The sequence below is a fragment of the Marinobacter sp. CA1 genome (assembly GCF_020546665.1).
Lineage (GTDB): Bacteria > Pseudomonadota > Gammaproteobacteria > Pseudomonadales > Oleiphilaceae > Marinobacter > Marinobacter xestospongiae.
Window position 1 is genome coordinate 1,188,954 of sequence record NZ_CP071785.1, and the last position, 57,671, is coordinate 1,246,624.

Below are 57,671 nucleotides of genomic sequence, written 5' to 3' on the forward strand. Positions count from 1 at the left end.
CGCCGACAAGTGGTTGCTCACGGTAGTGGGCAATTTCTTCTGCGATGAACTCACGTTCAACCTGAGTACGCTCCTCATCGCTGTCAGCGGCGCCCAGTCGCGCCCTGAACGCATCGTCTTCCGGCAAAGCCGGAAAGGTCTCCCTGTCCACCAGCACCGCGTAGCCTTTCTCCAGCAGCAGGCGCTGGGCAATTCGGTCTGCGTATGAGGTCATCCTTCCTCCCTGAATCTGTCGTTCCGTGACGGGACACTGATGCATCCTGCCCCGCTGTGGCAAGCGCGTCATTGTAGGGCGGCTTGTTGATGGATTCATCCCTTGAGCGAGCGAATTGCGGCATTGGCCACCGGACTATTGTCGGCCTGGGATCGGCCAGGGAGCTTTCGTATAGTGGGCGGCAATAATGAACAAGAAACAGGAGTTGTAGGATGACGTTTCAGACTTATAGGGATATCGGCTTCGGTCTCACCCGTATCGATACCGGCATGGTGCGGGACGAACTGGCCGCCTGCTATCTGATGAGCGGTGTCGCGGACGCTGAGGCCTGGCACCGGGACGAGGCGTTGAGAGAGGCCGATCACGCCATCATCGAGACCGGCACCCACAACACCGTGCCGGCGATTCTGCGGTTGCTGGATCAGCGTGGCATTGATCGCTCGCAGGTGCGCTACGTCATTCCCACCCATGTCCATCTCGATCATGCCGGCGGCGTTGGTGGGCTGATGCAGGCGCTGCCGGAGGCAACCCTGCTGGTCCATCCCCGCGGTGCCCGACACATGATCGATCCTTCCCGGCTGAAAGCGGGAGCGACGGAAGTTTACGGTGAAGCGGCCTTCGCCGAGATTTATGGCGATGTCCTGCCGGTGGATGAGCGCCGTGTGAGAACCATGAACGATGGCGAGCAGGTCAGAGTGGGGGATCGTCAACTGGTGTTCTACGATACTCCCGGCCACGCCCGACACCATTTCTGTGTTTACGATCCCGCGTCGGCCGGCATCTTTACCGGCGATACCTTTGGTCTGAGTTACCCGCAGCTGACGACAGCGAAGGGGCCCTTCATCCTGCCAACCACGACGCCGGTACAGTTTGACCCGCCGGCTCTGAAAAGCTCCATTGAACGGCTGTTGTCACTGTCGCCGGAACGGGTCTATCTGACGCACTACGACCGGGTGGACAACCCCATGCCTCTGGGAGAAGCGCTGCTTCGCCGTCTGGCGGATTTTGTCGAACTGGCCAATACCGTTGATGCACGTCGTGATGCAAGTTGCAGCGAGCCCGGCGAGCTGGAGGCGGCCTTGCAGTCAGCCATGACCCACTATGTCGATCAGGAACTCGAGGACCATGGGCTGTCTCTGAGCGAGGACCAACGCCAGGCGCTGCTGGGTATGGACATTCGACTGAACTGCCAGGGACTGGCCGTGTGGCTGCAAAGCCGGCGCTCATAGACGACTCCTCACTTGCAACGCCCCGGGTTCAGAGCGTATTACTGTCACCCGCTGAATCTCATGGGGTCGCCTCCCCGGTGCGTATGACGTAGCCGGGGCGGCCGGCTGTGAAACCGTCAACCATAGGGACTGGAGAGCGATGAACGGTCGTCCTGGCTGGGTGTTCTTTACCTCACTTGTCATTCTTTCGGGCTTTGTCGGCCTTGGTGCGCTGATGCCCGAGCGCCTGCTGGCGTGGGCGCACCTGGCGCTGGATTTCACGACCCTGCACTTTGGTTGGCTCTATCTCTTTGCCACCACCGGATTCCTGGTGTTCTGTGTCGCGGTTGCCATGAGCAACTACGGTCGCATTCGCCTGGGTGCCGATGGTGAGGCACCCGAGTTTCCCTATCCGGCCTGGCTGGGGATGATCTTCTCGGCCGGTATGGGGGTGGGGCTGGTGTTCTGGGCGGTCGCCGAGCCAATGAGCCATTTCATGCAGCCGCCGTTTGATTCCGCGGCTGCCCGCACGCCGGAAGCGGCCAGTCTGGCCATGCGCTACTCGCTGTTCCACTGGGGCTTTCATCAGTGGGCCAACTTCGCGGTAGTCGGGCTGGCCATCGCCTATACCCGCTTCCGGCTCGGCCGACCGGGGCTGATCAGTGAGACCTTCCGCTCAACGCTGGGGAATCGGGTGGACGGTGCCAGCGGCAACGCCATTAACATCCTGGCGGTGGTGTCCACGGTGTTTGGTGTGGCCACCACGCTGGGGCTGGGGGTCATCCAGATCAACAGTGGTCTCGGGGCCGTGGCGGATGTCGGATTCGGGGTCAGTCAGCAGTTGGCGATCCTGGCCGGCGTGGCCATCATCTTCCTGCTGTGTTCGTTAACGCCCCTGGAAAGCGGGGTGCGCTATGTCAGTGATGCCAACATGATACTGGCGGCTCTGCTGTTGGCGTTTGCGTTCTTTTTTGGCCCGACCGATTTCATCACCGCAGCCATGACCAACGCGATTGGTGACTACTTTGCCAACATGGTGGGCATGAGCCTGGTGATGACGCCGTACACCGGCGACGACTGGGTTGAGCGCTGGACCATTTTCTACTGGGCCTGGGGGCTGTCCTGGGCTCCGTTTGTCGGCAGTTTTATTGCCCGGATCTCCCGCGGCAGGACCATTCGCGAGTTTGTGTTCGGGGTGATCGGCATGCCGGTGCTGCTGAGCACGGTGTGGTTCTCTACCTTTGGCGGCGCGGCCCTGTACTTTGAGCTGTTTCAGGGCGCGCCGCTGGCTGAAGCTGTTAGCGCAGAGATTAGTTCCGGCCTGTTTGCGACACTGGAATACCTGCCCTGGAGTGAGTTCATCAGCCTGTTGATGCTGGTGCTGATCGTGCTGTTCGTGATTACCTCGGCCAACTCGGCGACGTTTGTACTGGGGATGTTCACCAGTCGGGGGGTGTTGACGCCCAAGCGCTGGTCACGACTAACCTGGGGGCTGGTTCAGGTCCTGGTGGCCGGTGTCCTGCTGCTTAGCGGCGGGCTGGCAGCGCTGCAGAACATTTCCATCCTGGCGGCGTTCCCGTTCATGATCCTGATGATCTTCATGGCGGTGGCGTTGCTGAAATCCCTGCGCAATGAGCTTCGTCAGTACGAACTTCGGGAAGCCATGACCCAGGAGCGCATTCGCCGGTTGCTGGATGAATCGGATCAGTTGGGTCGTTCTGCGGACGAAGTTACCGGTTCGGATCAGGAGGCATCCGATGCTGGGCGGGAGCCGTCATTGCAGGGAGAGCGAGCGGGATAACCGGCCCGCTCGCCAGCACGGTTCAGTTAATACGGTAGTAGGGACGGTCGTAGTCCAGCGTGGCTGGTCGGGTTTGCGGGGTATCCGCGTCGCCCTCGCCGATGTAGAGAATGTTGTTCTGGATATAGAAGATGTTGTAGTCGTTGATATCGAACGGCGCGCCATTGAACTGGGTGATATGGCTATCCATCTTGGTTGCGGTCACACCATCGCCCAAGACCACGTCTTCACCCACACTATATGTGCCTGAGGCGGTGGGGTTGGGAGAGTACTCCAGTGGAAGGGTGCAACTGGCATCCCGGTAGTTTTCGATACTGGAGGTGAATGTCCCACGGTCATGGGTCACCGTCACAATATCGTAGTGCTCCTGGCCTTCAACGGGGCCACAGTCTTTCTTCCAGGTGCCATCAAGGGCTGTGACCTGGTCGGTTGGAGTACCGGAGCCGTTGTCGCCGTCGCCCTGGGAAGAGTCTGAACCGGAACCGTTGTCCGGATTGTCTGCTTCCAGATCGCCACCGCTACTGCCACCCCCGCAGCCAGCCATCAATGCGGAAACCAGGGTGAACGCCAAGATCTTCTTCATAATTATGTCGTCCTAACAATATTACATAGTGAAGATCCTTTATATCATTTCTGTATAAACGAATGTAGCTGACGCCAAACGATGGTCAGTCATCATCGTCCTGTGCATCCAGTTCGGCTTTGCGCTTGCGGATTTTCTCCAGTTTGTCTTCGGGGATGCGCATGCTGTTGGCGCTGTCCCGAAGCATGAACAGGCTGCCCAGAATCATCGCGAGGGCGAGCAGCAGGATGATCCATCCGATCATTGGCATGGCGGTGGCTCCTTGGCGTTTTTCAAATAGTCTCACAGGTCAGGGAAGTGAGGGGAGAGTACATGGGGTTCCAGAGCATCTATCAGCAGGCGGCAGCCCGCAAGGGTGGCGAGGCGGCATTGCAGGCGCTGATGCCGCGAGTCGCGACCGCGGATGAATTGGCGGCGCTGGGTGATGACCGATACCTGGCGGAGATAACCCGGTGCATCTTCAAGGCCGGGTTTGTCTGGCGGGTAATCGACAACAAATGGCCGGATTTCGAGGCGGCCTTCGAAGGGTTTGTACCGCTCTACTGGCAACAGGTGCCGCCGGATGTGCTTGAGGCACTGGCGCAGGATGAGCGGATCGTCCGTAACATGCAGAAGATTCGTACCGTACCGGACAACGCCCGGATGATTGTTGAGGTCGCTCAGACTCACGGCAGCTTTGGTGCTTTCCTCGCCCAGTGGCCATCCAGCGATCAGGTTGGCCTACTGCAGTTTCTCAAGCGCGAAGGCGCCCGGCTGGGGGGCAACAGCGCCCAGTATTTTCTGCGCTTTGTCGGCTGGGATGGCTTCATCCTGTCTGGCGACGTGATTGCCGGTCTCAGGCGCGAAGAGCGGCTGGATGCGCCACCGGGCAGCAAGAAGGCGTTGGTCCAGGCCCAGGCCGCCTTCAACGACTGGCATCAAGAGACGGGCTTGCCCTACAGTCACCTGTCGCGGATTCTCTCTTTCACGGTGGACTAGTAGTCCATACCATCGGTTCGTGGCATGACAGGAGCACATGCAATGGAGCGGATACGTCAGCGTTTTGAAAAGCAGGTGATCGGTTTGACCGGCCTGGCGTTGGGAGGGATCGATTACGAGTCCCCGAAAGGGGACCCGGGGTTGTTTGGCCCCGGCAGTCTGTGCTGGCAGGTGCATGGGGATTTCCCGGCCATGCTCTGCGGGGGGATCAGTGCGCTGATACTGCAGATGTTGCACCCGCTGGCACTGGCGGGCGTCTGGGATCACTCCACCTTTCGTGAAGACATGATTGGTCGCCTGCGTCGAACCAGCCAGTTCATTGCCGGTACCACCTTTGCCTCCCGTGCTGATGCGGAAGCCCTGATAGCCAGGGTTCGACGCATCCACGCCGGAGTGGTTGGCACGGCCCCGGATGGCCGTGCTTACGCCGCCAGCGACCCGGAGCTCCTGGCCTGGGTTCACGTTGCGGAGACCCGTAGTTTCCTGGCGGGTTATCTCCAGTATGTTCAGCCATTGAGTGAAGCCCAGCAGGATCAGTATTTCGATGAGGTCGCCCGGATTGCCGAGGCGCTGGGCGCGACCGATGTGCCTCGATCCCGTCAGGCGGTGGAGGCCTATCTTGAGCGGATGCGCCCGCAACTGGTGTTCGATGATCGCACGGCGGAGGTGCTTACCCTGTTGTTCCAGGCACCGGCCCCCTCCCTGGCCACCGGTCTGGCCGGCAAGGTGGTGACCCGCGCGGGACTGGACCTGCTACCGGACTGGGCCCGCACGATGACCGGTCTTGCCGTTAGCCGCCCTCGTCGGCGGGCGATTCAGCAGGCCATGCGTGGCGTGGCCCCGGCTATGCGTTGGGCCCTTCGCAACAGCGCCGCCCACCGGGCCCATCGACGCGTTGACGCGACTCAGGACGCTTCTGATTAATGCCGGGTCGCCACTGTGCGGCCTTCGGACCAGCGGTGATACGGCGTTAACCTGACGTGCATGGATTGCCTGCTGCATCAACACGGCTTATAGCCTGGCATCAATACATTGGATTTCCCCGTCGCCCCGTCTGGTTCTATTCTGCCTGCTCTACCCATTCATCTCAGGGACTAACAACATGAGTCAGGACTTTTCCAACAGAGTGGCCGTGATTACCGGCGCAGGTGCCGGCATTGGCCGGGCAACGGCACGAGCTTTCGCTTTTCAGGGAGCTGCGGTGGTCGTGGCGGACATCAACCAGGCTGCGGGCGAGTCGGTGGTGGAGGAGATTCGCGCCGAAGGGGGCCAGGCCATGTTCGTGGCTTGTGATGTCACCCGGGACGAGGAAGTGCAGGCGTTGGTGACAGAAACCGTGGAACGCTTCGGGCGACTCGACATTGCTTTCAACAACGCGGGTATTGAGATTGAGCAGAGTAAGCTGGCGGATGGCGAAGAGGCGATCTTTGACCGCATCATGGACGTGAACGTCAAAGGTGTGTGGCGCTGCATGAGGCACCAGATTCCGGCCATGCTGGCCCAGGGGGGCGGAGCCATCGTCAATACCGCTTCCATTGCCGGACTTGGCGCGGCGCCGAAGATGAGTATCTACAGTGCCAGCAAGCACGCGGTGATCGGGCTCACCAAGTCAGCGGCGGTGGAATACGCCAAGAAGGGCATTCGCGTAAACGCCATCTGCCCGGCGGTCATCGACACTGACATGTTCCGCCGCGCCGCCGAGAGCGATCCCCGCAAGGCCGAGTTTGTGGCCAGTCTGCACCCCGTTGGGCGGCTGGGAACGCCTGAGGAAATCGCAGCCGCGGTGCTTTATCTGTGCTCGGACCTGGCCGCCTTCACCACCGGCGTTGCATTGCCTCTGGACGGTGGCACCACCGCAGTCTGAGCCTGTCAGCCGGGGCAAGACTGCGGGGCGACTGACGGGCGCTGGGCCCGACGGTTCCGAAACCAGGCCAGGCAGGGTTGCTCAATGCGGTAGTGGATCAGTGTAGCCAGTGCGAATGCGGTGCCAAGGGCCAGCAGGATACCGACTGGCCCGGGCAACCCGTAGGCGTAGGCCCAGCCGATGATGCCATAGCCGATGTTCTGGTGGACCAGGTAGAGGGAATAGGACAGGCTGCCGAGCCAGAGCAGGGGGCGGTTGGCCAGCCAGGGCAGGCGCCCACTTACAGCGAGCCAGAAGACCCCATAGCAGCCCAGTACGAAGACGTTGAACGGTGCCTTGTACGCGATCAGGCAATGAGCAATGGCAAGCACCAGCAGACACTGGTCAAAGCGGTCCGGCTGCAACTGCCGGTATTGGCGGTACAGGATCATGCCGCTGAAGAACAGCGGTGCGTACTTGATGAACATCAGATCCTTGAGCCAGAAGTCGATGGGGGCAGAGAGTTCACTCCACCAGATCACGCCTGCGTAACTCAGTATGAGCCAGCCGGTAATCACCCAGCGAATCCGCCGCCACTCGCCGAGTCCGAAGAACAGCAGTGCAATCCAGGCGTAGAAGGTCACTTCCACCACCAGGCTCCAGTAGGCACCATCGACATGGGGCTGGCCGAGGTACTCGTGCAGCAGGGTGGTATTGAGGATCGCCTGCGGCAGGCTGACTGCGCGGTCCGCCGGGCCCAGGATATGAACCATCAGGAAAGTGAGCAGAATCCCCGTCCAGAGCGCCGGTAGCAGCCGCACGCCCCTGGCGAGTGCAAACCATCCGGCATGACGGGTGCGCTCAAGCGTCATCAGAATGACGAAGCCGCTGATAATAAAGAACAGATGTACCCCGTAACGACCGAACTCCAACAGCCCGGTTGCACTGTCTGCAAGGGCGAAGTGGTGACCATAAAGCTTGTCGTAATAGGGGATGTAATGGAACAGCACCACGCCGAGGGCAGCGAGCCCACGCAGGGCGTCCAGGCTTTGCAGGCGAGGTTGGGGTGAAGTCATGGCGTCGTTGCCCGGTCCAGTGAATGCGGGTGGGGCCGTTGGCTGGCTCCCCGAAGTTCGTATAGTAGGCCGGTAACGCCAGATCGCCCAGTGAGATTCCCTACCATTCGCTTGCCTGAAGCATACCGTGTGGTAATGGGGCTGGCCCGGGAGAGCCAGCCCTGGGGCCATCAGGCCAGATGGTGTACCTCTTGTAGACCATACACCGGCGTGTCCAGCCCTTCCTGGCGGGCCTTCAGCTGGAGCGCCAGATAGAGCGAGTAGTGCCGTGACTGATGCAGGTTACCACCGTGGAACCAGAGCGCGTCCTGTTGCGTTGGCTTCCACATGTTGCGGAGCTCCCCTTCCCAGGGACCAGGGTCCTTGGTGGTGTCCGACCCCATCCCCCAACACTTGCCGACCTTGTCGGCGACGTCCTGGGAAATGATCCTGGCGGCCCAGCCGTTCATAGAGCCAAATCCGGTGGCGTAGACAATCAGGTCCGCAGGCAGTTCGCTGCCATCGGTGAGGGTGACGGAACGAGGGTTGATTCGCGCGATACTGGTACGGCTTTTCAGCTTGATCTCCCCTTGGGCCACCAGTTCGGAGGCCCCCACATCGATGTAGTAGCCGGAGCCTCGACGCAGGTACTTCATAAACAGCCCTGAGCCGTCATCGCCAAAATCGAGCATGAAGCCGGCGTCCCGCAGTCGCTGATAGAAATCGGCATCCTGCTCGGCGACCTGCTGGTAAACGGGAATGTGGAATTCCGGCATGATCCGAAAGGGAATGGACGCAAACGTCAGGTCGGCCTTTTCAGTGGTCATACCGTTTGCCACTGCCTCTTCCGAGTAGAGTCCGCCGAGCACCCGCTCCATCAAGGTATCGGATTTGATGATGTGGGTGGGCGAGCGCTGGATCATGGTGACGTCGGCGTCATTCTCCCAGAGCGCAGCGCAGATGTCGTGGGCAGAGTTGTTGGCACCAAGCACCACGCACTTCTTGCCTCGATAGGCCTCGGCGCCCGGATGGCGGCTGGAGTGGTGTTGCTCACCCTCGAAGCTGTCCATGCCGGGGATGTCCGGGATATTGGGGATACCGGACATGCCGGTTGCCAGCACCAGCTGCTTGGGTCTCAGGGTGACCGGCTGACCATCGCGGATGACCTCGACGGCCCATTCGCCATTCTGCTCATCGTAGCGGGCACCCAGGCATTCGGTGGAACTCCAGTAGTTCAGTTCCATTACCTTGGTGTACATCTCCAGCCAGTCGCCGATCTTGTCTTTGGGGGCAAACACGGGCCAGTGGTCAGGAAACGGCAGGTAGGGCATGTGGTCGTACCACACCGGATCGTGCAGGCAGAGTGATTTGTATCGGTTGCGCCAGGAATCTCCGGGGGTCGGGTTGCGCTCCACCACAATGGTGGGGACGTCCAGTTGCCGCAGACGGGCTGCCAGACCAATGCCACCCTGGCCACCACCGATGATCACGCAGTAAGGCTGTTGGCTGTACCCCAGCTCTCGTTCCTCCTGTTGGCGGGCCTCCAGCCAGGTCTGGCGAGTCTTGCTGGCACCATGCTGGGCCCCCTTGGGGCGACGGAACTTGCGTTTCTCCGGGAAGTCTTTGAGCTCCTGCATGGTGGTAAGCAGTGTCCACGCCTGGCCATCTCGCAGCCTGAGGTGACCCTTGCCCCGGGCGTCCCGGGTTTCGAACGTCAACCAGGCCTCGACGACGCCGTCCTGTTCGGTTGCCGGCTCGCTCAGTTGCCAGTTGCCCGGCTGAATGTGAGGTGCGGTCTGGTGAATCATGTGTCGAATGGCCTGGCGGCCCTCCAGAGTTTTCAGGTTCCAGGTCATCGCGACCAGGTCTCGCCAGTAGCCGTTCTGTTCGAACAGGTCCGCCGCCCGTTCGGGTTCGCCGGAGGTAAGGATTTCATCAAAGCTGGCCAGCCACTGCCGGGCCTGTTCCGTTGCGTTGGTTTGGCTGTTCATGTTGGTTCTCCAAAAAGATCTTGTTGTTGTTCATGGGGCAACACGTTTTGCCTGAGCAGGTGCTGTGCCAGAGCGTAGGCAGAGTGCACAAGGTAAGCGCTAAAGCTTTGATCTTTATTGGCTAAATTGTCGACTCCGATGCTTTCACGGGCGGGGTGCAAGGCCAGGAAGGGAGGGGTCTTGTTACAGCTGTAGCGTGCGGAATGGGTGTGTGGCGTTACAGGTGTAACGCTGGCGAGTGGTACCAAGGGAGGATGTTGGCGGGCGGTTATCGGGTCTATTCTGAAACCACGTGCGGCCCTCTCCAGTCGACCCAGAACAACAACATTTGCACGATTCAGGAGCCCGACATGCTGATGCAGCCTCAGGCGCGGCAGCGCCATATTGATACCGTTCTCAACCTGGCCCGTTCGCAGGGAGTTGCCGGCACAGCTCCCCCGTTGATCGGCCGTTCCTGGCAGCGTTGCATGGATGATTACGGCCTGGACCCAAGCCGTCCCCGTCAGGCTCGGATTGTCACCAGCCAGACCCTGCGGGAGCACCAGGACAGCGTCGATGAGCTGCTCGCCGTGGCGCGCTCGGCGGTGGAGCAGCTGTATACCCAGGTGGCCGGTCTGGGGTACGTGCTGTTGTTGACGGATCATCGCGGTATCACCGTTCAGTACCTGGGAAATGATCGCCAGGATCAGCATCTGCGCCAGGCCGGTCTCTATCTCGGCGCGGACTGGAGCGAACAGTATGCCGGTACCTGTGCAGTGGGCACCTGCATTCAGGAGCAACAGGCCCTGACCTGCCATCGCACCGATCACTTTGATGCCACCCATATCCAGCTCACCTGCACCTCTGCGCCCATTTTTGATCCTGCCGGTCAACTGATGGCGGTGCTGGATATCTCGGCGCTGGAATCCCCTGAGGACCGCAGCAGCCAGATGTTTTCGCTGCACCTGACCCAGCTTTATGCCCGGCTGATTGAAGACGCCTACTTCCTGCGACGTTATCGCCGCCAACCGGTGATTCGTTGTGGTCCCTCCCGGGAGCTGGTGCGGGTCAATGGCCCCTGCCTGTTCGCGGTCGATGACGCCGGACAGGTGGTGGCCGCCAATACCGCCGCACGCGGGCTGATGCCACCGGGTGATCGGGTGGCCATGACGGCGGTGTTTGAGTGTGAACTGGAAGACCTGTGGCGGATTCCATTTGAGCAGGACGAGCAGGTTCGGTGTTTCCGGCTTCTGGATAGTGGCGATGCGTGCTTCGCGGAGCTGATTCTACCCCCGGCACGCCTGCTCTCGACCGGAAGCGCTGATGATCGTATCGCAAGTATTGAGGCTGTTCCGGAACTGGATCAACTGGCCGCGGATGACCCGGTGATGCGGCGGACCCTGGGACTTGCCAAACGGCTGAGAATGCGGGACGTGGGGCTGCTGATTCTGGGGGAGACCGGAACCGGCAAGGAAGTGCTGGCCCGGGCGATCCATCAATCGGGCCATCGTGCCAAGGGGGCGTTTGTTGCCGTCAACTGTGCGGCGATTCCGGAGTCACTGATCGAGAGCGAGCTGTTTGGCTATGCACCTGGCGCCTTTACCGGTGCCCGTGCCAAAGGAATGCGGGGGCTGATCCAGCAGGCGGACGGCGGCACCCTGTTTCTGGATGAGATTGGTGACATGCCGTTGCCGCTACAAACCCGCCTGCTGCGGGTGTTGGCGGAGGGCGAGATTCTGCCGGTTGGTGCGGATCGTCCAATCAGGGTCGACTGTCGGGTGATTGCTGCCACCCACCAGGATCTGGGCAAACTGATTGAAGCCGGCCAGTTCCGTGCGGATCTCTACTACCGGCTCAATGCTGCCACCCTGAAACTTCCGGCCCTGAGGCAACGGGTGGATCGGCACTATGTGATTCAGCGGGTTCTGGCGGAACTGGTTGAGCAGGGCCGGTTGCCGCAGGTCCGAATTCGCGCTGATGCCATGACAGCGCTGCTCGGTTACCACTGGCCAGGCAATGTTCGCGAGCTGGTGAACGCCTTGGCGTTCGCAGAGGCAACCTGCGATAACGGCGAGATTACTGTGGCGGATCTGCCCGAGGACTGCTTTGGTGCCAGTGATGGTGCAGACCTCTCGTCGGCACCGGCACGGGTAAACCGATCACCTCTGGAGGCGGCTCTGTGGGCCAAACACTGGAACGTATCGGCGGTGGCGCGCCAGTTCCAGGTGTCCCGGCCGACGGTTTATCGCTGGATGCGGCAGCAGGGGCTTGTTCAGCCTCAACGCCTGAGCGGAACCCGTGGCGTCGACAGCGTGGACAATTAGTCAGTGTCTGCCCGAGCGTCGGTTGAGCCGATCTCAACCAGGGTTGTTCTCGGTTTCTGAGATCTGGCCGCAGCTCTCACAGCGGATACCGGCACGCACCGGAAAAAGCGGAAATTGGATGCCCAGAAACACCAGGAATGCGCACCGACGGCCAATCTGGTGATAGTGGGTGTCACAGCTGCCGCAATAGGGGCAGCGAGTGGAGGAGGTCGGTTCAAGGTCCTCCAGGTCTGGTTCACGGTTCTCCGCCAACACCGCCGCCGCGTCTGCCTCAAAGCCCTGTGGAACCTGCAGGCGCACGCCACCAAGGGCATTGGAGTACAGCCATTGCATGTTGATGGTGTGCTCGTCCATCACGAAGGCGGGAATATCCTCCGCCTCCAGTCGCGCTCTGGCCAAATGGGCCTCGTACGGCAGGCTGTAACGGGCAACGGTAATCAGCATAGGCAAGCGGCTCTACGACCCATAATGGTTCTGTGACCGCCAGCGACGTTGGTTGGTTCATTTGGCTCGTCCCTGAGCCCCGTTGTTCTGATGAGCTCCGTTGTCCTGATAAGCCCTGCTGCTCTGATAAGGGTGAATCTAACCAAAAGTCGCCCAGTCAAAGTAGTCGCTGACATCCAGGCCATCAAAGGGCCCCGGCGGTTCAACGGGCTCTGGCTCGGGGTCCGGCTCCGGTGCCAGTGGCCGGAAGCCAGGGGCGCCCGGGTCGAGGATCACGCCGTTGACCTGGCCGTCGTCGTCGAACTCACTGCCGTCTTCGATGGCGAAGGTCAGCAGCAGGCGATCATTCACCTGCGTCATGCTGCCGCCGTAGGACTCGCTGGCGAGGTTGACCCACTCACCGCTGCCATCCTGCTTCCAGTAACCGTTGACGTTCAGGCTGCCAGCGATGAACAGCTCGAAGGTAACGGCGTCACCTTCGTCCACCGTGGCCTCAAAGCCCAGCAGGCCCAGGGGCATCTCCAGGTCGTCCGGCCGATCCGCCGGGGCGTCCAGCTGCACCAGGTTGGTCAGGGCGTTGTTGCCGCTGCCTGTTGCCAGGGTGATGTAGGTTGCCGGCGCATCGCCGGGGTTGCTCTGGGCGGTGTCGGTTTCCAGGAACAGCAGCGAGGCAACGTTGGCCTGTTCGGTATCTTGTACGGAGTCGCCGTTGCCATCGCCCTGGCCGTTGCCGTCGAGGGACGGTACGCCGGCTTCCTCTTCCTGACTGATGCCGTCGCCGTCGGTGTCCGGTTCGGGATCTGGCTCCGGGTCAGGATCAGGCTCGGGGTCGGGCTCTGGTTCCGGATCAGGTGTGGGTGTAGGTGGCGGAGGTGGCGGTGGGTTGCCCACATCCAGGGTCAGGGTGTTGCTGGCTGCCGCGAACTCGGTGCCGTCATTAACGCTGAACACCAGGCTGGCGTAGCCGTTGCCGGAAGCGCCGTTGGCGGGACTGAACACCAGCAGGCCGTTGGTGATGTCGGTGGCGGTGATGATGTCGCCGTTGGCCACCGCGTTGCCATTGAAGGTCAGGCTGCCGTCCGCCGGTATGGTATCGATGCGCACCGATTGCAGGCTATCGCCGGTATCAACGTCGCTAAAGCCAAAGTCCGCGGTGGTAAACGTATGAGCGCCGTTGTAGCTGATATTGACCGTATCATCGGCGGCGGTAGGCGCGTCGTTCACGGGGGTAATGTCGATGTTGACGCTGCCCAAGGCGGTGTCCGTGCCGCCGTCGTTAATGCTTAAGCTGACGGTGGCGACATCGCTGCCGGCCAGGTTTTCAGCCGGCGTATGGGTAAGGTTGGTGCCATTGATATAGGCATCGATATCGGCAATGGTGCCGGTCAGCGTCAGGGCGGCGGTGGTGCTGCCGCCGACGGTCACACCGCCACCGCTGGCGGCGGCGAGGGTACCGGCACTGGCGGTTAAGGTCAGGGTTACGTTGCCGGTGGTGTCGACGTCGGACAACGTCGCCGCAGACAGATCCAGATTGGCGGCGGTGTCTTCAGTGAAGCTGACGTCGCTGATTAAGCCGGCCAGCTGCGGGGCATCGTTGACCGCGGTGACTACCACGCTGACGTCCGCGGTATCGATGGCCTGGCTGTCCGACACGGTAACGCGTACTGTCCGGGTGGATTCTGCGGGGTTCTCACCTGTGGCTTCAAAGGTCAACGCTTGCAGCAATGACTGAATTCGAGCCGGCGTCGCATTGGCATTGAGGTTCACCACAAAATCATTACCGGCAGCGATGTTATTGGCCAATGTGCCAATGACGGTCCCAGACACCGACACATTGGAACCCATGGTGGTGCCGGCCAGACTGACCACGCCATCGGTGTTGACGGACAGCACATCGCTGGTGGCATCGGCATTGGCGGTCACGCTGACGGCGACCGAGCCGCCATTAAAGTTGGCCGAGTCGGCATCCGTCAGGGTGGCGTTGGTACTGGCGTCCAGGAACACCGCACCACCTTCTTCGGCGGCATTCACACTGTCACCATCCAGATTGCCAATGGCCGGCGGGTTGGGCGTGACTCTGATGGTAAAGTTGCCGCTGTCGTCGGCATCACCACCGTTGGCGCTACCATCGGCGTCGTTCAGAGTCAGGGTAAAACCGCGATCGCCCAAGGCCGACGGTGCATCGTACTGCAGCTGTTGCAGCAGCGTCTGTACACGGACATTGGTGGCATTGGCGCCGAAATTGATGGTGAAGTCGTTACCGCCCTGGCCGTCGTCGGTGCCGTCGACGGTACCAATCGAGGTGCCTGATACCTGAATGGTCTCCCCCGCGCTGACGGTAGCATCGCCGCCTGAGGTCACAGTGGTACCGTCAACAAACCAGTTGCCATTGGCGGTGCCAGAGGTTTGCGCCAACGTGATAAAACCACCGTTGTAGTCGGCGCTATCCACATTGGCGACGGCGGCGTCGGCAAAGCCGCTTAGCGCCTGAGCACCGTTACCGGCCACCACTTGGCTGGTCTCGGTATACACATTGCTCACTACCGGCGCATCGTTCACACCGGTCAGCGAAACCGTGGAGGTGAGGTTCGGCGTGGCTGCGTTGCTGCCGCCATTGGCTGTGCCGCCACTGTCGGTAACGCTGGTGATGGTGACGACACGGTTGCCAGCGGTGGTGGGGTTATCTGAGCTGTTGCGGTAAGTCAGACCGTCGATCAGGGTTTGCAGCTGCGCTTCTGACAGCGTGGCACCCGTGAACGAGACCGTGGCGGTGCTGCCGGTCACTGACACATTGGTCGTTAGGCCATTGGTGGCTGTGTTGACCGAGTTGCCGTTGGTGATAGCTATATCTGAGCCATCGAACGACAGGATTTCGTCAGAGCCGTCGGCGACGTTGGTGACGGTCAGGGTCAGCCCGCTGAAGGTCTGCCCGGTTTCGACGGTATCGGTGCTGACGGTGTTGAACAGATCCTGCGCACCACCACCTTCAACAAAGGTGGGATTGCCGCCGGTGGCGGTCACGCTGGGGGCATCGTTGACATCGGTGAGGGTCGCCGTAATGGAGCCTGTGCCGTTGGCTGCGCCGTCACTGACGGTAAAGTCCAGTTGAACATTGGTAGCTGGGTCATTGCTGCTGTTGCTGTAGCGAATCGCTTGCAACACTTCATTTACCAGTGCGGTGGTGGGTGTGGTGCCGTTGTCGGCAAAGCTCAGTTGCAACTGGCCGTTGCCGGTATTGGCGATGGTGGCAATCACGTTACCGCCAGCCGAGACGGTACCACCGCCATTGGGGCCGCCGGCGACGGTCAAATTGCCACCGCTGAGCACACTGAACAGATCCGACGCATCGGTGCCGCCATTGCGGGCAATCGTAAGGCTGGCGCCGGAATAATCGCCGTTGCCGCCGTTTAAAGCATCCAGCTCCAGATCGCTGATGGTGGCGTTGGCATCCAGCGGCACCGCCGCGGCGCCTTCGGTATAGCTGGGTGTGCCATCCAGACCGGTAAATACCGGTGCGTCGTTCACCGCATTAATGGTCACACTGGCGGTATCTGAGGCGGTGGAAAACGACGTTGCGTTGCCAACCGTTGAGGCATCTGCGGTGCCGCCGGCGCTGCCGGAGGTTTTATCCCAGGCGTGAAAAGTAATGGTGGCCGTGCCGCTGTAGTTAGCATCGGGCACAAAGCGAATTAGCTGAGTACTGCCGCCGCCCAAGCTGCCATCGAGCAACCGTGCTGTCGCGGTAAGATCGACGCTGCTGCCAGTGGTGCCGGAAAAGTTATTCCAACTGGTGCCGTTGTCGGTGCTGTATTGCCAAATACCATTGGTGTTATCGACCTGAGTCACGGCAATGGCTTCCGCCGCACCGCCATCGACGTCGGTAATCGAGCCATCGACCACCATAGCTGCCACGCTGGTGCCCGGGTTATTGGCGTTGTTGGCACCGTCGTCATCTCCATCGGCACCAGAGCCATCGTCGTCACCGGCGTCTTCGTCGATGGCGGTTAATACCGGCGACTGAGCGGCATCCAAACTTGGCGCATCGTTACCTGCGGTGATGTCGGCGTTGACGCTGCCGAGGGCAACGTTGCCCGAGCCGTCTCCATCATTGGCGGTGACGGTGAAGGTGGAGGCGTCGTTGCCACTGTCGTTGCTGGCCCCCGTCCACTGGATGTTGCTGGCCGTGTCCAGGTAGGTATTGATGTCTGCAGCCGTTCCAACCAGGGTGATGGTAGTGGCGTTGAGCAGTGTTTCTGTGACGCCGCCGCCAACACCGGCGCCATCGGCGGGGGCGGCAAAGGTGCCCTCGCTCGCCGTGAGGGTCACGGTGAGGGTGGCGCTGTCCACATCCGCAAACGAAACGGGCGACAGATCCACATTGCCCTGAGTGTCTTCGGTAAAGGTGAGATCGGTCGGCAACCCTGTCGCTGTCGGGTCATCGTTGACGGCGGTGATGTCGGCGTTGATGGTGCCGTGGGCGACATCACCCGAGCCATCGCCATCATTGGCCGTGACAGTGAAAGTGGAGGCATCGTTGCCACTGTCGTTGCTGGCTCCCGTCCACTGGATGTTGCTGGCCGTGTCCAGGTAGGTGTTGATGTCTGCAGCCGTTCCAACCAGGGTGATGGTAGTGGCGTTGACCAGTGTTTCTGTGACACCTCCGCCAACACCGGCGCCATCGGCGGGGGTCGCGAAGGTGCCTTCGCTGGCCGTGAGGGTGACGGTGACGTTGCTGCTGTCCACATCCGCGAAGGTCGCCGCAGACAGATCCACATTGCCCTGGGTATCTTCCGTAAACGTAATGTCGCTCGCCAACCCTGTTACCGTCGGATCATCGTTCACGGCAGAGATGGTGATGTTCACTGTGTCCGCGGTGCCGTTTTCCGTGCCATCGTTTGGTGTGACGGTCAGGGTGGCTGCCGTTGTATCGTCAGCGGCCGTGGTGAACGTAATCTTGCTGGTATCGTTCAGGTAGGTGTTGAGATTGGCGGCACTGCCCTGCAGCGTCATGCTGGAGGTGCCGGAGTTGGCAACGGTGACGCCTGCGGTGGTGCCATTGCCATCGGTGCTCGCGATGGAGCCGCGATCTACGACCAGCGTCAGGGTGATGGTGTCGCCGTCCGCATCGGATACGTTATAAGCCGACAAATCAATGGCGGTGGCCACGTCTTCGGTGGCCGTATCGTCAGCGGGGGGGCCGCCCAGAGTAGGGGCGTTGTTCGGGGCGACTGGATCAGAGATTTGAATGTTATTGACAGATGGACCGTAATTTCCACCTACTCCATAAATCCTGATTTCGTCAATATCTTGGAACTCTGAAGGCGTTAATTCATCTGCTTGCGAAAGGTTGATGTAGGAATCATTGGTATTTCCTGTAAACTGAACCCCGGCTCCGGTTGCTGTGCCATCTTTGAACCCTTTTATAAGAAAATCTGCTCCCATCCACCAGGCATCGTGAAAATCAAGTGAGACGATTGAAAACTCGCTCCCATCTTGACTTTTTATTGCCATCCCTTTGTAGCCATTATCATAATCGCTCCCACCAGAAAGAAGAATGGCAGGGTAACCTCCCCAATTGGGTGTATCACCATCGATATATTTGACGCCATTTCCTGTAGACGTTCCACTGATGTCGCTTATGCCATAGATTTCAATTTCAATACCTGCGATGTCTGCAGAACCGCCTTCTCCATCTGTCGCAGCTGTTGCGTTTGTGTAGCCTTCTTCTGTAAAAGTAATGGTGCCTGAAAACAGAGTGTTCTGGAAATTATTTAGCACTAAAGGTGATGAGTTTATTTCACCCGCGCCATTTTCAAGATTCCAGTCGCCGCCTTGGTTCTTAGCACCGGTCAAATCATTTGAAGCCGCAATATCCGCGCTTGTTGCTTTTGCCAGTTCACGGATAAATTCGATACCGGTTTGGTTGGATGTTACATTACAACCATATAACAAAATGTCGCCGTCCTCGGCCAGGGCGCTGCCTATTTGAGCCAGCTCATTCTGATACATCGCCAGTGCGTCACTGGAGAGGGTGGCACTACCTAGTTGCTGGGCACCAGATGTGCCATGTCCAAGAATATGAATGGCGCTGTAACCGGAATGTGCTTGCGCCCAGTCGGTCATGACTTGGATACCGTCCTGATACGGGGCGACCAGTACAAACTCCATGCCTTCGGGTAGGCCATTGATCAAGCGTTGATAGTCCGGAAGACTGGCGTCAATAAAGGTGACTTGATTGCTAGAGTTAGGTGATAACAATGGCATTACGCTTCCCTCGTTTAATCTCTTTTCAGTAGCCAGGTCGAGAACTATCAGGATGCAAAGGTCGGATTAGTCATTCTGCTTAACCTTATGTCCGGCATCGACTCGTGCGGTGTTGCAACTGTGAAACCAAAAAGCCTTCTGCTCGCACTGACCAAATTGCTTCAACGTGTCGGCCCTAGGTCGGCAGAAACTACTGGCATCGATTGTGAAATTACCAAGCAATGCCTGTCCTTGCTGTGTCGCTGAGGGAACACACACATCCCATCCAGCTGCGTTGTATCAAGTGTCGTACGCCGGGTTGCTTGAGGCATCCTGAACTCTCCGCATACTGAATTCTCCTGAATGTGGTCGTCTCAGAGCTGGTGGCGGACGAGCAGCGGCAGGGAGGCTTGCGGCCTATATTGGATCGTGCACTTTAGTGATGCTTAAAATTTAGATAGTTTTTGTCGCTGGGACACGGTGAATGTGGTGGTCTTTGTGTTTCATTGTGTGACGAAGATCACCCATTGGTTGCGAACTGTAGCGGCTCAATCGATCTGAGCCGCTGACTTCAGTCTCTGGGTGGAAAAATCCCGGTCATTGCAACGCAATAACGCATGGCAACCTGGGGCGGTCGGTTATTGAAGTCCTGGCCCATGCCGGCATTGCCTACCGCCACAGTACCGGAACCACTGACGCTGGTGGTTACGCCTCCTACATTGGCCAGATGATCCGAGGCTGCGGCAGCCCATATCGCGGCTGCACTGGGTCCACCTGGTGAAGCGGCGAGGTAGTTCTGTGTGGAAGAGGGGGTCACGGTATTGCTGCCCGAATTCGGTAGCACCGGAATGGTGACGTCGACATTGCCGAGGCTAGTGATCGAGGCGGCGTGACTGTGTGTAGGCAGGTTGGCCAGAGTTAGGGTAATGAACTCCCTGCCCGCCATGTTACCTTGCCGCACTGGTTGCAGGCCTGGACCAGTGCCCTGCCCGATACCGCTGCGTCCACGGTAATCAGGTAAAGCAAAGGTGCTTCTGCCGTCGCCACCATATTGTGTTCCGATTAATGAAAACAGGGCTGTATAGCTGGAGATAGGAAGTACCTGCCCGGCAGCCTCTTTATAGCCCCTCGGGCAGAAGTTGGCTGCGGTTGTGCAAACTGAGCCAATGTATGGCTCTGGTACACAGGTTGCAAAAACGCTCCCGCCTGAGACAGTTAACGCGAGAAAAGCTGACGATGCGAACAGGGTATGGGGGTGTTTCATTAGGGCTCCTCCTATGAGTCCAATCCGTCGGTCCATGCTGTGGTCACTTGTTGGCAGGGATCTGATTGGCTCCTTGTTTGCTGATTTGCGTGAGTAGGTGGGTCGAGGTGTCGATGATCCAAATGCGTTTCCGCCCGCCCGAGTATCAAATTACGGCAGAACTGGGTGGTTAATAAGTGATCAGTTAAAGGGTAGGCCAGGCATTACCGAAGCGCCAACGTGCGATGGGGTTGGATTGCCATTGATGTGAAGTGAAATATGCTTAGCATGGTAAGGAATTAGCCACTTTGATCCGACGTCGGTTGAAGTCGCTTTCCCAGGGACGCTTTCTTGCAATGAATTGATGTAAGACAAGTTTGTCTCAATTCGGAGGGGCTAACCTGCTATCCATTAGCATAGCGAGGTATTCAATGGTTCAAAGGAACTGGTTTTACGGACTGATAATCGGATGTTTCGGTCTGGCGTCCATGGCGCACGCGGAGTCTACCGTCAACGAGGCCATGGCCAAGGTGAACCAGATCCTGGGTAATCCGGAGCTGCATGAAGCCAGTTACCAGGCAGGCCTTGAGCGGATTACCTTCTGTGCTTCCTGTCACGGTAAAGATGGCAACTCAAAGCGGGACTACATTCCCAACCTGGCGGCACAGCACCCGCTGTACCTGTTCGAGCAGTTTGAGAAATTCGCCGACGGCACCCGGGAAGACTATGTCATGTCCAGGCTGGCGAAGATCCTGACGCTGGAAGATCGCATCAACATAGCGGTCTACTACAGCGAGCAGGAGGCAAGGGCGCGGCAGGCTGATAACGCCGGGCAGGTGGAAGCCGGTGCCGAGGTGTTTGCCTCCGTGTGCACCAATTGCCATGGCCGCGCTGCTGAGGGTTTCCGCAACATGCCCAGGCTGGCAGGGCAGCCAGCGGAGTACGTTCGCAATGCCCTCAACCGGTTCCAGGATATGGACCCGGCCAGCTCCAGCTCGCCGATGATCGGCATCGCAAGCGGTTTGTCCGAGGACGACATTGCGGCGGTGGCGACCTACCTCCAGACCCTCTGATCATCGCCTTGGCGGTCACGCCGGCTGGTACACAGTCCAGGCGGCGTGACACCTGAATACCCATGATCGACACACGCTGATCAAAAAGCTGTTGATGCGAATCGTTCCTGTTTGTGTTCTAATCCGCGACATGTTGTATGCGGGAGAAGGCTATGGCCGCCGATGAATTGGCACAACGACGGGATATCAACGCTCTCTACACTGGCCATCATGACTGGCTTCAGCGGTGGCTGAGCAGGCAGACCGGCTGCTCGGAGATGGCTGCGGATCTGGCCCAGGAAACGTTCCTTCGGGTCATTCACAAGCAGCAGAAAGATCAGTGTTTCTCCATCAGTTATCCGCGCCGTTACCTTCGCATGGCTGCAAACAGCCTGATGATAGACCTCTTTCGGCGCAGGGCGGTGGAGCAGGCCTATCAGGAGGCTCTGGCGCAACGGGCGGATACCTGCACCCTCCCGTTGGAAGAACGGGAAATCATTCTGGAAACCCTGCAACGGCTGGATCGACTGTTGGGGCAACTGCCGGGCCCGGTTCGCCAGGCGTTTCTGCTGTCCCGCCTGGAGGGGCTGACCTATGCCGAGATCGGTGACCAACTGAAGGTGTCTGAACGAACCGTGAAACGATACATGCAACAGGCGTTTGTCCTATGTCTGGATCTGATGGTGTGACCGTGGATCGCCAGATACTGCTGCAGCAGGCCGCGGACTGGCTGGTGCGACTGGATCACGGCCCGCTCGCGGACGATGAGCAGCAGGCTTTCCAGGCCTGGTATCAGTCAAGCCCTGAGCACGAGCGGGTATGGCAGGCGGCCTGTCAGCTGAACCAGGATTTCGAGCGGGTGCCGGCGGGACTGGCGGCACCGGTGCTGGCCCGGCCCCGTGTCGGTCGCCGGGCCGTGCTCAAGGCCCTGGCCGGATTCGGTGTGGTGCTGCCGCTGGGATACGCCGTTCGTGAGCGTCACCTCTGGTTGGCGGACTACCGCAGTGACATCGGCGAACAGCGGACGCTGGTGCTGGACGATGGCAGCACCTTGATCCTCAACACGGCCACTGCTCTGGATGTGCAGTTTGATGAGCGGCAGCGCCAGATCCGGCTCTACCAGGGAGAAGTGTTTGTAGCCACCGGTCCGGATGCCGTCAGACCTTTATCGGTGGTGACCGACCAGGGCAGGGTGCGGGCCCTTGGTACCGAGTTTTCGGTGCGCTGTCTGGCGGATGCCGACCAGGTCTGTGTCGCGAAAGATCGGGTGGTGGTTGAGCCGGCGTCCGGAGCGGAACCGGCCCTGCTGGGTGATGGCCAGCGCTGTCTCTTTACCGCCAGTCGGGCCGGCCAGGTTGAGGCGCTGGCGCCTGATGCCCTGGCCTGGCGTCGTGGTGAGCTGATTGTTGACCGTTGGCCGCTCCGGGCGTTTCTCGCCGAATTGGCTCGCTACCGTCCCGGGTTGTTGCGTTGCGATGATGCGGTGGCGAACCTAGAGGTTTCCGGGGTCTTCCTGACCGATAAAAGCGATCAAGCGCTGGAAGTGCTGGAGGCGGTTTTTGATCTTCAGGTGACCCGGGTCACACCGTACTGGGTCTCCGTTGGTAGAAGCTGAAGATAAATAATTCGCATTTGCTTGTCCCCTGAGCATGGGGCGCTTCGACTAAGTAGTACATCGAATCGAAATCGAAACTCATCGTCGAGGTGCTCCAATGCCAGTCACGTTTTCTCCTCGTCCTTCCGGGACAATCAGGATTCACCGCAGCTCATTGCTGGCCGTTGCCATTGCCGCTTCCGGGCTGGGCATGGCGGTGCCGGTAATGGCCGAGAGTCCGGCCGCCGAAGCACACCAGGCGTCGTTCAATGTTGCGCCCGGTGCCCTGTCGTCGGTACTGAATCAACTGGCCCGTCAGGCCGGGATCACGCTGTCGTTTGATCCTGCTCAGGTCGGCGGCCTGCAAAGCCAGGGAGTGGCGGGCAGCTATTCGGTTGAGCAGGCGATCCGGCAGGCGCTTGCGGGCACCGGCTGTGTGGTCAGCCGTACGGAGTCCGGTGGTTATTCGGTCAAGCGCGGCGCGGCGGAGAGTTCCCGGCGCCAACTGCCGGCTCTGACCATCAGTGCCGAAGCGGTTCAGGAGATTGCTCTGGGTTCGGTGGAGGGCTACGTCGCTCATCGCACCGCCTCAGCCACCAAGACCGATATTCCGCTGATGGAAACGCCCCAGTCGATCTCGGTGCTGACGGCGGACTTTGTCGATGCTATCGGCAGTGAAAGTTTGGCGGATGCGCTGACCTACGCCCCCGGGGTCAACACCGCACCCTGGGGGGACCAGTCGCACTACGACTGGCTCTACATCCGGGGCGCAGACGCCTATTCCCCCGGCTTCTATCTGGACGGTCTGCAACTGCGGAACAGCGGTAACTGGGGGCTCTGGAAAACCGAAAACTACGGTCTGGAGCGGATCGAGCTGCTGCGAGGCCCCTCCTCCACGCTGTACGGCCAGGGCGGCCCCGGTGGGGTGGTCAATCTGGTGAGCAAGCGCCCGGAAGCCGATGGCCCCAATGAGATCCGTGCACAACTGGGCAGTCACAATCACAAGCAGCTGGCGCTGGATGTCACGGGCGCCCTGGATCAGGAGGGGCAGTGGCTGTACCGCGTTACCGGGTTGCTGCGAGATGCCGAACTGTCTACGGCTGATCTGGAGAATGATCGCCTGTTCCTGGCCCCGTCACTGACCTGGCAGCCCAATGACGATACCCGGCTGACCCTGCTGAGCCAGTACATGCGTGAGCGAACCGGCGCGGTCTGGCATGGCTACCCAACCGAAGGCACGCTGCTGGAGAACCCGAACGGCGACATTCCGATTTCCACCTTGTTGGGGGAGCCGGATTTCAACCGGTACCATCAGGACCAGTGGATGCTGGGGTATGAGTTCGAGCACTATCTGACCGATTCTCTGCGAGTCCAGCAAAACGCCCGTTACGGTACCTTTGATCTGGACTACGGTGTGATCTGGTCCAACGGATGGGTCACCCAGAACGAAGCGGACCCGGCGGCCGCCGAGAACTTCCGGGTGGTGAACCGGACACCGTTTGCCAGCGATGAGGAAGCCACTTCGGTGACGGTTGATACCCGCTTGCTGGCAGAGACCCGACTGGGCCGCTGGGACCACACCACGGTGCTGGGCTGGGACTACCAGTACACCCGGATGGACGTGCTGGCAAACTACGGCGGCACCGTGGCGCCGCTGGACCTATACGCACCCCGGTATGGCGCGAGCGTCGAACTGGCTGATCCTTTCATTAATGGGACAACCCGGCTGCACCAGTCTGGTATCTACCTGCAGAACCAGGCCAAGTTCGATGATCGCTGGATTGTCACCGTTGGTGGGCGCTATGACCAGGCCTCTGTGGACAATGAGGATTTCAACAGCAACAGTCGCAGTGACAACAGCGACTATGAGTTTACCGGTCGGGCGGGTCTGGTCTATGTGGCGGACAACGGCTTCGCACCGTACCTGAGCTATTCCGAATCGTTCATGCCCAATACCACGATCAATCCGGAGAACGGGCAGCCCTTCGAGCCGGAAACCGGTCGCCAATACGAGCTCGGGGCCCGTTACCAGCCTCTGGGACATCGTGCCCGGTACGCCGTGGCCGCGTTTGAGACGGTCCGTAGCGACTACGTGGTGTGGGAGTGGAGTTCCGGTGGACCGCGCCAGACCGGGGAAAACACCATCCGGGGAATCGAATTCGAGGCCCAGGCGGAACCGGTCGACAACCTCAACCTCCATGCCAGCTACAGCTGGATTCCCAAGGCCGACGTCACCGAGAGCGCCAACGCCGCCCAGGTTGGCAAACAGGACCTGGCGGTGTCAGAGCACCAGGTGTCGGTGTGGTCGGACTATCGACTGGACAACGGCCTGAAGCTGGGGCTGGGGGTGCGTTATACCGGCTCCAATGACGGCACCAAGGAAGAGGCGCCGAAGCCGCTGCCGTCCAGTACCCTGGTGGATGCACTGGTCAGCTACGAGCTGCCGGACTGGCTGTTCAGCCTGAATGTCCGCAACCTCACCGATCGCGAAACCCTGCCGGCCTGTGGCAGCGATGAGTGCTACTACGGCGAACGCCGCAAAGTGGTCGCCAATGTCAGCTATCGCTGGTAAACGCTGAACGGCCGGGCCCTGTGGGGCCCGGCCAGTTTTGCGTTGAGGTGAGGAGCTAGCAGCCCCGGAAAACCGCCTCCCGGCGTTCCAGGAATGACTGGATGCCTTCTTTCACATCCTCGCTGGCCATCACCGGCTGGAGGTCCGGGAACAGCCGCTGCTTGGCGGCTTCCTGACCCGCGCTGACCGCCAGCTTGGAGGAGGCCAGGCTGCCGCTGACGCCCAGCGGTGCTGCCCGGGCAATCTTTTCAGCTATCGCCAGGGCGGCCTGAAACTGCTCGCCCGGTTCCACCAGTTCCTGTATCAGCCCCCACTGGTAGGCCTGTTCCGCAGTCCACTCGTCGCCGGTGAGCAGGTAGCGCTGGGCGTTGCCCCAACCAATCTCCCTGGGCAGGCGGATGGTGGCGCCACCGCAGGCAAAGATGCCCCGCTTGACTTCCAGCTGGGCGAACCGGGTGCCCCTGGCAGCCACGCGAATGTCGGTGTTGAGCATCATTTCCACGCCACAGGTGTAGCAGATGCCCTGGGCGGCGAACACCACCGGTTTGGTGAGGCCCTCACCGGTGATGTGGAACGGGTCCAGCTCACCTTCGCCGGGCGCAATGCCGGAACCGTTGGCGAATACCCCGGCCCAGTCGTCCAGTTGCAGACCGCTGGTGAAGTGATCCCCCTCGGCGTACACCAGCCCCACCCGCAGATCCGGGTCATGCTGCAATTGGTGATAGGCACTGGCGATCTGGTGGTACATCGCCCGGTTCATGGCGTTCATTTTGTCAGGGCGGTTGAGCCCGATCAGCAGGATATGCCCCTGCCTTTCTACCTTGACCAGTGACATCAGAACCACTCCTTTTGCATGTTGAGGCAGGTGTTGTCCTGATTGCGCAGCAGAACCAGGTCCTGAGCGACGGTGGGCAGCTCCCAGTGGAAGAAGTACTGGGCGGCCTGCAGTTTGCCGTTGTAGAAATGCCGGTCGGCGTCGGAGTTGGCGGCGACGAGGCCGTCGATGGCGGCGTTGGCCTGGCGCAGCCACATCCACGCCACGATGATGTTGCCGAACAGGTGCAGATAGCAGGAGGCATTCGCCAGGGCCGGATTGGGATCGCCTCCCATCAGTGACTTACCGAGGGTTTGCGTCACCTTGACCGCCTGCTGCAGGGTTTCGCTCAGGGACAGCGCCCAGGGCTGGCAGCGTTCGCTGGTGGCCGCCTTGAGATCCACCTGCATCTCCTGCAGCAGGATCTGCAGGCCATGGCTCTGGTCCTGCCACAGCTTGCGGCCCAGCAGGTCCAGGGCCTGGATGCCGTTGGTACCCTCGTGGATCGGATTCAGCCGGTTGTCGCGCCAGCACTGCTCGACCGGGTATTCCCGGGTATAGCCGGCGCCGCCGTACACCTGAATCGCCAGGTCGTTGGCTTTGGGACCGTACTCGGACGGCCAGGCCTTGATCACCGGCGTGAGCAGATCCAGCAGTTTGCCGGCCTCCTCCCGCTTTTGCGGATCGGGGTGGGTGTGCTGGTCGTCCATCAGCCGGGCGCCAAACAGGCACAAGGCCAGGCCGCCTTCGCTGTAGGCCTTCTGGGCCAGTAGCATGCGGCGCACATCCGCGTGTTCGATGATCGGAACCTGGGGGCTTTCCGGGTTCTTCTCCGAGGGCTTGCGGCCCTGCAGGCGGTCCTTGGCGTACGCCAGGCTGTGCATGTAGCCACGGTAGCCTATCACCGCCGCGCCAAAGCCCACGCCGAGGCGGGCTTCGTTCATCATCTGGAACATGTACTTCAGGCCCTGATGGGGCTCGCCCACCAGGTAGCCGTGACAGGGCGCGTCGTCACCGAAGCTGAGCGCGGTGGAGGTGGTACCGCGATAGCCCAGCTTGTGGATCAGCCCGGCCAGGCTGACGCCGTTGCGTTCTCCGCGGCTGCCGTCGGCATCGACCCGGAACTTGGGCACGATGAACAGGGAGATCCCTTTGACGCCGGCCGGCGCGCCTTTGATCTTTGCCAGTACCATGTGAACGATGTTGTCCGTCAGTGACTGCTCACCGCCGGAAATGTAGATCTTGGCGCCCTTGATCAGGTAATGGCCTTGGTCGGTGGGAGAGGCGGAGGTTCGGATATCCGCCAGGCTGGAGCCGGCGTGAGGTTCGGTGAGGGCCATGGTGCCGGCGAACCGGCCGGACAGCATCGGCGGCAGAAAGGTACTGCGCTGCTGCTCGTTGCCGAAGACGCGGATCAGGTTTGCCGCGGCTGTGGTCAGAAATGGGTAGCCGGCAGTGCCCGGGTTGGCGGCGGTGAAGAAGCCATTGCAGGCCGCCATGATGGATTCCGGCAGTTGCATACCGCCCAGCGCCTCGTCGTAACGGCCGGCGAGGAAGCCTGCTTCGGCGTAGGCGTCGAACGCCTGCTTGACCTCGGGCAGCATCTGCACCTCGCCATCGACGAAACGGGGTTCGTCCTTGTCGGCAGCGCTGTTGTGATTGGCGAAGGTCTCCCGCGCCATCCGGTCGGCGGTTTCGATCACGGCGTCGAAGGTGTCCTTGCTGTGATCCCGGAATCGCTCCCGTTGCAGCAGGGCTTCCGTGTCCATCACATCGTAAAGCTGGAACGCCAGGTCGCGGCGATCAATCAGGGTATCGGTCATAGTTGTGTCCCGGGTGTGATCCTTGGCGAGCCCCCGGGAGCCGGAGGCTACTGAGCATGGCACCAAGCCTCTCATACTGCCTGCTCACACGGAACCGGCATTTCTGACATAATATTGGCCAATCCCGCCACATGATCGGATTCTACGGAGACACCATGCAGACCATCACCGTGATTGGTTTTGACGGCGCCCTAGCCAGCGCCATCACCGGCGTGATCGACCTGTTCCGGCTTGCCGGTGTTACCTGGGCGCGGATTCACGGTGAGGCTCCCCAACGTCACTTTGAGACCCGACTGCTGACCCGGGATGGAACCCCCTGCCGTTGTATCAATGGCATTGGTCTGCTGGCAGACGGGGCATGGGCTGAAGCGACAGAGACCGATCTGGTGGTGATCCCCACCATTGGCGGGCCGATTGAGGCGGTGCTGGCGGAGAACCGCGCGCTGGTGACCTGGCTGGCCGGGTTGGCGGCGGGTGAATGTGGTGGCGTGAGGGTGGCCAGCAACTGCACCGGCGCCTTCCTGCTGGCTGAAGCCGGCCTGCTGGATGGGCGGCGGGCAACCACCCACTGGGGCTTCAGCCACCAGTTTCGACAGCGCTACCCCGGGGTGCAGCTGCAACCGGACAGCCTGGTAACGGTGGATGGCCCAGTGGCCTGTGCCGGAGGTGGCATGGCCTGGTGGGACCTGGTCGTCTATCTGGTGGAACGGCTGGCCGGGGCCCAGGTGGCCCGCGAGTTGGCCAAGGCTTTCGTCATCGATGCCGGGCGTACCAGCCAGGCGCCCTACAGTGTCCTGCAAACCCGTCGCTACCACTCGGATGACACCATCCTGGCGTTGCAGGACTGGCTGGAACAGCGGTTTCACGAATCCCTGCCACTGGCGGCCCTGGCGTTGCAGGCCGGCTTGACCGAGCGCTCCCTGTTGCGTCGCTTCCGTCTCGCGACCGGCGATACCCCCACCAATTACCTGCAGCTGCTGCGGGTGGAAGCGGCCCGGCGACGCCTGGAATCAAGCCGCGACAGTCTCGAGACCATTACCCGAGCGGTCGGGTATGAGGATGTCAGCTCATTCAGTCGATTGTTCCGGAAACACACCGGACTGTCCCCGGGCGCCTATCGGGCACGATTCAGTTAACCTGAGATTCCCTGAGGTTCTTATCAGGCACTATTTGTCAAAGAAGCCAAGCTGCGTAAGCACAACACAGACGCCGATCAACAGCACCATGAACTTCCAGTCCTGGCCGCTTTCTTTCATGAAGTCATAGAGCGACTGATCCTTGCGGCTCTTGAACTCCACATCCACTTCCCGGGTCAAGAGCCGTCTGAGTCTGGATGGTTTTCTGGGGCGTTTTCTTCGCATAGCTCCCTGGTTTCTAAGCTCGAATGTTCGGAGGATTCGGCTGTCAGTCTGCGAGCTCTGTGCGTCGGCAAACCCGATCGGCTTGCTTCAGCAGTGTCGGGTTGCGGTATTTGCCGTGCATTCGCTGAACGGCCTGGTAGGCGTCGTTCTGCTCGATGCCTTCGGCGGTTACATAGAGCGGGGTGTTGCTGTTGCCGCGGTAAAGGGCGAAGTCGTCGCCAATGTCCCGGAATGGTTTCTTGGCGACGCCGATGATGATGGTTCTGCCGTCCAGGGCATCGTAAAGGTGTTTCCCAAGGCCGGGCTGGTGTTTGCCATCCAGGTACACGTATCCATCAATCATGATCACGTCCGGCTTGAGGTCGTGTTCCCGCAGCAATGTGAGGATGCACGGGAGTTCCCGTTTGTAGAAGCTGCCAGGCACATAGTCGGCGATGTTGTCGACCTGTGACTGGTAAATGCTTGTGGCTTCGCTGTCCTGCCAGTGCTGAAAGGCAATACCCGCAACGCTGGCGGTCATGCCTCTGTAATCTACATCTACTGCTAGTATCATGCCGGTTCGTTCCGTGTGCCGGAGTTAATCCGAGACTCCCTAAACACTTTAACGAGGCTGCGGAATCAGGGCAATCGGGGCCGGGCAGTCGATTGTGACTCGGCTTCGTGGTATATCAGCTACCCGAGATCGCCGTTAAGCGGCAACGCAGGGCCATGCATGGTCCCCGAGATTGTTTAGGAGTGAGAGACGATGCCAAGAGCAAGTGAGATCAAGAAGAACTCGGCGGTGGAATATGACGGCCGGGTCTACTTTGTGAAGGACATTGAACGGTCCGTGCCCCAGGGCCGGGCTGGCGGTAGCCTCTACCGCATGCGTATGTACGACGTGGTGACCAACAACAAGCTTGACCAGACCTTCAAGGATTCGGACATGCTGAATCTGGCGGACCTGGTCCGTCGGCCGGCGACCTTCTCCTATTCGGATGGTGAAGAGTATGTGTTCATGGACAGTGAGGATTTCAGCCAGTACAGCCTCAATAAGGAGTCCATTGAAGACGAACTGCTGTTCATCACTGAAGACATGCAGGGACTGATGGTCATTCTGGTGAGTGACGCACCGGTGGCTCTCGATCTGCCCACCACGGTGGAGCTGGAAATCACCGAGACCGACCCGTCCATCAAGGGTGGCTCCGCCACGGCCCGGACCAAGCCGGCAACCCTGTCCACCGGGCTGGTGGTGCAGGTGCCGGAGCATATCTCCACCGGCGACCGCATCAAGGTCAACGTGGAAGATCGCAAGTTTCTCAGCCGGGCCTGAGGCTCATCCCAGCGGGGCGCTGACGGCGCTCCCGCTGCCTGAACTTTCCTTTCCTGTTTCCCTTTTCAACTTTTCCTCTGCTTTCTTGGCAGACCTACATCCCCCGGTCTTTGACGTTCTCCATCACCACGAAGGTGCTGGTCTGCACCACGTGGGGCAGGGCAGAGATCTGCTCCCCCAGCACCGTGCGATATTCGGTCATGTTGCGGGTACGGACCTTCAGCAGAAAATCGAAATTACTGGCGATCATATGGCACTGCTCCACCGCCGCGATGTCCCGTACCGCATTATTGAAGGCGGTAAGGGCCTTGCTGCTGGTGTCGTTCAGGGTGACCTGGGCAAAGGCGATGTGATTCAGTCCCAGCTTGGCCTGGTCCACCAGGGCGGTGTAGCCGGTGATGTAGCCCTGTTCCTCCAGCCGTCGCATGCGGACCTGGCAGGGCGTTTTGGACAGCCCGACGCGGGACGCCAGGTCAGTGACGGTGATGCGTCCGTTCTTCTGGAGTTCCCGCAGGATGGAGTGGTCGATTCGGTCCAGGTCGGCCATAGGGGATTGCACCTGTGCTTGGGTGAAGGTCTGGTTGCCTAAAATTCACAGTATTTTAATCCATATCTGGATATTTTGGCATCAATAAAGTCCAAGTGGCTGGTCGTTGGTGGGCTAAAAGGGAAATCGACTTTCTGTGCATCGGTAGAATGCTGCGGTGAGACCAACAATGATGAGGTGATGACAATGAACCCGCAGCAGTCAGTGACTCCCGATCTGATCGAGTGCCGTCAAAACATCCGTGACCACTACCTGGCCAACGAACACCAGGTGATTCATGGGCTGATTGCGGAAGCCCAGCTCACCCAGGCAGAACGCGAGGCCATGTCTGTCCGCGCTGCGGATCTGGTGCGAGCCGTGCGGGCCAATGCCAAGCCCACCATCATGGAAAAATTCCTGTCCGAATACGGCCTGACCACAAAAGAGGGCGTTGCCCTGATGTGTCTGGCCGAGGCACTGCTGCGGGTGCCGGACAACATGACCATTCACGCACTGATTGAAGACAAGATCACCTCTGGTAACTGGGGCGCCCACGTCGGCAAGGCGTCTTCGTCTTTGATCAACTCCACCACTCTGGCGCTGCTGATGACCAGCAACCTGCTGAAAGACTCTGAGCGCCAGAGCGTGGGCGACACCCTGCGCAAGATGATCAAACGCCTGGGCGAGCCGGTGGTCCGCACCGTTGCCGGCCAGGCGATGAAAGAGATGGGCCGTCAGTTCGTTCTGGGTCGTGACATCGACGAAGCCCAGGATCGCGCCAAGTCTTATATGGAAAAGGGTTACACCTACTCCTACGACATGCTCGGCGAAGCCGCCCGCACCGACGCCGATGCGCTGCGCTATCACCGCGCCTACGCCGATGCCATCAACCGTATCCGCCCGGCCTGCACCGGCGATGTCCGCAAGAACCCGGGTATTTCGGTCAAACTGTCTGCCCTGCACGCCCGTTACGAGTTCGGTCACAAGGAGCGGGTGATGGAAGAGCTGGTGCCGCGGGCACTGGAACTCGCCAAGATGGCTCGTGATGCCAACATGGGCTTCAACATTGATGCCGAGGAAGCGGACCGTCTCGACCTCTCCCTGGATGTGATCGAAGCAATCCTGGTGGACCCGGAGCTGGCCGGATGGGACGGCTTTGGTGTGGTGGTTCAGGCCTTCGGCAAGCGCGCCTCCTTTACCCTGGACTGGCTCTACGCGCTGTCTGAAAAGCTCGACCGCCGCATCATGGTGCGACTGGTAAAAGGCGCCTACTGGGATGCCGAGATCAAGCGTGCCCAGGTGATGGGTCTGGAAGGCTTCCCGGTGTTTACCCGCAAGGCCTGCAGCGATGTGTCCTACCTCGCCTGTGCCAAGAAACTGATGGGCATGACGGACCGCATTTACCCGCAGTTCGCCACTCACAACGCCCACTCGGTATCGGCAATTCTGGAGATGGCCCAGGGCCGTGACTGCTACGAATTCCAGCGCCTGCATGGCATGGGGGAATCCCTGCACGACCAGGTCATCCGCGAAAGCGGCGTGCCCTGTCGGATCTACGCGCCGGTGGGTGCGCACAGTGACCTGCTGGCGTACCTGGTGCGCCGGCTGCTGGAGAACGGTGCCAACAGCTCGTTCGTCAACCAGATCGTCGATACCAGCATCACCCCCGAGCAGATTGCCCAGGACCCGATCGACGTGGTGGTCGCCATGGGCGACAACATCGCCAGTAAGGCTATCGTGCGTCCGGAAGCGCTGTTCGGTAGCGAGCGTCGTAACTCCAAGGGCTGGGACATCACCGATCCGGTCACCGTTGCCGAGGTTGAGCGTGGCCGTGGCGAATACCGCAGTCACCGCTGGACCGGTGGTCCGGTTATGGCCGTGGACGCGGTGGGCACCGAAGTACAGATGGTGCGTAACCCGGCCGATCCGGACGACCTGGTCGGGCATGTGACCCAGGCTTCCGAGGCGGATATTGACGCCGCCATTACCGCTGCCCAGGGTGGTTTCCAGGAGTGGTCCGGGATGTCCGCCGAGCAGCGCGGTGCCTGCATTCGCAAGGTTGGCGACCTGTTCGAAGCTCACGCCGACGAGCTGTTCGCACTGACCACCCGTGAGGCCGGTAAATCCCTGCTGGACGCCATTGCCGAGATCCGAGAGGCGGTGGATTTTGCCCAGTTCTACGCTGACGAAGGTATCCGTTACCAGGGCAGTGGTGAGGCTCACGGCATCATGTGCTGTATTTCACCGTGGAACTTCCCGCTGGCGATCTTCGCTGGCCAGGTCCTGGCCTGCCTGTCTGCCGGCAACGTGGTGCTGGCCAAGCCGGCGGAGCAGACCTCGCTGATCGCTGTACGGGCGGTGGAGCTGATGCACGAGGCCGGTATTCCCAAGGCCGCCATCCAGCTGCTGCCGGGCACCGGTGCCACTGTGGGGGCGGCGCTGACCTCCGACCCGCGTCTGGCCGGGGTGTGCTTCACCGGTTCCACCGCGACGGCCCAGCGCATCAGCGGTGTGATGGCCGAGAAGATGGCGCCGGACGCGCCGCTGGTTGCCGAGACCGGCGGCCTCAATGCCATGATTGTCGATTCCACAGCGCTGCCGGAACAGGTGGTGCGCGACGTGCTGGCGTCCTCGTTCCAGAGTGCCGGCCAGCGCTGTTCCGCCCTGCGGATGCTGTATGTCCAGAAAGACATTGCCGACCACCTGCTGGAAATGCTGTTCGGTGCCATGGAAGAGCTGGGAATTGGTAACCCGTGGTTGCTGTCCACTGACGTGGGCCCGGTGATTGACCAGGCCTCCAAGGACCGCATCGAAGCCCACTGCAATCGCTTCGCCAAGCAGGGCCGGGTACTCAAACGCCTGCCGGTACCGGAGAAGGGCCTGTTTGTGGCGCCCACCGTGATTCGGGTGAACGGCATTGAGGAGCTGGAGGAAGAGATCTTCGGGCCGGTTCTGCATGTGGCCACGTTTGAGGCCCGTGACATCGACCAGGTGGTCGACGCGGTTAATGCCAAGGGGTATGGCCTGACGTTCGGTATCCACAGCCGGGTGGATCACCGGGTGGATCGCATTGCCCGCCGTATCAAGGTGGGTAACACCTACGTCAACCGTAACCAGATCGGTGCCATCGTGGGCTCCCAGCCGTTCGGTGGTGAGGGGCTGTCCGGCACTGGTCCCAAGGCCGGTGGTCCGCAGTATGTACGCCGGTTCATGAAAGCCGGGACCGAGTCCCGGGCGACGGACAGCTCTGCCAAGGCGGTTGATGCCAAGCAGCTGCGTGGCCTGATCCACAAGCTGGAAGGCCAGCAGGCGCTGGCTCCGGAAGCACGGATTGAGGCCCTGCGGCCGATCTTCGGCAAGGTACCGGCACCGCTGGACACCGGCTATGAAGAAATGCCGGGACCGACCGGGGAACTCAACCGTCTGTCCTGCCATGCCCGTGGTGTGATCCTGTGCCTGGGGCCGGACCGTGAGTCCGCCATGGCGCAGGCCGCAACGGCACTGTCCCAGGGCAACAAGGTGGTGATGATTGCGCCGGGGGTTGCCGACGTGGTGAGCCAGGCCGCGAATGCCGGCCTGCCGGTAGTGGGCGCTGAAGGCCTGCTGGCACCGGAAGCCCTGGTGTCTGCAGCTGGCTTTGAGGCGGTGGTGAGTGTGGCCGAGCAGGATCTGCTCAAGGCCTACCGTCAGGCACTGGCCCGTCGCGACGGCGCCCTGCTGCCGCTGATTACCGAGCCGACCCTGGATCAGCGCTTCGTCATCGAGCGTCACCTGTGTGTGGACACCACCGCGGCAGGTGGCAACGCAAGTCTGATTGCTGCTTCCGAGTAAAGCCGTCACATAGCGCGGTGATTACGGAACCGCCTGAATGCTCTGCGTTCAGGCGGTTTTTTTTGCCGGTTGTTTATGTTCTTAAGACTCAATCAGAGTTCACTTAAGTGAAAATGAGTCTATATAGCGTTTGAGAATGGTGTGCGGTATTCTGGGATGGATTTGGCCGAGCTTTACCAGCCGTGGCCACTTGGAAAACCATTTCAGAGTCTCTGATGCCCCGTCATGATCGAAACCGCCATACCCCACGTCGCCCCCCATTCCGCTTCCCGCACCTTTAGTCATCGTGATCTGAGCCAGTTTGGTGAACGATTCGCCCTGGACTATCGCTACCCGGACAACGCCTCACCGACGGACATACTGTCCGGCCAGGTCGAGGAATTCAGCTTCCGGCCTGGGATGCAGCTGGTGCGATCGGATGTGGAGGTGCTGGAAACCTATGAATCCCGTTCGCTCAATCCCGCACCGCTGTGCCTGGTGGTGGTTCTGGAAGGGCAGGTGGGGCTCTCACTTGGGTCCCAGACCTTGGAGTTGTCCGACCGAACGGTGGCCACGCTCCATATGGAGCAGGAGGCGCGGCTGGATGCGCGGCAACGCCGTGGACAGCGTCTCAAGGTGCTGACCCTGAGCGTGGATGCCGCCTCGCTGACGGCGTTGGAAGTGGCCGCCGGCCACCAGACCCGCGGACAGGTGTGGCAACTGCCGGATTACCTCGCCCAGGCGCTGGCAGCGCCTCAGTCCTCACCGCTATGGCTGGAGGGGCTCAGCCTGCAACTGCTGTCCCTGGGCCTGCAGGGGGCTGAAGAGACCACAGCCGGGTCGCCCGTGAGCCCGCGGGATCGGCGCCGCCTGGCGGATCTCCGCGATCGACTGGCCGCGGAACCGCAACACGACTACACCATGACCGCGCTGGCCGGGCTGGCGGCCATGAGTCCGAGCAGTCTGCGCAGCAAGTTCAAGGCGGTGTACGGCCAGACCGTGTTTGAGTTCCTCAAGGCGCGTCGGCTGGAGCTGGCCCGAGGTTACCTGGAGCAGGGTTACAGCGTGCAACAGGCCGCTCACTTCACCGGTTATCGTCATGCCACCAACCTGACGGCGGCGTTCCGTCGCCGCTATGGCCTGCCGCCGAGTCAGCTGGTTCGACGGTAGCTTCGCTTGGCAGCTGACTGCGTTGTCGCCTCAAATTGACATCCTGTCGTTTCCCATAGCTTCTGCGGCAATAATTGCTGAATAATAATGATTTGCATTAAGGGGAGATGTGTCCCCTGATTCACTGGCTTTTGGCAGTGGTTGCGGGCGTTGGTTGCCAAGCCCTTGCCGATGCTGCCATGGAAAGGAGATGTCACTGGATGCCCTCGAAGTATCATTATCTGTCGTCCGTTCGCCACGCCGGCTGTCTCGGCCTGGTGGTTGTACCCTTGCTGTCGAGTCCCCAGGCGCTGGCCGGGGATGAGGTGATTCAGCTGGGGACGGTGGAGATCACCAGTCGCGAGCTGGCTGCCGATTCCGAGCAGCGCTCGAGCTATGCGCCGGGTGCCAGCACCACCGCCACCAGTCTGCCACTGTCAATCAAGGAGACGCCTCAAGCTGTGAGTGTGGTGACCCACCAGCAGATTGAGGATCAGGCGCTGGGCACCAGTGGTGACATTCTCCAGCAGGCGCCAGGTGTGTCGATGACCCGTCGGGACAGCAACCGGGTGAGCTTTTCCGCCCGCGGCTACGCCATCAAAACCTACCAGTTCGATGGCCTGCTGACGCCGATTCAGGGCTTCTGGAACTTTGGTGATACTGAGTGGGACAGCGCGATCTACGACCGCATCGAGGTGGTGCGGGGCGCGACCGGTCTGCTGACCGGTGCCGGCGATCCGTCCGCCAGCGTCAACTTCATCCGCAAGAAGCCACTGCCGGAGTTTGCGGCCAATGCGTCAGTCGGCGTGGGCCGGTGGGACAAGCAGCGTATTACCGCGGATGTTTCCACACCGTTGAGTGAGGATGGTCGTACTGCCGCCCGGGTGATCGCGGTCCGCGATACCGGTGACAGCTACGTTCATAACCTGCGGGATGAGCGGGAGACCTACTACGGCATCATCAATACTCAACTGGCGACCGGCACGGAGGTTTCCCTCGGGGTTGAGTACCAGCATAACCAGACGGACGGCTCAGGCGCCGGCTTCCCGTTGTTTCACGCCGATGGCAGCCGCACCGATTTTGACCGCTCGGCCGCCAACAACACCGACTGGTCCGGCTTCTTCAATGAGACCACCCGCGGCTTTGTCGACATCAACCACTTTCTCGACAATGGCTGGCGGCTGCGAGCGGCCTACAGCTATGACGACGGCAACTATGGCCTGAACTACCTGTTCCGTGGCGGTTACCCCGATCAGCACACGGGTGAGGGAATGACCAAGTATTTCGCCAACTACCGTGGCCACCGCAGCCGCCAGGACCTGCACTTCACCGCCGAAGGTCCGTTTGAACTGTTTGGCCGGGAGCACGAGCTGGCGGTGGGTTGGATGCGGATGGAAGACGATCTGGACATGACCGTCGCCCTGCCAGCCGACGGTGGGCCGGATATTGGCCGCTATCTGAACGGCCGTGGTGATGCGGTGGACGAGCCGGCCTGGGGCCAGTTCAACAGCAACGATGACAGCAAACTGGTGCAGAGTGGCGCCTACGCCGTCACCCGTCTGTCGGTGGCTGATCCTCTTCACCTGGTGCTTGGCATGCGCTTGAGCAACTGGGATCTCGAACAGGTCTACTACGGCGAAGAGCGGGATTATTCCTACAGCAATGAGCTTACCCCCTACGCCGGTGTGGTGTACGACATCAACGATCGTGTCAGCACCTACGTCAGCTACACCGAGATCTTCCAGACCCAGAACAATCGCGATCCGGACGGTGACTTGCTGGACCCGGTAACCGGTCGCAACTACGAACTGGGTGTGAAGGCGACGCTGGCGGAGCAGCTGGACGGCAACCTGGCCCTGTTCCGCAGCGAGCAGGACAACCTCGCCGAGGCCATCCCCGATGTGCCGGTGCAGGGCCGTCCGGATACCCAGGCCTACCGTCCGGTTGATGGCGGCACGGTGGAAGGGGTGGAAGCGGAACTGGTGGGGCGTCTGGCGCCGGGCTGGAGCCTGAGTGCCAGCTACACCCTGGCCACCGCCCGGGATGCCGATGATGAACGGGTCAACACCCTGCATCCCCGTCAGCAGTTCAAGCTGTTCACCGCCTACCAGCTCCAGGGCGATTGGCGAGCGCTTCGGGTGGGCGGTGGTGCCCGCTGGCAGAGCGAGGTGTTCACCCGTGCCAACAACCCCAACGGTAAGGTGCGTGTCGGCCAGGGCAGCTACGTGGTGGCGGACCTGATGGCACGATACACCTTCAGCGACCAGCTCAGTGCCCAGCTCAACGTCAACAACCTGTTCGACCGGGAGTACCTGGAACAGGTCGGTTTCTACAGTCAGGGCTGGTGGGGCGAACCCCGCAACCTGCAGCTGGCGCTGAACTACGACTTCTGACGTGCGTTGAGACGCCCCGACTTCCGATTGAGTCACTCCTTGGCCAGGGCACTTGCCCTGGCTTTTTTGTCTGAGCCTTCTATAAAGCGCTGCCCGGAAGTTAGGATTGGTTCCTTAACTTCACTGGGAATCGATCGTTGCTATGGAAACCGTGCGAATCGTTGTTGCCACCGGCGTTTTTCTCGGGGCCTGTTTTCTGATCTGGGATGGTCTGGTGTCGACGCCCACGGGCTGGGCTTTGCTGGTGCTTGCGGCCTTCTGCTTCGGTCTGGCCTACCTGATCTGGCCAAGCCGGAAACGGGGGCAGCGTGAGCAGGAGCATCCGTTACTGGATGTGCTGGAAGTGGTGCTGGAGTTGCCGGTTGAGTGCCTGATCTGGCTGATCCGTGGGCTGGGCCGGTTGGTGAGTGGCAAAGGTGTGGATATCGACTTTTAAGGAGCGCCTGATGAACTCCGAATCGTCTCTGCGCGATCAGAGGCTCCTTAAAGCTCGGTCCTGAGCAAAAAAGCCGGCCTATGCTCAAGGAGCTGTCGATTTTCCGAGTCGCCGTTCGACTCTGTCGAGAAGGACCCCATTCCACACCCACTTGCCCTTAGCGGGGCCAAGGAGCATCCCATGACCAATCCCATTCCAGACGGCATGACCGGCCTGATTCCCCACCTTGTCTGTGATCCCTGCGATCAGGCCATTGAGTTCTACGCCAGAGCCTTTGGCGCCGAAGAGCTGAGTCGTTCGGTTCACCCGGAGACCGGCAAGATTCTCCATGCGGCCATGCGCCTTGGATCGCAGGTGCTGTTCATGAGCGACGACTTTCCGGAGTTCTGTGCCGATGGCAAGCCGAGTTCCCCGCAGGCCTTGGGCGGGACGCCGGTGACCGTTCACCGCTATGTCGCGGACTGTGACGCCGCCCTTGCAACGGCGCAGTCCGCCGGTGCGACGCTGGTGATGCCGGCGGAAGACATGTTCTGGGGCGATCGCTACGGCATTGTAGTTGACCCGTTCGGGCACCGCTGGTCGCTGGCGACCCACATCCGTGACGTCACCGAGGATGAGATGAAGGCCGCAATGTCTGACCTGTCGATGGCCTGAGGCGATTCGGGTTACCTCCGGATCAACTCTGATCGGCCTGCCCCCGGTGCGGGTCGATCAGTTGCCGGGCCTCCACCTGTTCCAGAATTCGCCGTTCCAGGGTTTCATTGAGCTGCTCCAGCTCCTGTGTGCGAGCGGCCACCCGCCGTTCCAGCGAGGCGTTGGTATGGATCAGCATGTCGGTGAGTTCATTGATGGCTCTGGAAAGATCCAGAATTTCCCGGCCGGCCCGTGGGTTTTCGGTGGTTCTCAGATCGTACTCGCCGCCAAGAATGCGCCGGCTCTCCTCGGCCAGCCGCGTGACCGGGCCGGCAATTGCCCGGGCGATGAGCACGCCCAGTAACAGGGCCGCGATCAGCAGCGAGATTGCGGCCATGGCGACGGTGGTGCGAAAGTCGGACACCGGCGCCAGTATTTCGGCGTGATCCATTTTTACGGCCAGTTGCCAGTCGAGCGTGGGCAGAGGGCGCAACGCTACCATGGTAACCGTGTCCCGGTAGTCGGATGCGACCTCCAGCGTGGCGTTGGATTTTGCGTCCAGGCTTGCCGCAAACGGGCTGGACAGTTCCCTGAGCGGCTGCAGGTAGAACTCGGGACGGTGCCGCAGTGGTGTCAGCAGATAGGCTTCGCCCTGTCTGTTTCGGGCAGTGAGCAGGGTTTCGCCGGTCTGGCCCAATCCGGTGGTGTCTGCGGTGGTCCGCAGCAGCTCATCAGCGGACAGCGTGACCTGAACCTTGCCGACCACCACGTCGTCAATAACCATAGCTTGGCTGAGCGTGGCAAACAGGTGACCGGTCTGGTCCGAGGCCAGGTTGATCAGGCTCGGGTTGGTCTCTTGGAGGGAAAACTCGATCATTCTGGCTATCGTCTGAATCGGCTCGCCTGCGGATGCGACAACCTTGCCGTCCAGGGTCGATACCTGAATGCCGCGAACGGCCCGCACAGACTGCTGGGCGTCTGCCAGTATGGCCGCCATTTTGTCCTGGTCGGATTGCTGCGCGGTGATGCCGTAGCGCTGCAGGCTGATGCGCAGCTGGGTACGACTGGCAATCAGTGCCACCCGGTCCTGCCAGGCCAGGATCACTTCCGCTATCTTGCCCTGCTGATGGGTGGCAATGGCGTTAAGGCGCTCCCTGACCGAGTCACTGACCACGTCACTGCCTTTCTGGTAAGACAGGTACGTCATGGAGACGATGGCAAGCAGCACCAAGCCCGTACAGGCGGCAATCACGCGTTGATAGATGGACACAGACTCACTCCCTTGACCGGTATGGCCCGCCGCTTCAGGCTGGCTCCAGTTAAAGCTAGCACAGCCTGAAGACGGCGTAGGCAATGAGGCGGTGGTGCTAGAATGACCAGCGCAGACCCACCGCCGCACCGACAGCCTGTTCGTCAAAGAAATCCAGATTGGCGTCGTTGTCATCCCACCCCAGCTGCGCAATGGCCAGAGTGTCCGGAAGATTGAACGGAGCGGCATAGCCATAGGTCAGGCTGGCGCTGGCAACGTCATCCCGGCGTTTGCGATCAAACAGGGGATGGCTGCCATCGTAGCGGTATCTTGCCCACCCGGCTTCCAGGCCCAGAATATGGCGGCCGAACACACCCTGAAGCTCCAGCGCACCTCCACCACCTTGGTAGGCTTCCGCGTCACCATCCGCCTGGTGATCCCGGGCATGCAGTGTCCAGGTAAGTTGCAGCGTGTCGCTCAGCGACAGTTCCTGGGACAGTTGGCCGTAGAATACATCGGCATCCCGTTCCAGCTGCTGTTGAATTGCCAGCGATTGATCCTGGCCGCTGCGCTCCTGGTCAATGTCCTGTTGGCCATAGGCGACCAGCGCTTTCAGGCCCGGCGAGAACAGGTTGTCCAGTGTCAGGTATGCGCCGCTGCTGTCCACATCACTGGTGCTTCGACGGGCTCCTAGACGGTAGGGGTCCGCCCAGGTTTCGTCTGGAATCAGGCCGGGAATGATGCCGCCTCCAATCACTGTCCCGCCAGTCAGGTGGTAGCGGTATCCCAGGGTCAGGTAGGGTTTGTTCAGAATGCCATCCTTGTGGACTTTCGACACCAGCTGATGCCGATTCGCAAAGCCATAGCTCAGATCCCAGATCGGCACCACCAGGGCTTCCGATTCGCGTTCGGTTGGGCCATCCAACCCCGCAAGGGTGTTGGCGCCTTCGGTATTGAGGTTGGACTCAAAGCGGGAAACGCCGGTGTACAGGGCGACGTTTCCACTCAGCCCGGGCGTCAGGTCGGCCGCGAGAGCTTCCGGCAGTGGTGCCAGGGTGGCAAGTCCAAGGGTTATCAGGGGTAGGCAGTAACGCGGTGTCATAGTCAGTTCCTCGCAGATGGCTTACGGCAACGGGGGTTCAGTCAAACCGTTACCTCAGGGTGCCATCAGCATGGCGGCGGCTATGTCACATCCGGGTCACAAGCATTGAAGACCACCAGCGTTTGATATCGCTTTCCGCTGAGGCGTCCCCGAAAGGGCCAGCCATACCGATGGCACAGGCGCTGGACGATTTCCTGACCGAAGCCATAACCGCTGTCCGGTGTCGAGGCAGGAATGTCGTTGCTGACCCACAGAAGCGAGCCGCGAATTCTAATGGTGACTTTGCAGTCGGCGTACGCCAGTGCGTTGCGAAGCAGGTTGTGACAGACGATCCAGGCCTCCTGCTCGGGAACAGTCCGGGGCGCGCCCCGTGCCCGCCAGTCGATCTGCAGCGTTGGCGGTACCGGGAGGTTGCTCAGGGCAGCCTCCAGACAGCCGGTGAGATCGACCTGGTTGGCGGAGGGCGGCGATCCCTGCTCCCGCCCCAACTCCAGGAACGTGGTGATCAGTGACGACATATCCCGGTTGGCCTGTTCTACACGTGCCAGAGGCCGACGCTGAGCCGGTGTCAGGGGCTGGAGTTGCAGCAATTCAAGGGCGCCCTGGATGACCGTCACCGGGGTGCGAAGTTCATGGCTGGCGTAGCGGGTGAACTGTTGCTCCCGCTCAATGAACTGCGTCGTGCGGGTGAAGGCCTGATGAAAGCTTGCGCTGAGCTGGCCAATCTCATCGGGCCGGTCCAGTGGCTGCGGCGGCAGGTTCGGGGAGGCGGTGTCGACCTGCCGTTTCAGCGCCAGCACCGGGGTGACAATCCAGCCTGCAAGCGGCTTCGCCAGCAGCAAGCCGACCACGAGCAGGATCAGAATCAACCCAAACAGAATCTGTCGGGCATCGTTGGCGTAGGCCGGTTGCCAGGGGTCGCGGTCGGGTTCGTACTGCAGCAGAACCAGGGTGTCGGACGGCGGCATGGCTGCGACGGCCACGTGCACTTTGGGGTGTCCGAGCTCGTAGATCCCGGGCTCCCGGAATCGCACCAGGTACCTTGGCAGCTCCGGATCATCGGCGGCCCAGGAGTGCCAGGGACCGTCGTTGAGCAACTGCAGCCCGTTACCTTGCTGGTTCTTGGCCTGCAGTTGCGTCAGCGTCATCTGTAGCTGTCGCTCAATGAAACTGTCGGCGGCGGTTTCGGTGGCAGCCCAGGTGAGCATCAGCATCAGCCCGCTGGAGATGACAATGGCGGCGATGATGATGGCCATGACCTGCCGTCGAAGGGACTGACGGATGGGCAGTGACGCCCGTTGTATCAGGTCGGCGAGTTGGCGTGTCAGCATGGCGATTGGGGCCCAGGACCGGCCGGAACGGATCGGTCCGGGGCCGTCAGCCGCTGTTCGCACAAGCGATACCCTTGTCCCCGTACTGTTTCCAGTGATTGCTCCGGCAGCTGTTTGCGCAGCCGGTAGATATGGGTCCGCAGGACACTGCCTTCCAGCGCTTCTTCCCGCCACAGGTGGTATTCCAGGTCGGTCTTGCGAACCACTGCCGGAGCCTGTTGAACCAACAGGCTCAGCAGCCGGAACTGAACCCTGTCCAGCGCCAGCGGAGTTTCCCCGAGGCGAGCCTGCTGATTGCGCAGGTCGAGCTCCAGTGAACCGACATTCACCGTTTGTTGAAGGCGGCCCTGATGGCGGGTCACCAGCGCCTGCAGACGAGCTTCAAGTTCAGGAAGCTGGAACGGCTTGACGAGGTAATCATCACCACCGCGGGCAAATCCGGCCAGCTTGTCGTCGAGGGTATCCCGGGCAGTCAGAAACAGTACCGGTACGTCCAGTTGCAGCCGGTGCCGGAGGTGGTCGCACACCGCCAGGCCGTCCATCCCCGGCATCATGACGTCCAGGATCACCACATCAAACGACTGTTCTTCCAGCCGTTGCAGGGCCGCTTCACCGCGGTAGGCAAAATCCACCGACATGCCCCTAAGTTCCAGGTATTCGGCAATATTGCCGGCGATTCCGGCATTGTCTTCCACCAAAAGTACTCGCAAGATCCTGACCTCATGCGTAGATGTTCACCAATGGTCGGTATCTGAGCACGAATTGTGTGCAAATGGAACGGATCGGAGTGCACCTTGCAGGACCGGCTTCAGAGCAGTGCTGTGACAGAGTTGTGACGGTGGGCGCCCTAAAGTGACAGGCCTTACCTCACTCTCACAGGGAGCTACAACCATGCTTTTGAACCGTTTAACGCGAACCCTCGGCCTTGCTGCTGGCCTGTTTGGTGGCCTGGCGTTGTCAGGCCACGCCCTGTCGATGGAGGCCGGAGTGGCCGATGCTCCCATCGTCGAACTGGCTCCACCGGAGCAGGCGTTAACCCTGGCCCAGATCCAGCGGGATGGCCAGCACCATACCTTACTGCTGCTCAGGGCCGGAGCGGATCAGGTCGACGGCATCAACCTCAGTCGCCATTTCAACAGCTATCCCCATGACAGCCTGACTCTGGTTCGAAATCAGGGCTATCAGAGTCTGGCTGGCCTGCTCCGGCTGGCCTTGTCCAACCCGATCGATTTGCCCCTGGAATCCATTGATCGCGACGCGCTGCTGCCAACGGGTGGGCCTAGGGAGCATCAGCTGGCTGCTGGAGCCAACTATGAGGAGCACGGCGAGGAAACGGACATCGATGAGGTTTTCCTGTTTCCCAAGTTCAGTCCCGCCAGCGGCGCGGTGGTAATCATGGCTGGCGGGAACGGACGCCTGCTCGACTACGAAGTGGAGTTGTGTATGCGGTGGGACCGGGACCTCACCAGCCTGGCCGATCTGCGACAGGCACAGCCGGGCCTCTTTCTCTGTGGTGATTTTACCGACCGCGCCGAGATGTTGCGGCGTCTGGACGTGGACAACATAACCTCGGGACACGGTTTCACCGATGCCAAGAGTGGCGCGGATCGTTTCCCCACTGGGCCCTGGTTGGTGGTCCCTGCAGACTGGAGGCAATTGCTGCCGGATCTCGCCCTGCGAACCTACGTTGGAACGGATCTGCGCCAGCATGCCCGAGCGGACAGTATGATCCTTCAGCCGGATGCACTGGTGGAAAGAATTCTGGCAGCGGGACAGGAACCTGACTGGCGCTATCGAGATCAGCCCGTGGCTCTGCTCAGTGGCAATGGTAGTGGCATTCGCCAGGGTGAGTCCCTGTTGACCGGTACCCCCGAAGGGGTGGTGTTCAATGCCCCCGGACCGGGTTACTACGTCACCACGATTGCCCATTGGCTGGTGACGTTGTCATTCCTGGACAGCGCAGCGATGGACTACCTGGTGGAAGCCCTGATCGAAGACGGCCTGGCGTCCGGCGATTATCTGATGCCCGGAGACCAGGTTCGTCTTGAAGGGCGTTACCTGGGAAGCATTGAAGTGACCGTCACAGACGGTTGAACGTGCTGGGTTACGTCAGCCCTTCGGCCAGCCCCTGGGTCAACGCCCGGGCTGGCAGTGGCTGGCAACCGCTGATGTTCTGGCCGGCCCAGAGCGGGCTGAAATCGCCGCTGCCCAGGCTTTCCGCCTTTGCCCTCAAAGGTGCTGACGCTGCGGTTGCCAGCGGGAACGCCGGCGCCTGATCATTTATGGGGCCAAGTGTCCGGATCATGCGATTGACGATCCCCCGCGCCGGTCGACCACTGAACACGTTGGTAACCGTGGTTGTGAGGCCAGCGTCGCTCTGCAGAGCGGCCCGGTGTACCGCAGACGTGGTGGCCTCGGGGCAGAGCAGATAGGCCGTACCAACCTGGACGCCACTGGCCCCCAACGCCATGGCGGCCCGCACACCCCGTGCATCGGCGATGCCACCCGCCGCAATAACCGGCACATCAACCGCGGCCACCACCTGGGGCAGCAATGCGAACGTTCCCAGTTGGTTGCTGATGTCCTGGTCCAGAAACAGGCCGCGGTGGCCGCCGGCTTCCCAGCCCTGGGCGATGATGGCATCCGCACCGTGGTCAGCCAGCCAGCGAGCCTCGGCGACGGTGGTGGCGGTCGACAGTACCAGGGCACCACTGTCCCTGACCTTGGTCATCAGAGCCGGGGCCGGCAGACCGAAGTGGAAACTCACCACCTCTGGCTTAAGCTCACACACCAGATCGGCGAGGATCTCGTTGAACGGTTGTCGACTGGCACCACTCGGCCCCGCCGGCAGGGGAACGTCCAGTTCTTGATAGAACGGTCTGAATTGCGACAGCCAGGCCTCCTGGGCCGCCGGGTCAGGGGTTGGCTGTTGATGTGCGAAGAAGTTCAGGTTGATGGGGCCGGTGGTTCTCGCGCGGATCTGTGACACCGCCTTGCGGATCGCTTCCGGGGTCAACATGGCGCAGGGCAGGGAGCCCAGCGCGCCGGTGTCTGATACTGCCGCCGCCAGCTCCCAGCCCTGAACGCCTGCCATAGGCGCCTGGATAATGGGGAACCGCAGCGGTAATCGTTGGGTCAGAGCCGTCATGCAAATACCTTTCACGTGCGTTGGGAAGAATGGCCGGTCGGGTAGTGTACCCGGCCCGGTGTCGGGTTGCCCCACCACAGCCAACCGGCACTGACGACCAACAGGCCGCCTGCCAGAACGTTGGCCTGTTCGATTGGCGTCAACGGTAGAGGCATGGGCAGTGGCGAAACAGAGGCCAGCAGCGTGACCAGCACGGGGCCGGCGATCTGGCCAAAGGCAAAGCCGGCGGTCATTCGCGCCAGCAAGGCGGTCGGGTTGATGGGCGCCAGCGACCGGACCAGCTGCAGCCCCGCCATGGTGATGACCATAAAGGTGCCGCCAACCAGCAACGCTGAGACCGCAAGAGCCGACAGTGACGGCCACAGCACGGGGACCACGGCACCGGCTGCAAGTACAGTCTGGGCCAGGGCCCAGCGCTTGCGGTCAGACCAAGCAGACAGCCAACGGGTGACTATCACCACCGATATCATCGCCGCGACCCCAAACAACGGCCAACTGAGGCCGAACAGCAGGGCATTGTCCGTCAGAGTCTGGCCCATGGCTGGTAAATAGGTTGCTGGCAGGATGTACCCAAAGCCCGCCAGGCTGTAACAGACGATCAGGCCCCAATGACGACCTGGATCAGGCTGATCATGGGCGCGGCCAGTTTGGTCATTCTGGATGTGAGTGTTGCCGGTTGTTCCCAATCGCCCCATGACCAGCAGGGCGCCCAGCATCGCAATCGCTCCCAGCACCAGCCAAAGGGTGGATGCCGCCAGGGTGCCGCCAAGCCAGGTAATGGTGCCGGTCACCGCGATGCCTGCGCCAACCCCGCTGTAGATCATCCCCGCTTTGGCCGCGCTGCCCCGTGCTGTCAGTTGTTCCAGGCACCAGCTGCTGGCACACACCAGTACCCAGGCGCTGAGCACACCACAGCTGAACCGCAGCAGAAGGCCGGTAACCGGCAGGCTGGTCAGCGCAGGCCACGCCGTCAGCAGGGTAAGACCGGCGATGCCGACCAGGCCGGTGGTCAGGCCCTGGGCCAGGTGGTGGCGCCAGCGTGCGGCTGTCAGCGCACCCACCAGATAGCCCAGATAGTTGGCGGTAGCCCACTGACTTCCGAGTGTTGGGTCCAGCAGGCTGTCCCGGAGCATCAGCGGGAGCAGGGGCGTGAAGGCAAATCGGCCAATGCCCATGGCGACGGCCAGGGCGACAAGGCCAACAAAGAGGGGCGCGGCCGGACGCGAACGGGGAGCTGACAGGTTAAAGGTATTCATGGCTCGCCATTAGACGTCAATTATCGATACTATAAAATTGAATTAATTGTTGTGAGCGTTCTCAAAATGAGAATTATAACCCTGGAAGACCTGCTCATTGTCCAGACAGTCGCCCGTGGTGGCGGTGTGGTGCGGGCGGCGGAAACCCTGAACCGGGTACCATCCAACATCACCACCCGCGTACGCCGCTTCGAGGAGCGGTTGGGCCAGAAGCTGTTCCGGCGCCAGGGCCGTGGTCTGGTGCTGACTGAGTCCGGTCACAAGCTGCTGGGTCATGCTGACCACCTGTTGAAGCTGGCCGAGGAGGCCGAGCGCTCGATGTTGGGCGGGGCGGTCAGTGGGCAGCTTCGGCTGGGCTCCCTGGAAAGCGCCGCGGCGGTGCGATTGCCGTCGCGGCTGTCGACCTTCCATCGTGAACATGGCGATATCGCTGTGGAGTTGCGCACCGGCAGCACCGGTACCTTGCTGGAATGGCTGCGGCATCGTGAGATTGAAGCGGCGTTTGTGTCTGAGCCTTTCGACAGCACCGGGTTGACCGTCCACCCGGTGTTCACCGAAAACCTGGTATTGATCACCGCCCGCGACCATCCGCCGGTAGCGCGACCAGAGGATCTGGGGGCTGCGGCGGTGGTGGCCTTTCCCCATGGCTGTTCCTACCGTCGTTGTCTGGTGGACTGGCTGGCAGCAGGTGGAGTGTCGCCGAGGCGGTTTCTGGATCTTGGGTCCTACCACGCCATTGTCGCCTGCGTTGCGGCTGGTGCTGGCGCAGCCTTTGTGCCTGAATCGGTGCTGGATCAGGCATCCCTGGGAGCGCAGGTGCAGCGCCACCGCCTGCCGCCGGCGCTGGCCCGCAATCGGACCCACCTGGTGTGGCGGGACGAGCCAAGTAGGGCACTGGAGGCTTTTGTTCGCCAGCTTTCTGCGGAGTAAATAGGGTGAGACTCTGTAGTTTTTTACAAATCTTGTCTTGCGGATTAGGCTGAAGGTAACGCTTCGCTCGTTTCGGCACACCGGGTCTGGTGCAGGATGCCCGGCGACAGGGAGGTTGGTAGGTTGTCGCCTTGAGCCGTCCATTGCCGCGAGGTGCGACATGCCAACGCCAGACCAGTTGAATGACGTAATCCAGCTGCAGACCGATGTGGTCCGACTGGGGCCTAATCTCGGTGAAGTCATGAGTCTGGTGGTCGACCGCACTCTGGAGCTGGTTGAGGCCGATGGCGCCGTTATAGAACTGCTTGAGAACGGTGAAATGGTGTATCGCGCCGCCTCAGGTGCGGCCAAGCCCTACCTGGGCCTCCGGCTTCAGCAGGACGCCAGCATCTCTGGTCTGTGCGCCCGCACCGGCCGGGCCCTCCTGAGCAATGATTCGGAAACCGACGAACGGGTGGACCGCGCCGCCTGCCGCAAGGTCGGCTTGCGGTCAATGGTGCTGGTCCCGCTGAAACATGACGGCGATGTGATCGGTGTGCTCAAGGCCCTGTCCTCCGAACCCAACCAGTTTGCGGCCGCCGACATCCAACTGCTGGTGCTGCTGTCGGATCTGGTGGCCTCGGCGATGTATTTTGCTGGCAAGTACGACCGCGACGAACTTTTTTATAGGGCCACTCATGACGACTTGACGGGCCTTGCCAACCGCTCCCTGTTCATGGACCGTCTTCGTAACAAGCTGATCCAGTGTCTACGGTCGGAAGAACCGCTGGGGGTATTAGTGATCGACCTGGATGATCTTAAAGTAGTCAATGACCGTCATGGCCACCAGGTGGGCGATGCCCTGATCCGTACATTTGCTGAGCGTTGTCATCAGGCCGCGAGGGATACCGATACCATTGCCCGTATCGGCGGTGACGAGTTTGCTGCCGTCTTATCCCCGCTGGCGGCGGACTGCAACCTGGAACCGGTGATTGACCGCCTCCGGGATGCCCTGTGCCAGCCCAGCCATTTCCGAGGCCTGACTCTGCCGATAAGGGCCAGTATCGGTGGTGCGGTCTATCCGGACGATGGTCGTGAGATTGATGTATTGCTGGATGTTGCAGACCGGCGCATGTATGGCCAGAAACGGCGGCGGAAACGCGCCATCCGCGTGATGCCAAAGGAGGGCGAGCCGGAATAGCACAGGGTCTGAAAGGCCGGCGTGTTATTCCGGGCAGTAGCAGTAAAAGAACTCAGGCAGCCCTCTGTTTTACCGATCAGGGCACCATCGGATCGGGTTTCGGGGTGGTGTCCGTGCTGACGGGTAACACCGGGTACTCGATCTTCGGTACATCCCCGGTCAGGGTTCCCAGAAAGGCGACAATGGCCTCAACTTCGTTTGGTTCCAGTTTCGTGCCCAGTTGGGCGGTCCCCATCACGCTGACGGCTTCTTCCAGATCCCAAACGGCTCCGGAATGGAAGTAGGGCGCGGTCAGGGCAATGTTTCTTAACGGAGCCGCACGGAACACGTATTCGTCCGAGGCGGTCTCGGTCACCGCAAAGCGCCCCTTGTCGCCCTGGGGCAGGATATCGCCGCCGGGTTTGGTGACCAGACCAAACGGGAAGTAGGACTGGCCGCCGAGATTGACACCGTCGTGGCAGGCTGCGCAGCCCCGGTCCATGAACAGCGCCAGGCCCTCTTGTTCCTGTTCATTGAGCGCGCTCTGATCGCCCCTGAGGTATTGGTCAAAGCGGGCGTTGGGGGTGGTGAGGGTGGCCTCGAACGCCTCAATGGCCGTGGCCATGTTGTCAAAGGTCACCGGCGCCTGGTCACCCGGAAACGCGTCTTCGAAGCGCTGCTGGTACTCTGGCATACTGTTGAGGGTTGCAACCACCCGCTCCGGGGTGCTGCTCATTTCCACCCCAGCCTGAACCGGGCCTTTGGCCTGCTCCGCCAGATCGGCGGCCCGGCCATCCCAGAACTGGGCGGCATTGAACACCGCATTGAACACGGTGGGCGAGTTGCGGGGACCTTTCTGCCATCCGTGGCCAATGGATGTGGGCAGGTAGTCGTGTCCACCCATGCCCACGTTGTGACAGGTGTTACAGCTGATCAGGTGGCTGGCAGACAGCCGCGGTTCGAAGAACAGCATTTTCCCCAGCGCCACCTTGGCCTCGGTCAGTTCATTGCCATCGAGACTGGCAGGATACTGCGGTACCGGATCGAACGTGTGCTGCGCCCGTGTCATCAGGTCCGCCCCCTGGGCTGAGGTGGCCAGACCAATGCCGAGTGCCAGCCCAAGTTGAGACAGCCGTATTCCTTTCATCGCTCATTCTCCTTAGTTCTCTCATCCACAGCCACGTTACCAGAGTAGGTTTCTATGCAACTTGGAACCGGAAGCAGAATTGATATCTGTCAGGAATGCTGTTGGAAGTGAAATGCCAAGCTTCTAAAGTCAGGAGTGACGAGAGAGTATGAATGTTTTTACTTCCGTGCGGACGGGTTGTACACATCGATATTTCACAATTGCTGTAAGTTGCTATAGTTTGGGACAATTGCCTCGCCAAACAGGCCGCCAGGGTTGCGGTAAGCAGGGCGCACCTGCCCGCTTGATACCCTGACACTCAGCCGCTTGAACTGGATAGACCATGCCATCAGAGATAACGATGCTTCTTGACCGTTGGTTGAAGAGACGATGTGCTTTTCTCTGGCTGTTGGCGTGCGGGCTCGTGCTGACCTCGACGGCCAAAGCCCAGGAAGCTCCGGCCTGTGATGAACTGCTGGTGGCGGGTAACTCGGAATATCCGCCGTTTCTGTGGCGTGATCCTGCCGAGCCGGATCGGGTCATCGGAGCGGTGCCGGCGGTTCTGGAGGATCTGTTTGCCGAGCTGGGCATTCGTGTCCAGGTGCGTCACGTCGGCCCCTGGTCCCGCACCCTGGAGTCTGCTCGCACCGGCCGCATTGATCTGGTGGCGGGCGCCTTTCTGACCGACGAACGTCAGCAGTACCTGGACTATGTGTTGCCCTCGCTGGCTCCGATTCCCACGGTGGTGTGGATGCCCCGGGGCGAAGTGTTCGATTATCGCAGGTGGTCCGATCTCAAGGGGCGCACCGGTGCCACGCTGTTTGGCAACAGTTTTGGCCAGGCCTTCGATGCCTACGCGGAAGCGAACCTGCGAATAGAAGGGGTCCGCTCGATTGAGCAGGCCTTCAAGATGGCTCTCATGGGCCGGGTCGATTACGTGCTCTATGAGGCGTTGCAGGGCAAGGTCAAACTGGCGAGCAAGGGGGAGTTGGAGGATTTCCAGCCGTCTGGGCTGTTTGTCAGCGTCGAGAATCTCTATATCGCCTTTTCCAAGCGTTCCCGCTGCAACACCCCGGAATTGCGGGAGGCGTTTGCCGATGCGCTGGTTCGAATGCGGGGTGAGGGTCGGGTGCAGGAGTACATTGCCGATTTTACCCAGCGTTACATCAACAACGGCACCAAGCCTTGAGACTCCTGACGGCCCGGCACCATGTCGCGAACCCTGTGTGACCTTTGTGGCCTGCATACCCGCCTGTGCGTTTGCGACGCCTGCCGGCCGGTCGCCAACCAGACAGCCATCACCATCCTGCAGCATCCCTCGGAAGTTTGTCGTGCCAAGGGCACGGTAAGGGTGCTGGCGCAGTGTCTGCAGTCCTGCCGCATCTGTATTGGCGAATCACCCGTGGAGCTGGCCCGGGGCGGGGTTGATACCGACAGCCTTGGTTCTGGCGTCGGGCTGTTGTTTCCCGGCCCTGATAGCCGTCCCCTGGAAAGCGCGCCACCGAGTGATATCAGGCACTGGATCGTGCTCGACGGCACCTGGCGCAAGGCTGCGAAACTGGTGCACCTGAATCCGGCGCTGAAGGCCCTGCCAAGCTACCATCTCGTCGCCCCGCCGCCATCCCGTTACATCATCCGCAAGGCGCCTGGCCCGGGCTACCTGGCCACGGCGGAAGCGGTGGCGCATCTGTTGGCGACGATGGAGCCGGGTCTGGATACCACGCCAATCGATCATGCCATGAAGGTTCTGGTACAGCGGCTGCTGGCCCAGGTGCCAGCGTCGTTGCGTCACCGTTATGGTTCGCGGGAAGAAGGGTAGGGAGGTGGTTCTCTAGAACCCACCGTAGCGGCGATGGAGGATACCGACCCGCTCGACATAAGCCTGGGTTTCGGCATAGGGCGGAATGCCGCCGTAACGCTCCACCGCGCCTGGGCCGGCGTTGTAGGCGGCCGTTGCCAGGGTAACGTCGTCATCAAACCGCTTCAGCATCCACGCCAGGTATTGCACACCGCCACGGATGTTTTCGGCCGCGTCCATCGCGTTGCCAACCTCCAGATCCCGGGCGGTGCCCGGCATCAGCTGCATCAGCCCCTGGGCGCCTTTGGGGGACAGGGCTTTGGGATTGAAGGCGGACTCGGCGTGAATGACGGCCCGCACCAGGGCGGGATCTACGTCGTGCTCCCGGGCGGCGGCCCGGATTTCCTGCTGGTAGGGGGAGCGATACAGCGGCGTGGTCAGCCAGTTCACCGTCGAGGACGGGTTGCACGCGAAGCAGTGGAAGCGGATAACGTCGTAGCTGGCCGCTTCGGGGCGTTCGCCACTGAACGACACCACGCCGTTCTGGTCCTGATAGCGGTAGACCACCTCACTGCGGGTTGAGGCCTTGCGTTCCTGGCTGCCGCGGACGTTGGTGAACTCCACTGAACCGTCCGGGTGGACGATGCGGCGAACACTGTCTGCCAGGGCGGTGGTGGTCATCATCATCGAGACCACCAGCATCAGGGTGGCCGGGAGTTGGGCCAGCAGGCCGCGATTGCTGGTCATGGTAATGCGCTGGACATCCTCTACGTTTGATTGGCGGATCAATACCGATGCGGAAGATCTGGTCCGCCGCCACCCGCCGTGACTGGCCGACAGTATAACGTGTCGGCCAGTCAGAGTAAGCGATCTGGATTCCAGTTTTTGCCATGCACCGGGCCGTGAGCGGCGACGGCGGTTTCTCAAACAGGGCGTCACGATGGCTTGGTGAAGTATCACAAAACGCCTGCTTCGGGCGCGGGCGTTGATCGGGGTCAATCAGCTGCCTTTCCGGGCTGATACCCTGACCCCCATATACGCAGGCACACAGGACGTGTCGCCCGCCAAAGGCGATGTAGATGATAGCTGTAACGGCTCACAGAAACAGAATCAGGAGGTAAGGGTATGTTCAGGCTGGATGGACAGGTGGCTCTGGTCACTGGTGGTGCTCACGGCATTGGTCGCGGCATTGCCAGCGTACTGCATGAAGCGGGTGCGATGGTGGTGATCGGCGATATCGACCGGGAGGCCGGTGAACAGGTCGCGCGGGAGCTCGGCGGGCAGTTTGTCTGCCTGGATGTCACCGACGCGGCCAACTGCCAGCAGGCGGTAGCGGCGGTGACGGAGCGCCTTGGACGGCTGGACATTCTGTGCTCCAACACCGGCATTTTCCCCCAGGCGTCGCTGGCTGAGATGACCGGCGACGACTGGGACCAGGTCCAGTCGGTCAACCTCAAGGGCATGTTCCAGATCGTCCAGGCCGCCCTGGTGCCGATGCGCCAGCAGCGCTACGGTCGGGTGGTGATAACCTCCTCCATCACCGGGCCGATCACCGGCTTTCCGGGCTGGAGTCACTACGGCGCCAGCAAGGCCGGTCAGCTGGGCTTCATGCGCAGCGCCGCCCTGGAAGTGGCAAAGGACGGCATCACCATAAATGCCGTAATGCCGGGCAATGTGCTGACCGAGGGTCTGCAGGCCCAGGGTGAAAGCTACCTGGCGCAGATGCACGCAGCGGTGCCCACCCACCAGCTGGGTACCCCGGAGGACATCGGTCACGCGGCCTGTTTCCTGGCGTCGTCGGAAGCCCGCTACATCACCGGTCAGCAGATTGTGGTGGACGGTGGCCAGATCCTGCCAGAATCGCCGGACGCCATTCTGGCGTGATTGGCGGCTTCTCTGCCCCGTGCTCAGGCCAGGTGGCGACCGCCATCCAGGGCCAGGGTGCGGCCGGTGAGGTAGGGGTTGTCGAGGATAAACTGCAGCGTTTGCACCGCGACTGCTTCACCGGGCTCCATCTGCAGCAATGACTTGCCCAGTGCTTTCTGGCGATAGGCGGCATCATCGCCGGCATTGAAGCAGATCAGTGACGGCGCCACGCTGTTGACCTTGACCCGGGGCGCCAGCAGGCGGGCAAAGGACAGCGTCAGATTGGCCAGGGCCGCCTTGCTGGCGGCGTAGGCGATGTGTTTGGCGCTGCCTTTCTCCACCACATAATCTGTCATGTGGATGATGTCCCTGGGGCCATCGCCGGAGGTCAGCAGGTTCTGCAGCGCCAGGTTGATGCGATAGGGCGCCATGGCGTGAACCTGCATCATCGTCTGCATGGTCTCGGTCGCGGAGCGCTCAGGAGTCTCGGGCAACCAGTCCGAAGCATTGTGGATAATGGCCCGTAAGCCGTTGCTGCGGGCTCTTACCTGATCGATAAAATCGTCAACGCCGGCGTCGCTGCTGAAATCTGCCGCCAGGCACTCGGCGCCGGCTTTCTGCAGGGCATCCACCGCCGGACGGTAGCTGCGGTAACTGACCACCACTGGCTGACCCTGGGCCAGACAGTGGTGCGCAAAGGCCAGCCCTATGCGTTGGCCGGCACCAGTGATGAGAATGGGGGCAGACATAACGGTCTCCTGACTATGAACGTGCCCCCAGCATACGGTACCGACTCCGAAACGGCTCTCCTGCGTCGTTGGTCAGGGGATGTCAGAAACTGAACACCACCCCGGCGTTGTAGCGGCGACCGTCCAGCACCTTGCTGTATTCATCGTAGCGGATTTCCTTGTCGAACAGGTTGTAGACCCCGGCGTAGAACTGGGCGTGGCGGCCCCACTGGAAGTTCAGCCCGGTGTCGACGAAGGTGTAGGAGGGGTACTGGTTAACGCCGCGACGGCCGACGGTCTCCAGGGTTTCACCTTTGTATTTTACCTTGCCCCAAACGTTCAGCGCCGCTGTGGCCTGCCAGTCCAGACCCAGGTTGGCCCGGTGCCGTGGCTGGTTGTTCAGGGCAATGCCGGCATTGGCGCCGGTCTTCTGCTCGCTGTCGGCAAAGGTGTAGTTGGCGCTGGCCTGCACGGCACCGAGGCGATACCCCAGTGTCAGTTCCACACCCTTGAGTTCGGCTTCCTCTACGTTCTGGTACTGGTAGACCTTCTGGTAGTCGGTGCCCAGATAGCTGCAGTCGTAGGCCTGGGGGGCGCTTTCCTCACAGATCAACGGCTTTTCGATCTTGTCGTCGAACTGGGTGAAATAGGTCGTCAGGCTGCCGGAGAATCCATTGGTCAGGTCCCAGGCCACGCCCGCTTCGTAGTTGAGGCTGGTTTCCGGCTTCAGGTCGGAGTTGCCGACATCGGCGCCGTCGACCCGTGGACCTCCGCCACCTTCCACCCACCGGGAATCCCCTTCCTTGAGATCGGGTGTGCGATAACCTGTGCTGATTCCGCCCTTGACGGTCCACTCCGGTGCCAACCGGTAAACACCGTACAGCCTCGGCGTGAGTTCGTTACCGTAGTTTTCGTCCTTGACCCAGCGTGCGCCCCCGGTGAGGGAAAAGTCGTCGCTGAGGAACCACTCGTCTTCGGCAAACAGCGCGGCGTCCCAACGTTGCAGATTGGCCTTGAGTTTGGCACGGCTCGGGTTCTCGGTTTCCTGGGTACGGTACTGGGCCCCCACCGTCAGTTGATGGCTGTTGAACGGCAGATTGGTGCGGGTGTCCACCGTTACCCGTTCGTACACGGCATTTTGGGTCTGGTTGTCGAGGGTTTCCCGTTGCACATAGCTCTGGGTCTCATTGCTGCCCCAGTGCAGCTCGTGGCTGAAGGACTGGTGGTGCCGGTAGAGCACCTTGTCAGAAGCCCGGCCAACACCGGCCTCGGTGCCTTCGGACTGCTGCTTGCCATAGCCGGCCTCCAGCGTGACCGCCTGGTCTGCCGACGGTGTCCAGGTCAGTTTGCCGGTGGTGTCCTCCTTGTCACGCTCACGGTAACCGTTGGCGATCTCATCTTCATCCCGCTGGAACCGGGAACCGTACACCGTCAGCGCCAGGGTGTCCGCGACCAGCGGTCCGCCCAGGTAATAGCGCAGTTCGCGGCGATCGCCAGATGCCGAATTGCCCTGAATCACCGTGTCGAGCGTGAGGCTGCCGCGCCATTGCCCTGGCACCTTGCGGGTGATGATGTTGATGACACCGCCGAGGGCGTCCGAGCCGTGCAGTGACGACATGGGGCCCCGGATGACCTCAATTCGCTCAATCGCAGACAGCGGAGGCAGCCAGCCAAACTCGGCGCCTCCGCCTTCGCCGTTGTAGTAGCCCTGGCCCGAGCCTTGGGCGCGGCCATCCACCATGATCAGGGTGTACTGGGAATCCATGCCGCGAATCGAAACCTCGGCGGTCGTGGCCTTGCCGCCCGGGCCGCCTTCAATGCCGACGCCTGGAATATCCTGCAGGGCGTCGGTGACGTCGCGATAGGCCCGGGACTCCAGCTCTTCCCGGCTGATGACCGAGATCGACGCAGGGGCTTCGGCGACTTCCTGTTCGTAGCCACTGGCCGTAACCACCAGGGTTGGCAGGCTGGTGGTATTGGCCTGTGCGGCTGCACTGAGGCTGGTGAGGGCGATGGCGGTGGCCAGGCGGCCGCGAAGCGGTCTGATAGCGCGGGCTGGGGTCATGCAGGCGTCTCCTTAATGGTCAGACAGGGTTAAGCAATCTGTATCGAGTGCTGTTCGCATCTGTAAGTGAGACGTATTGGGTTTTAATGCGCGTAATAAAAAATGCTGATCTGCAGGCCAGAGGTGTTCCGGAGTTAATCAGCGGCTCGCTAAAACTCCGCCGTCAGCCCCAACCATAGCCGGCGGCCCGGGTCGGGGTATTGGTACCGGCGAGGATCGTCGACCCGGTCCAGCCGGAACCGGCGTTGGTCAAACAGGTTGTCCAGGCCGGCGTTGACGGTCACGGCGCTGGACGGTGACCAGGACAGGCCGAGGTCCACCGTGGTCAGTGACGCCGGCTGAACCCGGACCTGGTTGCCCTGACCAAAGCTGACCGCCGCCACATCGCTCTGATAGCTCGCTTGCAGGTGGCCCCGTAACGGATGATGTTCGCTGAGCGGGCCGGCCAGTCTCAGCCAGGCCTGGTGGGCAGGAACCGCGGCCAGGGGCTCACCGGCCAGTGCCAGTACGTTGGCTGGCTGGAACGGCAGGC

General features: G+C 61.0%; 47 protein-coding genes and 1 pseudogene (2 of these 48 cut by a window edge). 23 read left to right on the top strand and 25 right to left on the bottom strand.

Annotated features, from left to right (window positions below; genetic code table 11):
* Positions 1 to 214 carry the 5' portion of a hypothetical protein gene (locus J2887_RS05570; protein ID WP_227174818.1) on the bottom strand. The gene continues 917 nt to the left of window position 1, outside the view, so only the first 214 of its 1,131 coding nucleotides appear in the window; it begins with the start codon at positions 212 to 214; the stop codon falls past the left edge of the window.
* A 212-nt stretch (positions 215 to 426) separates the two neighbouring features.
* Between J2887_RS05570 and J2887_RS05575 the strand changes: the two genes are divergently transcribed.
* Both J2887_RS05575 and J2887_RS05580 read left to right on the top strand, forming a co-directional pair.
* Positions 427 to 1,443 (top strand): MBL fold metallo-hydrolase, encoded by a 1,017-nt coding sequence (locus J2887_RS05575; protein WP_227174820.1) that lies wholly within the window; start codon positions 427 to 429, stop codon positions 1,441 to 1,443.
* A 139-nt stretch (positions 1,444 to 1,582) separates the two neighbouring features.
* Complete coding sequence (locus tag J2887_RS05580) at positions 1,583 to 3,223, top strand: BCCT family transporter (RefSeq protein WP_227174822.1); 1,641 nt, start codon at positions 1,583 to 1,585, stop codon at positions 3,221 to 3,223.
* 22 nt (positions 3,224 to 3,245) lie between these two features.
* Here J2887_RS05580 and J2887_RS05585 read toward each other — a convergent pair whose 3' ends face one another.
* Positions 3,246 to 3,806 carry a hypothetical protein gene (locus J2887_RS05585; RefSeq protein WP_227174824.1) on the bottom strand — a complete coding sequence of 187 codons (561 nt, stop codon included), beginning with the start codon at positions 3,804 to 3,806 and terminating at the stop codon, positions 3,246 to 3,248.
* A gap of 85 nt (positions 3,807 to 3,891) precedes the next feature.
* A complete protein-coding gene (locus J2887_RS05590; RefSeq protein WP_227174825.1) occupies positions 3,892 to 4,056 on the bottom strand; it encodes a DUF2897 family protein in 165 nt (54 codons plus the stop codon).
* A gap of 62 nt (positions 4,057 to 4,118) precedes the next feature.
* Between J2887_RS05590 and J2887_RS05595 the strand changes: the two genes are divergently transcribed.
* From J2887_RS05595 to J2887_RS05605, 3 genes are all read left to right on the top strand, one after another.
* Positions 4,119 to 4,784: a DNA-3-methyladenine glycosylase I gene (locus J2887_RS05595; RefSeq protein ID WP_227174827.1), complete on the top strand. Its 666-nt coding sequence runs from the start codon at positions 4,119 to 4,121 to the stop codon at positions 4,782 to 4,784.
* Positions 4,785 to 4,826: 42 nt separating this feature from the next.
* A complete protein-coding gene (locus J2887_RS05600; protein WP_227174830.1) occupies positions 4,827 to 5,708 on the top strand; it encodes an oxygenase MpaB family protein in 882 nt (293 codons plus the stop codon).
* A 178-nt stretch (positions 5,709 to 5,886) separates the two neighbouring features.
* On the top strand, positions 5,887 to 6,648 hold the full coding sequence (locus J2887_RS05605) for an SDR family oxidoreductase (RefSeq protein ID WP_227174832.1): 762 nt from the start codon (positions 5,887 to 5,889) through the stop codon (positions 6,646 to 6,648).
* Between the two features lie 5 nt (positions 6,649 to 6,653).
* Here J2887_RS05605 and J2887_RS05610 read toward each other — a convergent pair whose 3' ends face one another.
* Complete coding sequence (locus tag J2887_RS05610) at positions 6,654 to 7,703, bottom strand: acyltransferase family protein (RefSeq protein WP_227174833.1); 1,050 nt, start codon at positions 7,701 to 7,703, stop codon at positions 6,654 to 6,656.
* A 170-nt stretch (positions 7,704 to 7,873) separates the two neighbouring features.
* On the bottom strand, positions 7,874 to 9,673 hold the full coding sequence (locus J2887_RS05615) for an NAD(P)/FAD-dependent oxidoreductase (protein WP_227174834.1): 1,800 nt from the start codon (positions 9,671 to 9,673) through the stop codon (positions 7,874 to 7,876).
* A 350-nt stretch (positions 9,674 to 10,023) separates the two neighbouring features.
* Between J2887_RS05615 and J2887_RS21755 the strand changes: the two genes are divergently transcribed.
* A complete protein-coding gene (locus tag J2887_RS21755) occupies positions 10,024 to 11,976 on the top strand; it encodes a sigma-54-dependent Fis family transcriptional regulator (protein WP_228752842.1) in 1,953 nt (650 codons plus the stop codon).
* Positions 11,977 to 12,009: 33 nt separating this feature from the next.
* Here J2887_RS21755 and J2887_RS05630 read toward each other — a convergent pair whose 3' ends face one another.
* The 4 genes and pseudogenes from J2887_RS05630 to J2887_RS05645 form a co-directional block, all read right to left on the bottom strand.
* The gene (locus J2887_RS05630; RefSeq protein WP_227174835.1) at positions 12,010 to 12,420 is read right to left on the bottom strand and encodes a DUF2007 domain-containing protein; all 411 of its coding nucleotides are present in this window, start codon (positions 12,418 to 12,420) and stop codon (positions 12,010 to 12,012) included.
* A gap of 138 nt (positions 12,421 to 12,558) precedes the next feature.
* The gene (locus J2887_RS05635; protein WP_227176055.1) at positions 12,559 to 17,586 is read right to left on the bottom strand and encodes a beta strand repeat-containing protein; all 5,028 of its coding nucleotides are present in this window, start codon (positions 17,584 to 17,586) and stop codon (positions 12,559 to 12,561) included.
* A gap of 615 nt (positions 17,587 to 18,201) precedes the next feature.
* Positions 18,202 to 18,684 (bottom strand): annotated as a pseudogene (locus J2887_RS21815) (DUF4347 domain-containing protein); the annotation flags it as partial.
* Between the two features lie 550 nt (positions 18,685 to 19,234).
* Positions 19,235 to 19,927, bottom strand: coding sequence for a phage tail protein (locus J2887_RS05645; protein WP_227174838.1), 693 nt, complete (start codon positions 19,925 to 19,927; stop codon positions 19,235 to 19,237).
* A 500-nt stretch (positions 19,928 to 20,427) separates the two neighbouring features.
* On the opposite strand from J2887_RS05645, the gene J2887_RS05650 reads away from it, so the two are divergent.
* The 4 genes from J2887_RS05650 (at position 20,428) to J2887_RS05665 (ending at position 25,124) form a co-directional block, all read left to right on the top strand.
* Positions 20,428 to 20,979 carry a c-type cytochrome gene (locus tag J2887_RS05650; protein WP_416381910.1) on the top strand — a complete coding sequence of 184 codons (552 nt, stop codon included), beginning with the start codon at positions 20,428 to 20,430 and terminating at the stop codon, positions 20,977 to 20,979.
* Between the two features lie 152 nt (positions 20,980 to 21,131).
* A complete protein-coding gene (locus J2887_RS05655) occupies positions 21,132 to 21,647 on the top strand; it encodes a sigma-70 family RNA polymerase sigma factor (protein ID WP_227174843.1) in 516 nt (171 codons plus the stop codon).
* Complete coding sequence (locus J2887_RS05660) at positions 21,626 to 22,573, top strand: FecR domain-containing protein (protein WP_227174845.1); 948 nt, start codon at positions 21,626 to 21,628, stop codon at positions 22,571 to 22,573. Before J2887_RS05655 ends, J2887_RS05660 begins: the two co-directional genes overlap by 22 nt.
* A 154-nt stretch (positions 22,574 to 22,727) precedes the next feature.
* Entirely contained in the window at positions 22,728 to 25,124 is a 2,397-nt protein-coding gene (locus J2887_RS05665; RefSeq protein WP_227174848.1) for a TonB-dependent siderophore receptor, read from the top strand.
* Between the two features lie 55 nt (positions 25,125 to 25,179).
* On the opposite strand, the gene J2887_RS05670 is transcribed toward J2887_RS05665, so the two are convergent.
* Positions 25,180 to 25,959 carry a crotonase/enoyl-CoA hydratase family protein gene (locus tag J2887_RS05670; protein ID WP_227174849.1) on the bottom strand — a complete coding sequence of 260 codons (780 nt, stop codon included), beginning with the start codon at positions 25,957 to 25,959 and terminating at the stop codon, positions 25,180 to 25,182.
* Complete coding sequence (locus tag J2887_RS05675; protein WP_227174857.1) at positions 25,959 to 27,761, bottom strand: acyl-CoA dehydrogenase; 1,803 nt, start codon at positions 27,759 to 27,761, stop codon at positions 25,959 to 25,961. The genes J2887_RS05670 and J2887_RS05675 overlap by 1 nt, the downstream gene beginning before the upstream one ends.
* A gap of 155 nt (positions 27,762 to 27,916) precedes the next feature.
* Here J2887_RS05675 and J2887_RS05680 point away from each other — a divergent pair, with 155 nt between their 5' ends.
* Positions 27,917 to 28,897, top strand: a complete 981-nt coding sequence (locus J2887_RS05680; RefSeq protein ID WP_227174860.1) for a GlxA family transcriptional regulator — start codon at positions 27,917 to 27,919, stop codon at positions 28,895 to 28,897.
* Positions 28,898 to 28,927: 30 nt separating this feature from the next.
* Here J2887_RS05680 and J2887_RS21720 read toward each other — a convergent pair whose 3' ends face one another.
* Together J2887_RS21720 and J2887_RS05685 are read right to left on the bottom strand one after the other, a co-directional pair.
* Positions 28,928 to 29,059 carry a hypothetical protein gene (locus J2887_RS21720; RefSeq protein WP_267461612.1) on the bottom strand — a complete coding sequence of 44 codons (132 nt, stop codon included), beginning with the start codon at positions 29,057 to 29,059 and terminating at the stop codon, positions 28,928 to 28,930.
* A gap of 106 nt (positions 29,060 to 29,165) precedes the next feature.
* The gene (locus J2887_RS05685) at positions 29,166 to 29,675 is read right to left on the bottom strand and encodes an endonuclease V (RefSeq protein ID WP_227174863.1); all 510 of its coding nucleotides are present in this window, start codon (positions 29,673 to 29,675) and stop codon (positions 29,166 to 29,168) included.
* A gap of 192 nt (positions 29,676 to 29,867) precedes the next feature.
* Between J2887_RS05685 and yeiP the strand changes: the two genes are divergently transcribed.
* Positions 29,868 to 30,434, top strand: a complete 567-nt coding sequence (gene yeiP, locus J2887_RS05690) for an elongation factor P-like protein YeiP (RefSeq protein WP_227174867.1) — start codon at positions 29,868 to 29,870, stop codon at positions 30,432 to 30,434.
* Positions 30,435 to 30,528: 94 nt separating this feature from the next.
* Here yeiP and J2887_RS05695 read toward each other — a convergent pair whose 3' ends face one another.
* Positions 30,529 to 30,981: a winged helix-turn-helix transcriptional regulator gene (locus J2887_RS05695; RefSeq protein WP_227174869.1), complete on the bottom strand. Its 453-nt coding sequence runs from the start codon at positions 30,979 to 30,981 to the stop codon at positions 30,529 to 30,531.
* Between the two features lie 186 nt (positions 30,982 to 31,167).
* Here J2887_RS05695 and putA point away from each other — a divergent pair, with 186 nt between their 5' ends.
* The 5 genes from putA (at position 31,168) to J2887_RS05720 (ending at position 39,402) form a co-directional block, all read left to right on the top strand.
* The gene (gene putA, locus J2887_RS05700; protein WP_227174871.1) at positions 31,168 to 34,791 is read left to right on the top strand and encodes a bifunctional proline dehydrogenase/L-glutamate gamma-semialdehyde dehydrogenase PutA; all 3,624 of its coding nucleotides are present in this window, start codon (positions 31,168 to 31,170) and stop codon (positions 34,789 to 34,791) included.
* Between the two features lie 225 nt (positions 34,792 to 35,016).
* Positions 35,017 to 35,940 carry a helix-turn-helix transcriptional regulator gene (locus tag J2887_RS05705; RefSeq protein WP_227174872.1) on the top strand — a complete coding sequence of 308 codons (924 nt, stop codon included), beginning with the start codon at positions 35,017 to 35,019 and terminating at the stop codon, positions 35,938 to 35,940.
* A gap of 200 nt (positions 35,941 to 36,140) precedes the next feature.
* Entirely contained in the window at positions 36,141 to 38,312 is a 2,172-nt protein-coding gene (locus tag J2887_RS05710; protein WP_227174875.1) for a TonB-dependent siderophore receptor, read from the top strand.
* Between the two features lie 142 nt (positions 38,313 to 38,454).
* Positions 38,455 to 38,748 (top strand): hypothetical protein, encoded by a 294-nt coding sequence (locus J2887_RS05715; protein ID WP_227174878.1) that lies wholly within the window; start codon positions 38,455 to 38,457, stop codon positions 38,746 to 38,748.
* A 180-nt stretch (positions 38,749 to 38,928) separates the two neighbouring features.
* Entirely contained in the window at positions 38,929 to 39,402 is a 474-nt protein-coding gene (locus J2887_RS05720; protein WP_227174880.1) for a VOC family protein, read from the top strand.
* A 22-nt stretch (positions 39,403 to 39,424) separates the two neighbouring features.
* Here the strand turns inward: J2887_RS05720 and J2887_RS05725 are convergent, their stop codons facing one another.
* The 4 genes from J2887_RS05725 to J2887_RS05740 form a co-directional block, all read right to left on the bottom strand.
* Positions 39,425 to 40,651, bottom strand: coding sequence for a cache domain-containing protein (locus J2887_RS05725; protein WP_227174882.1), 1,227 nt, complete (start codon positions 40,649 to 40,651; stop codon positions 39,425 to 39,427).
* A 97-nt stretch (positions 40,652 to 40,748) separates the two neighbouring features.
* Positions 40,749 to 41,732: a DUF2860 family protein gene (locus J2887_RS05730; RefSeq protein WP_227174883.1), complete on the bottom strand. Its 984-nt coding sequence runs from the start codon at positions 41,730 to 41,732 to the stop codon at positions 40,749 to 40,751.
* Positions 41,733 to 41,812: 80 nt separating this feature from the next.
* Positions 41,813 to 43,063, bottom strand: coding sequence for a sensor histidine kinase (locus J2887_RS05735; RefSeq protein WP_227174884.1), 1,251 nt, complete (start codon positions 43,061 to 43,063; stop codon positions 41,813 to 41,815).
* A complete protein-coding gene (locus tag J2887_RS05740; protein ID WP_227174886.1) occupies positions 43,057 to 43,773 on the bottom strand; it encodes a response regulator transcription factor in 717 nt (238 codons plus the stop codon). Before J2887_RS05740 ends, J2887_RS05735 begins: the two co-directional genes overlap by 7 nt.
* Positions 43,774 to 43,954: 181 nt before the next feature.
* On the opposite strand from J2887_RS05740, the gene J2887_RS05745 reads away from it, so the two are divergent.
* Entirely contained in the window at positions 43,955 to 45,157 is a 1,203-nt protein-coding gene (locus J2887_RS05745; RefSeq protein WP_227174888.1) for a fumarylacetoacetate hydrolase family protein, read from the top strand.
* A gap of 10 nt (positions 45,158 to 45,167) precedes the next feature.
* On the opposite strand, the gene J2887_RS05750 is transcribed toward J2887_RS05745, so the two are convergent.
* Together J2887_RS05750 and J2887_RS05755 are read right to left on the bottom strand one after the other, a co-directional pair.
* A complete protein-coding gene (locus tag J2887_RS05750; protein WP_227174891.1) occupies positions 45,168 to 46,211 on the bottom strand; it encodes an NAD(P)H-dependent flavin oxidoreductase in 1,044 nt (347 codons plus the stop codon).
* An 11-nt stretch (positions 46,212 to 46,222) separates the two neighbouring features.
* Positions 46,223 to 47,467, bottom strand: a complete 1,245-nt coding sequence (locus J2887_RS05755; protein ID WP_227174894.1) for a YbfB/YjiJ family MFS transporter — start codon at positions 47,465 to 47,467, stop codon at positions 46,223 to 46,225.
* A gap of 66 nt (positions 47,468 to 47,533) precedes the next feature.
* On the opposite strand from J2887_RS05755, the gene J2887_RS05760 reads away from it, so the two are divergent.
* Positions 47,534 to 48,397 (top strand): LysR substrate-binding domain-containing protein, encoded by an 864-nt coding sequence (locus J2887_RS05760; RefSeq protein ID WP_227174898.1) that lies wholly within the window; start codon positions 47,534 to 47,536, stop codon positions 48,395 to 48,397.
* 160 nt (positions 48,398 to 48,557) lie between these two features.
* Positions 48,558 to 49,577, top strand: coding sequence for a sensor domain-containing diguanylate cyclase (locus J2887_RS05765; RefSeq protein WP_227174902.1), 1,020 nt, complete (start codon positions 48,558 to 48,560; stop codon positions 49,575 to 49,577).
* Between the two features lie 76 nt (positions 49,578 to 49,653).
* Here the strand turns inward: J2887_RS05765 and J2887_RS05770 are convergent, their stop codons facing one another.
* Positions 49,654 to 50,703 carry a cytochrome-c peroxidase gene (locus J2887_RS05770; protein WP_227174906.1) on the bottom strand — a complete coding sequence of 350 codons (1,050 nt, stop codon included), beginning with the start codon at positions 50,701 to 50,703 and terminating at the stop codon, positions 49,654 to 49,656.
* A gap of 403 nt (positions 50,704 to 51,106) precedes the next feature.
* Between J2887_RS05770 and J2887_RS05775 the strand changes: the two genes are divergently transcribed.
* Positions 51,107 to 51,871 (top strand): substrate-binding periplasmic protein, encoded by a 765-nt coding sequence (locus J2887_RS05775; protein WP_227174910.1) that lies wholly within the window; start codon positions 51,107 to 51,109, stop codon positions 51,869 to 51,871.
* A 21-nt stretch (positions 51,872 to 51,892) separates the two neighbouring features.
* Complete coding sequence (locus J2887_RS05780) at positions 51,893 to 52,501, top strand: tRNA-uridine aminocarboxypropyltransferase (protein WP_227174912.1); 609 nt, start codon at positions 51,893 to 51,895, stop codon at positions 52,499 to 52,501.
* A 12-nt stretch (positions 52,502 to 52,513) separates the two neighbouring features.
* On the opposite strand, the gene J2887_RS05785 is transcribed toward J2887_RS05780, so the two are convergent.
* Positions 52,514 to 53,227 carry a lytic transglycosylase domain-containing protein gene (locus J2887_RS05785; protein ID WP_416381888.1) on the bottom strand — a complete coding sequence of 238 codons (714 nt, stop codon included), beginning with the start codon at positions 53,225 to 53,227 and terminating at the stop codon, positions 52,514 to 52,516.
* Between the two features lie 378 nt (positions 53,228 to 53,605).
* Here J2887_RS05785 and fabG point away from each other — a divergent pair, with 378 nt between their 5' ends.
* Positions 53,606 to 54,364, top strand: a complete 759-nt coding sequence (gene fabG, locus J2887_RS05790) for a 3-oxoacyl-ACP reductase FabG (protein WP_227174914.1) — start codon at positions 53,606 to 53,608, stop codon at positions 54,362 to 54,364.
* Positions 54,365 to 54,387: 23 nt separating this feature from the next.
* On the opposite strand, the gene folM is transcribed toward fabG, so the two are convergent.
* The 3 genes from folM to J2887_RS05805 form a co-directional block, all read right to left on the bottom strand.
* Positions 54,388 to 55,095 carry a dihydromonapterin reductase gene (gene folM / locus J2887_RS05795; RefSeq protein ID WP_227174916.1) on the bottom strand — a complete coding sequence of 236 codons (708 nt, stop codon included), beginning with the start codon at positions 55,093 to 55,095 and terminating at the stop codon, positions 54,388 to 54,390.
* An 82-nt stretch (positions 55,096 to 55,177) separates the two neighbouring features.
* Positions 55,178 to 57,139 carry a TonB-dependent receptor domain-containing protein gene (locus tag J2887_RS05800; RefSeq protein ID WP_227174925.1) on the bottom strand — a complete coding sequence of 654 codons (1,962 nt, stop codon included), beginning with the start codon at positions 57,137 to 57,139 and terminating at the stop codon, positions 55,178 to 55,180.
* A 149-nt stretch (positions 57,140 to 57,288) separates the two neighbouring features.
* On the bottom strand, positions 57,289 to 57,671 hold the final stretch of the coding sequence (locus J2887_RS05805) for a TonB-dependent receptor domain-containing protein (protein ID WP_227174930.1). It continues 1,984 nt past the right edge of the window; 383 of the gene's 2,367 nt are visible here — the last part of the coding sequence; the start codon falls outside the window, past its right edge; it ends in the stop codon at positions 57,289 to 57,291.

What these genes read in the sequence shown, in the direction of transcription:
- J2887_RS05575 (WP_227174820.1), top strand. Translation starts at nt 427, where the DNA reads ATGACGTTTCAGACTTATAGGGATATCGGCTTCGGTCTCACCCGTATC.
- J2887_RS05580 (WP_227174822.1), top strand. Translation starts at nt 1,583, where the DNA reads ATGAACGGTCGTCCTGGCTGGGTGTTCTTTACCTCACTTGTCATTCTT.
- J2887_RS05585 (WP_227174824.1), bottom strand. Translation starts at nt 3,806, where the DNA reads ATGAAGAAGATCTTGGCGTTCACCCTGGTTTCCGCATTGATGGCTGGC.
- J2887_RS05590 (WP_227174825.1), bottom strand. Translation starts at nt 4,056, where the DNA reads ATGCCAATGATCGGATGGATCATCCTGCTGCTCGCCCTCGCGATGATT.
- J2887_RS05595 (WP_227174827.1), top strand. Translation starts at nt 4,119, where the DNA reads ATGGGGTTCCAGAGCATCTATCAGCAGGCGGCAGCCCGCAAGGGTGGC.
- J2887_RS05600 (WP_227174830.1), top strand. Translation starts at nt 4,827, where the DNA reads ATGGAGCGGATACGTCAGCGTTTTGAAAAGCAGGTGATCGGTTTGACC.
- J2887_RS05605 (WP_227174832.1), top strand. Translation starts at nt 5,887, where the DNA reads ATGAGTCAGGACTTTTCCAACAGAGTGGCCGTGATTACCGGCGCAGGT.
- J2887_RS05610 (WP_227174833.1), bottom strand. Translation starts at nt 7,703, where the DNA reads ATGACTTCACCCCAACCTCGCCTGCAAAGCCTGGACGCCCTGCGTGGG.
- J2887_RS05615 (WP_227174834.1), bottom strand. Translation starts at nt 9,673, where the DNA reads ATGAACAGCCAAACCAACGCAACGGAACAGGCCCGGCAGTGGCTGGCC.
- J2887_RS21755 (WP_228752842.1), top strand. Translation starts at nt 10,024, where the DNA reads ATGCTGATGCAGCCTCAGGCGCGGCAGCGCCATATTGATACCGTTCTC.
- J2887_RS05630 (WP_227174835.1), bottom strand. Translation starts at nt 12,420, where the DNA reads ATGCTGATTACCGTTGCCCGTTACAGCCTGCCGTACGAGGCCCATTTG.
- J2887_RS05645 (WP_227174838.1), bottom strand. Translation starts at nt 19,927, where the DNA reads ATGAAACACCCCCATACCCTGTTCGCATCGTCAGCTTTTCTCGCGTTA.
- J2887_RS05650 (WP_416381910.1), top strand. Translation starts at nt 20,428, where the DNA reads ATGGCCAAGGTGAACCAGATCCTGGGTAATCCGGAGCTGCATGAAGCC.
- J2887_RS05655 (WP_227174843.1), top strand. Translation starts at nt 21,132, where the DNA reads ATGGCCGCCGATGAATTGGCACAACGACGGGATATCAACGCTCTCTAC.
- J2887_RS05660 (WP_227174845.1), top strand. Translation starts at nt 21,626, where the DNA reads ATGTCTGGATCTGATGGTGTGACCGTGGATCGCCAGATACTGCTGCAG.
- J2887_RS05670 (WP_227174849.1), bottom strand. Translation starts at nt 25,959, where the DNA reads ATGTCACTGGTCAAGGTAGAAAGGCAGGGGCATATCCTGCTGATCGGG.
- J2887_RS05675 (WP_227174857.1), bottom strand. Translation starts at nt 27,761, where the DNA reads ATGACCGATACCCTGATTGATCGCCGCGACCTGGCGTTCCAGCTTTAC.
- J2887_RS05680 (WP_227174860.1), top strand. Translation starts at nt 27,917, where the DNA reads ATGCAGACCATCACCGTGATTGGTTTTGACGGCGCCCTAGCCAGCGCC.
- J2887_RS05685 (WP_227174863.1), bottom strand. Translation starts at nt 29,675, where the DNA reads ATGATACTAGCAGTAGATGTAGATTACAGAGGCATGACCGCCAGCGTT.
- yeiP (WP_227174867.1), top strand. Translation starts at nt 29,868, where the DNA reads ATGCCAAGAGCAAGTGAGATCAAGAAGAACTCGGCGGTGGAATATGAC.
- J2887_RS05695 (WP_227174869.1), bottom strand. Translation starts at nt 30,981, where the DNA reads ATGGCCGACCTGGACCGAATCGACCACTCCATCCTGCGGGAACTCCAG.
- putA (WP_227174871.1), top strand. Translation starts at nt 31,168, where the DNA reads ATGAACCCGCAGCAGTCAGTGACTCCCGATCTGATCGAGTGCCGTCAA.
- J2887_RS05705 (WP_227174872.1), top strand. Translation starts at nt 35,017, where the DNA reads ATGATCGAAACCGCCATACCCCACGTCGCCCCCCATTCCGCTTCCCGC.
- J2887_RS05710 (WP_227174875.1), top strand. Translation starts at nt 36,141, where the DNA reads ATGCCCTCGAAGTATCATTATCTGTCGTCCGTTCGCCACGCCGGCTGT.
- J2887_RS05715 (WP_227174878.1), top strand. Translation starts at nt 38,455, where the DNA reads ATGGAAACCGTGCGAATCGTTGTTGCCACCGGCGTTTTTCTCGGGGCC.
- J2887_RS05720 (WP_227174880.1), top strand. Translation starts at nt 38,929, where the DNA reads ATGACCAATCCCATTCCAGACGGCATGACCGGCCTGATTCCCCACCTT.
- J2887_RS05730 (WP_227174883.1), bottom strand. Translation starts at nt 41,732, where the DNA reads ATGACACCGCGTTACTGCCTACCCCTGATAACCCTTGGACTTGCCACC.
- J2887_RS05735 (WP_227174884.1), bottom strand. Translation starts at nt 43,063, where the DNA reads ATGCTGACACGCCAACTCGCCGACCTGATACAACGGGCGTCACTGCCC.
- J2887_RS05745 (WP_227174888.1), top strand. Translation starts at nt 43,955, where the DNA reads ATGCTTTTGAACCGTTTAACGCGAACCCTCGGCCTTGCTGCTGGCCTG.
- J2887_RS05750 (WP_227174891.1), bottom strand. Translation starts at nt 46,211, where the DNA reads ATGACGGCTCTGACCCAACGATTACCGCTGCGGTTCCCCATTATCCAG.
- J2887_RS05755 (WP_227174894.1), bottom strand. Translation starts at nt 47,467, where the DNA reads ATGAATACCTTTAACCTGTCAGCTCCCCGTTCGCGTCCGGCCGCGCCC.
- J2887_RS05760 (WP_227174898.1), top strand. Translation starts at nt 47,534, where the DNA reads ATGAGAATTATAACCCTGGAAGACCTGCTCATTGTCCAGACAGTCGCC.
- J2887_RS05765 (WP_227174902.1), top strand. Translation starts at nt 48,558, where the DNA reads ATGCCAACGCCAGACCAGTTGAATGACGTAATCCAGCTGCAGACCGAT.
- J2887_RS05770 (WP_227174906.1), bottom strand. Translation starts at nt 50,703, where the DNA reads ATGAAAGGAATACGGCTGTCTCAACTTGGGCTGGCACTCGGCATTGGT.
- J2887_RS05780 (WP_227174912.1), top strand. Translation starts at nt 51,893, where the DNA reads ATGTCGCGAACCCTGTGTGACCTTTGTGGCCTGCATACCCGCCTGTGC.
- J2887_RS05785 (WP_416381888.1), bottom strand. Translation starts at nt 53,227, where the DNA reads ATGACCAGCAATCGCGGCCTGCTGGCCCAACTCCCGGCCACCCTGATG.
- fabG (WP_227174914.1), top strand. Translation starts at nt 53,606, where the DNA reads ATGTTCAGGCTGGATGGACAGGTGGCTCTGGTCACTGGTGGTGCTCAC.
- folM (WP_227174916.1), bottom strand. Translation starts at nt 55,095, where the DNA reads ATGTCTGCCCCCATTCTCATCACTGGTGCCGGCCAACGCATAGGGCTG.
- J2887_RS05800 (WP_227174925.1), bottom strand. Translation starts at nt 57,139, where the DNA reads ATGACCCCAGCCCGCGCTATCAGACCGCTTCGCGGCCGCCTGGCCACC.